This is a genomic window from Streptomyces albireticuli (assembly GCF_002192455.1).
In the GTDB taxonomy this organism is placed as follows: domain Bacteria; phylum Actinomycetota; class Actinomycetes; order Streptomycetales; family Streptomycetaceae; genus Streptomyces; species Streptomyces albireticuli_B.
The window spans coordinates 7,500,706-7,558,376 of the sequence record NZ_CP021744.1 but is presented as its reverse complement, the minus strand read 5'-3'; the positions used below and the strand labels follow the sequence as shown (position 1 = coordinate 7,558,376).

Below are 57,671 nucleotides of genomic sequence, written 5' to 3'. Positions count from 1 at the left end.
GTCGGTCCGGCCGGCCGGCGCCTGCTCGGTGCCGGCGCCCAGGGCCGCGAGGAGCGGGCTGGGCCGGACGGTGGTGAAGGACCGGACGAACCGCTCGGGTTCGACGTCGACGACGACCTCGGTGGGACGGCCGTCCGTCACGGCCCGGCGCAGCGCCGTGACGGCGAGGTCCGGGTCCAGGGGGCGGATCCCGGTGCGCCGGGCCGCGGCGGCCGCCCGGTCGTCCTCGGCCATTCCGCCGCCGCCCCAGGGGCCCCAGGCGATCGAGGTCGCGGCGAGGCCGTCGGCCCGGCGCCGCTCGGCGAGGGCGTCCAGGAAGGCGTTGGCGGCGGCGTAGTTGGCCTGTCCGAGGTTGCCGACCGCCGAGGACGACGAGGAGAACAGGGCGAACACGGCCAGGTCCAGGTCCCGGGTGAGGTCGTGCAGGGCCAGGGCCGAGGTGGCCTTGGCGCGGAACACGGCCTCGAAGCGGTCCGGGGTGAGGCTGTCGAGCACACCGTCGTCGAGGACGCCCGCGGTGTGGACGACGCCGGTGAGGGGCGCCTCCGCGGGGATGCCGGCGAGGATCGCGGCGAGCGCGTCCCGGTCGGCGGCGTCGCAGGCGGTGAGGGTGACGTCCGCGCCCAGTGCGGCGAGTTCGGACCGCAGCGCCTCCGCGCCGGGGGCGTCGGGGCCCCGGCGGCTGAGGAGCAGCAGGTGCCGTGCTCCGGCCCGGGCGAGTTCGCGTGCCACCCGGGCGCCCAGGACGCCGGTGCCGCCGGTGATCAGGACGGTGCCCGTGGGGTTCCACTCGCCCTGGGCGCCGGTGTTCCGGCCGGCCGGTACGGGGACCAGCCGGCGGCCGAAGGCGGCGGCGGGGCGTACCGCGATCTGGTCCTCGCCGCCGGGGGCCGTGAGGACCGTGGCGAAGCGGTCCGCGGTCCGCCCGTCGAGGGTCTCGGGCAGGTCGATCAGGCCGCCCCAGCGCTGCGGGTACTCCAGGGCGGCGACGCGCCCCAGCCCCCATACGGCGGCCTGGCCGGCGCCGGGCACGGGCTCGGCGGGCGAGGCCGCGACCGCGCCGCGGGTGACGCACCACAGGGGTGCGGTGACGTCCGCGTCCCCGAGTGCCTGGATCAGGGTGGTGGTGAGTGCCAGCGCCTCGGGGGCGTCGGCTCCGCCGGCGGGTGCGGTCGCGAGGGCGAGGAGGGAGACCACGCCGGTGAACGCGCGCCCGTCGGCGGTCTCCTTCCGGAGCCGGCCGGCCAGTTCCTCGCGTCCGGGGGCGTCGGCCTCCAGCGTCGCGGTGTCCGGGCCGAGGGAGGTCAGGACGTCGGCGACCCAGGGGTCGTCGGCGTGTCCCGCCGGGAGCACGGCGAGCCAGGTGCCCGCCGTGGTGCGGGAGGGCGCGAGGTTCAGCGGCTGCCAGGTGATCTGCTGCCGCCAGCCGTCGACGGTGTTGAGGTCGCCGCGCCGGCGGCGCCAGTCCGCGAGTGCGGGGAGCACCTTGGACAGCGCGTCGCCGTCGACGTCGAGGGTCGCTTCGAGCGAGGCGAAGTCCCCGTCGCGCACGGCCGTCCAGAAGCCGTCGTCCTCGGCGGCCGCCGTGGCGGGAGCGCCGGCGGGCCGGGGCTCCGGCCAGAACCGCTGGTGCTGGAAGGGGTAGGTGGGCAGGTCGGTGCGCCGGTTCGCGGTCGCGGTCCCGTCCAGGACGGCGTCCCAGCGCGGGTCCACTCCCCCGACGTGCAGCCGGGCGAGCGCCGTGAGCACGGACTCCTCCTCGCCGCGGTCCTTGCGCAGGGCCGGGACGGTGACCGCCCGGGAGGACAGGGTGTCGAGGGTGTCCTGGGCCATGGCGCACAGGGCGCCGCCGGGGCCGAGCTCCAGGAGGACGGTCGCGCCGCGCTCGGCGAGCGTGCGTACGCCGTCGCCGAACCGGACGGCCTCGCGGACGTGGCGCACCCAGTAGTCCGGGGAGCACATCTGCTCACCGGTCGCCGCCTCACCGGTCAGGTTGGACACGAGCGGGATCGCCGGGGCGTCGTAGGCGACGCTCCGGGTGACCCGGCGGAAGTCCTCGAGAATGGCGTCCATGTGGAGTGAGTGAAATGCATGGCTGACCCGCAAACGCCTAGTCCTGCGTCCGTCGGCCGAGAATTTCTCCGCGATGCCGAGCACGGCGGCCTCGTCGCCGGAGAGGACGACCGAGTCCGGGCCGTTGACCGCGGCGAGCGAGACCCCGTCGGTCAGGTGGGCGAGGACCTCGTCCTCGGTGGCCTGGACGGCGACCATGGCGCCGCCCGTGGGCAGGGAGTTCATCAGCCGCGCCCGGGCGGCGACGAGCCGGCAGGCGTCCGCCAGGGAGAACACCCCGGCGACGTGCGCGGCCGCGATCTCGCCGACGGAGTGGCCGGCGGCGAGGTCGGGGCGGACGCCCCAGGACTCGACCAGCCGGAACAGCGCCACCTCCAGGGCGAACAGGGCGGGCTGGGTGTAGCCCGTCTCGTCCAGCCGCTCCGCGTCGCCGAACATGACGTCCCGCAGGGGGCGGTCCAGTTCGGCGTCCAGGTGCGCGGTCACCGCGTCGAGGGCCTCGGCGAAGACCGGGAAGCGTGCGTAGAGCTCCCGGCCCATGCCGACCCGCTGCGAGCCCTGGCCGGAGAAGAGCACCGCGAGCTTGCCGCGGCGTGCCGCCTCGCCGCCCAGGACGACCTGGGGCGAGGTGTCGCCGTCGGCGAGCGCGGCCAGGCCCTGGAGCAGGGCGTCGCGGCCGTCGGCGAGGACCGCGGCGCGGTGCGCGAAGGCCGGCCGGGTCGTGGCCAGGGGCAGGGCGAGGCCGGCGACGGAGAGCTCGGGCCGGGCCGCCACGTAGGAGTGCAGCTGCCGGGCCCGGGCCCGCAGGGCCTCCGGGGTGGCGGCCGACACGGGCACGGGCAGCGGGCCGTCGTGCTCCGTCGCACCGGGGGCGTCGGTGACGTTCCCGGCGGGGAGCGCGGGCTGCTCGATGATCACGTGGGAGTTGGTGCCGCTGGCGCCGAAGGCCGAGATGCCGGCCCGGCGCGGGCGGCCGGTCTCCGGCCAGGCGGCCTCGTCGGCCAGCAGCTCGATCGCGCCGGCGGTCCAGTCGACGTGCGTGGAGGGCTCGTCGAGGTGCAGGGACCTGGGCAGGACGCCGTGGCGCATCGCCAGGACCATCTTGATGACTCCGGCGACGCCGGCCGCGGCCTGGGTGTGGCCGATGTTGGACTTCAGCGACCCGAGCAGCAGCGGCTGTTCGCGGTCCTGTCCGTACGTGGCCAGCAGGGCCTGCGCCTCGATGGGGTCGCCCAGGGAGGTGCCGGTGCCGTGCGCCTCGACGGCGTCCACGTCGGCCGGGGCGAGGCCGGCGACGGCCAGGGCCCGGCGGATGACGCGGCGCTGCGAGGGGCCGTTGGGGGCGGTGATGCCGTTGCTGGCGCCGTCCTGGTTGATGGCCGAGCCGCGCAGGACCGCGAGGACCTCGTGGCCGTTGGCCACCGCGTCCGAGAGGCGTTCCAGGACGAGGACGCCGACGCCCTCGGACCAGCCGGTGCCGCCCGCGGAGGACGAGAAGGCCCGGCAGCGGCCGTCGGCCGAGAGGGCTCCCAGCTCGCCGAACTCGACGAAGTTCACCGGGGTGGACATCACCGTCACACCGCCGGTGAGGGCGAGGGAGCACTCGCCGTTGCGCAGGGCCTGGGCGGCCAGGTGGAGCGCCACCAGCGAGGACGAGCAGGCCGTGTCGACGCTGACGGACGGGCCTTCCAGGCCGAGGGTGTAGGACACCCGGCCGGAGAGCAGGCTGGCCGACTGCGCGGTCTGCGCGTGGCCGAGTTGGCCCGCCTCGGGCCGGTAGTCGCCGGAACCGCCGCCGATGAACACACCGGTGTCACCGCCGCGCAGGTCCGCCGGGTCGACGCCGGTCCGCTCCAGGGCCTCCCAGGCGGCTTCCAGCAGGATGCGCTGCTGCGGGTCCATCACCATGGCCTCGCGCGGCGAGATCCCGAAGAAGCCGGGGTCGAAGTCCGCCACGTCGTGGAGGAACCCGCCGCCCCGGGCGACGGTGCCGCCGTGGCCGTCGCGGTCGCCGTGCAGGAGCCGGTCGAGGTCCCAGCCCCGGTCGGTCGGGAAGCCGCCGATGGCGTCGCCGCCGCCCATGACGAGGTCCCAGAGGTCCTCGGGCGAGCGGACGCCGCCCGGGTAGCGGCAGCTCATGCCGACGATCACGACGGGATCGTCGGCCGCGCCGGCGCCGCGCACCGCCGTGGCGGTGGTGGCGGGCAGGTCGTCGTCCTCGCCGAGGAGTTCGGCCAGCAGGTGGCCGGCCAGCGACTCGGCCGTCGGGTAGTCGAAGGCGAGGGTGGCGGGCAGGGACAGGCCGGTCGCGGTGGCGAGCTTGTTGCGCAGGTCGACGGCGGTCAGCGAGTCGAAGCCGAGGTCCTTGAAGGCCTGGCCGGAGGGGACGGCGCCGGCGTCCGGGAACCCGAGCACCGCCGCCACCTCGTCGCGGACCACGGACAGGAGTGCCTCGGCGCGCTCCGCGGCCGGGCGGGCCGCGAGGGCGGCCCGGAGTCCGGGCGCGGCCTCCGCCGTGCCGTCCCCGGTGCCGCCGGGGCCCGTCAGGGCCTCGCGGACCTCGGGCAGCTCCCGGAAGAGGGCGCTGGGCCGGGTGCGGGTGAAGGCCGGGACGAACGCGTCCCAGCGCACGTCGGCGACCGTCACGGAGGAGGCGTCGTCACCGAGGGAACGGGCGAGCGCGGTCAGGGCCCGCGGGGTGTCCATCACGGGCAGCCCGTTGGCGCGCAGGTGCGCGGTCATGCTGTCGTCGGTGGTGTCGGCCCAGCCGCCCCACGAGACGGTCAGGGCGCGCACTCCGCGTGCCCGGTACCGCCGGGCCAGGGCGTCCAGGTGGGCGCCGGCGGCCGCGGCCGTGCCACGGCCGTTCGCGCCCCAGGTGCCGGCGATCGAGGAGAAGAGGACGAACGCGTCCAGGGGCCGGTCGCCGGTGGCCGCGTCGGCCTCGGCCGCCAGGCTCTCGACGCTCGTGTGCAGCGCGGCCAGGGCCACCGCCGGGTCGGCGGCGGACGGCTCGTCCTCGGCGGCGTACAGCACCGCGGTCAGCGGGCGGTCCTCCGGGAGGGCGGCGAGCGCGGCCGGCAGTGCCTCGGCGTCGTCCGGTGTCCAGGTGACGGTCGTCAGGCCGGCGCCCAGCGCGTCGAGTCCGGCGCGCAGCTCCGCCGGGTCCGCCGCGGCGGGTCCGGCGAGCAGGACGTGCCCGGCTCCCTGGCCGGCGAGCCAGCGGGCGACGTGGCCGGCGCCGCCGGCCGCCTCGCCGACGACGAGGACGGTGCCGGCCGGCTGCCACGGGGTGACCGTGGCGTCGGCCGTGGCGCGCACGAGCCGGCGCCCGAAGGCACCCGAGGTCCGCAGGGCCACCTGGTCCTCGCCGTCCGTGCCGGACAGCACGGCGCGGAACCGGTCGGCCGAGCGGCGGTCGAGTACGTCCGCGATGTCGACGAGGCCGCCCCAGCGGTCCGGGTGCTCCAGGGCCGTGACCCTGCCGAGCCCCCATACCGCGGCCGGTGCCCCGTTCTCCGTCGCGTCCGAGCGGCCCACCGACACGGCGCCCTTGGTGACGCACCACAGCGGGGCGTCGACGCCGGCGTCGGCCAGGGCCCGTACCGCCTCGCCCGGCAGCGCCAGGCCGACGGGGACACCGTCGGCGGACGGGGTGGCGAGGAGGGAGACGACGCCCGCGAATCCGGCGCCCTCGGGGGCGAGTCCGGCGAGGCGCGCGGTCAGCGCGGCGGGGTCGGTGACGTCGGCCTCGACGGTGACGGCGTCGTCGCCGAGGGCCGCGAGCACGGCGGCGGTCCACTCGTCGGCTGCGGTTCCGGCCGGGACGAGGGCGAGCCACGGCCCGGCGAGGGTGCCGGACGCGGCGCCGGTCAGCGGCTTCCAGGTCACGTGGTAGCGCCAGCCGTCGACGGTCGAGCGCTCGACGCGGGTGCGCCGCCAGGTGGACAGGGCGGGCACGAGCGCCGACAGCGCGTCGTCGTCCAGGCCGAGGTCGGCCGAGAGCGACTCCAGGTCCTCGCGCTCCACCGCGGCCCAGAACTCGGCGTCCACGGGGTCCTGCGCGCCGTCCTGAGCGCGCCCGGCGGCGCGCTCCGGCCAGAACCACTCGCGCTGGAAGGGGTAGGTCGGCAGGTCGACGCGGCGGGCGCCGGTGCCGTCGAAGAGCCCGGACCAGTCCACGTCCACACCGGCGACGTGGAGGTTCGCGAGCGCCGTAAGGAGGGTGGTTTCCTCGGGCCGGTCCTTACGGAGGGCCGGGACGGCCACGGAGGTGTCGTCCAGGGTGTGCTGGGCCATGGCCGTCAGCACCCCGTCGGGGCCCAGCTCCAGGAAGACCGAGGCGCCTTCGGCGGCCAGCGTGCGGACGCCGTCGGCGAAGCGGACCGTCTCCCGGACGTGCCGCACCCAGTAGTCGGCGGAGCACACCAGCTCCTCCGTGACGAGCTCGCCCGTCACGTTCGAGACGACCGGGATCCGCGGGGCCGCGTAGGACAGGCCCTCGGCGACCCGGCGGAAGTCCGCCAGCATCGGCTCCATGAGCGCGGAGTGGAAGGCGTGGCTCACCGACAGCCGCTGGGTCTTGCGGCCTTCGGCGGCGAAGCCCTCGGCGATGCGCAGCACCGCGTCCTCGTCGCCCGCGAGGACGACCGACTCCGGGCCGTTGACCGCGGCGATCGACACGCCGTCGGTCAGCCGCGCGGTGACGTCCTCCTCCGTGGCCTGGACGGCGACCATCGCGCCGCCCGCGGGCAGTGCCTGCATCAGGCGTGCGCGGGCCGCCACCAGCCGGCAGGCGTCCTCCAGGGAGAACACCCCCGCCACGTGTGCCGCGGCGATCTCACCGATCGAGTGACCGGCCACGAGGTCGGGGGTGATCCCCCACGACTCGACGAGGCGGAACAGCGCGACCTCGAACGCGAACAGCGCCGGCTGTGTGAAGCCCGTCTCGTCCAGTCCCTCGGCGGCACCGGACATGACGTCCCGCAGGGGGCGGTCCAGCTCGGTGTCGAAGTGGGCCGCGACCGTGTCGAGGGCCTCGGCGAACACCGGGAAGCGGGCGTAGAGCTCCAGGCCCATCCCGGCGCGCTGCGCGCCCTGGCCCGAGAACAGCGCCGCGAGCTTCCCGGGGACGTCCCGGGTGACTCCGCGCGCGAGTTCGGACACCCGCTCCCCGTCGGCGAGGAGCACCGCGCGGTGGGCGAACGCCGCCCTGCCGGTGGCGAGGGAGTAGCCCACGTCGGCCGGGGACGGGCCGCTCAGCGCGGTGATCCGCCCGATCTGCGCCGCGAGCGCGGCCTCGGACCTGGCCGACACGGGCCAGGGCACCGGCCCCGCCGTGACGACGGGCCGGGCGGGCTCGTCCTCGGAGGGCTCGGCCTCCGGGGCCTGCTCGATGATGACGTGGGCGTTGGTGCCGCTGACGCCGAAGGCGGAGACACCGGCCCGCCGGGCGTGCCCGGTCTCGGGCCACGCCCGCTCCTCGGTGAGGAGCGAGACCGCGCCGCCCGACCAGTCGACGTGCGAGGACGGGGCGTCGACGTGCAGGGTCTTCGGCAGGGTGCCGTGGCGCATCGCCAGGAGCACCTTGATGATGCCGGCGACGCCGGCGGCGGCCTGGGTGTGGCCCAGGTTCGACTTGACCGCGCCGAGGAGCAGCGGGCTCGGCCGGTCCTGTCCGTAGGCGGCGATGAGGGCGTGTGCCTCGATCGGGTCGCCGAGGGTGGTGCCGGTGCCGTGCGCCTCGACCACGTCGACGTCGGCGGGTGCCAGGTCGGCGTCGCCGAGGGCCTGGCGGATGACGCGCTGCTGGGCCCGCCCGTTGGGGGCGGTGAGGCCGTTCGAGGCGCCGTCCTGGTTGACGGCGGTGCCGCGGACGATGCCCCGGACGTCATGGCCGTTGCGGCGGGCGTCGGAGAGGCGTTCGAGGACGAGGACGCCCACGCCCTCGGACCAGCTGGTGCCGTCGGCCGAGTCGGAGAAGGCCTTGCACCGTCCGTCGGGGGCGAGTCCGCCCTGGACGGTGAACTCGGCGAAGGAGTCGGGGCTGGACATCACCGAGACGCCGCCGACGAGCGCGAGGGTGCTCTCGCCGCTGCGCAGCGAGGCGGCGGCCATGTGCAGGGCGACCAGCGAGGAGGAGCAGGCCGTGTCGACGGTGACGGCCGGGCCTTCGAGGCCGAAGGCGTAGGAGATCCGGCCGGACATGACGCTGGCGGTGTTGCCGGTGGCGACATGGCCCCGGACGTCGGCGGTGCCCTGGCGCAGGAGGGTGGTGTAGTCCTGGCCGTTGGTGCCGACGAACACACCGGTGCGGCTGCCGCGCAGGGTGCTCGCGTCGATCCCGGCGGTCTCGAAGACCTCCCAGGTGGTCTCCAGGAGCAGGCGCTGCTGGGGGTCCATGGCGAGGGCCTCGCGGGGCGAGATGCCGAAGAAGGAGGCGTCGAAGAGGCCGACGCCGTCGAGGAAGCCGCCTTCGAGGGTCGCGGAGGTGCCGGCGGCGAGGTCGTCGAGGTCCCAGCCGCGGTCGGCGGGGAATCCGGAGATGGCGTCCTCGCCCTGGCTGAGGAGCCGCCAGAGGTCCTCGGGCGACCGGACGCCGCCGGGGAAGCGGCAGTTCATGCCGACGATGGCGATGGGGTCGTCGTCGGCCGCGCGGCCGCCCGTGGCGGGGCCGGCCGGGCCGGCCTCGGGGAGGGCGCCGAGGAGCTCGGTGAGCAGGAACTCGGCGAGGACCTGCGGGGTCGGGTAGTCGTAGACGAGGGTCGCGGGCAGCTTCAGGCCGGTCGTGGCCGTCAGGGCGTTGCGCAGTTCGACGATGGTCAGCGAGTCGAAGCCGAGGTCGCTGAAGGCCTGGTCGGCGCCGATGGCGCCGGTGCCGGAGTGGCCGAGGACCGCGGCGACCTGGCCGCGCAGGAGGTCCAGGACGAACCGGGGGCGCGCCGCCGGGGAGAGCCCGGCGAGCCGCTGGCGCAGCGCCGGCTCCCGGGGGGCGGCCTCCGGCGTCCCGGCGGGTGCCGTGGCGCCGGTGCGCAGTGCGGGGAGGTCGCCGACGAAGGGGTTGGGGCGGAGCGCGGTGAACGCGTCCGCGTAGCGGTCCCAGTCGACGTCCGCGAGGGTCAGGGCGGTGTCGCCATGCTCGATCGCGTGGCGCAGCGCCGTGAGGGCGAGCTCGGGCGCCATGGGGGTGAAGCCGCCCCGGCGGACGCGGTTCTCGATGCCGGGTCCGTCCGCGGCCATGCCGGCCTCGGCCCAGGGGCCCCAGCCGAGGGAGGTCGCGGGCAGGCCCTGGGCGCGGCGGTGCTCGGCGAAGGCGTCGAGGAAGGCGTTGGCCGCGGCGTAGTTGCCCTGGCCGGGCGCCCCGAGGGTGCCGGCGACGGAGGAGAAGAGGACGAAGGCGGTCAGGCCGTGGTCCCGGGTCGCCTCGTGCAGGTTGACGGTGGCCGTGAGCTTGGCGCGCAGGACGGTGGTGAACTTCTCGGGGGTGAGGGCGTCCAGGGTGCCGTCGTCGACGGTGCCGGCGGTGTGGAGGACCGCCGTGAGCGGGTGCTCCTCGGGGATCCCGGCGAGCACGGCGTCGAGCGCGTCGCGGTCGGCGGTGTCGCAGGCGGCCAGGGTGACGCGGGTGCCGAGCGCGGCCAGTTCGGCGCTCAGCTCCGCAGCGCCGGGCGCGTCGGCGCCGCGGCGGCTGACGAGCAGCAGGTGCCGGGCGCCGCGGGCGGCGAGCCAGCGGGCGACGTGGCCGCCCAGGGCGCCGGTGCCGCCGGTGACGAGCACGGTGCCGGTGGGCCGGAACTCGCCGGGCGCGGGGGCGTCCCCGACGGGGTGGTGCGCCAGCCGGCGGGCGTACGTCGCGGTGGCGCGTACGGCGAGCTGGTCCTCGCCGCCGCCGGCCGCGAGGACGGCGGTCAGGCGGCGCAGGGTGGTGTCGGGGAGCTCGTCGGGGAGGTCGACGAGGCCGCCCCAGCGCTCGGGGTGTTCCAGGGCGGCGACGCGGCCGAGGCCCCAGACGGCGGCCTGGGCGGGGCGGGCGAGCCGCTCGGAGCGGCCGACCGCCACGGCGGTGCGCGTGACGCACCACAGGGGTGCCTCGACGCCGGCGTCGCCCAGTGCCTGTACGGCGGCCGTGGTCAGGAGCAGGCCGGCGGGCACGTCGGCGGCGTCGCGGCCGTCCTCGTCGTCCGCGGCCAGCAGGGACAGTACGCCCGTGAACTCCGCGCCCTCGGCGGTGAGTTCACGCAGGCGGTCGGCCAGCGCCTCGCGGCGCGGGTCGGTGACGTCGAGGCGGACGGTGCCGGTGCCGAGGGCGCCGGCCACCGCGTCGAGCCATGCCGGGTCGGTGGCGCCGGCCGGTGCGAGGACCAGCCAGGTGCCGGCCGGGCGCGCCGTGCCGGGGGCCGTGGCGCCGGTCAGGGGCTTCCAGGTGGCGCGGTAGCGCCAGCCGTCGACGGTGGAGCTCTCCCGGCGCTTGCGGCGCCAGGACGACAGGGCGGGCACGACGGCGGTGAGGGTGGCGTCGTCCAGCTCCAGGGCGGAGCTCAGGGACGGGATGTCCGCGCGCTCGACCGCCGACCAGAACTCGGTGTCCGCCTCGTCGGCGGCGCCGGTGGGCGCCGCGGTGGGGGCGGCCGGCTCGAGCCAGTAGCGCTCGCGCTGGAAGGGGTAGGTCGGCAGGTCGACGCGGCGGGCGCCGGTGCCGGTGAACACGGCGTCCCAGTCGACCCGTACGCCGCGGACGTGGAGCCGGGCGAGGGCCGTGGTGAGCGCCGGGGCCTCGGGCCGGTCGCGGCGCAGCGCCGGGACCGCGACGACGGAGGTGTCCTCGCCGGCGGTGCCGCGGACCGCGCCGCTGAGGACGCCGTCCGGGCCGAGCTCCAGGAAGGTGGTCACGCCGCGCCCGGTGAGCTCGCGCACGGCGTCGGCGAAGCGGACGGTGCCGCGGACCTGGCCGGTCCAGTACTCCGGCGAGCGGAGTTCGTCCGCGGTGACGAGCGCGCCGGTGACGGTGGACACGAACGGCAGCGTGGGCTCGCCGTAGGTGACGCCGGCGGCGACGCGGGCGAAGTCCTCCAGCATCGCGTCCATGTGGGGCGAGTGGAAGGCGTGGCTGACGCGGAGCCGCTTGGTGCGGCGGCCGTCCTCGGCGAAGCGGGCCGCGAGGGCGAGGACCGCGTCCTCGTCACCGGCGAGGACCAGGGACGTGGGGGTGTTGAGGGCCGCGACGGAGACCCGCCCGTCGTACTCGGCGAGCAGGGGCAGCACCTCGTCCTCGGCGGCCTCGACGGAGGCCATGGCGCCGCCCGTGGGCAGGGCGGCCATCAGCCGGCCGCGTGCCGCGACGAGGGTGCAGGCGTCGTCCAGGGAGAGGACTCCGGCCGCGTGCGCGGCGGCGAACTCGCCGATGGAGTGGCCGGCGACGTACTCGGGGCGCAGGCCCCAGGACTCGGCGAGGCGGAACAGCGCCACTTCGAGGGCGAAGAGGGCCGGCTGGGTGTAGCCGGTGTCGTCGAGGAGCGCGGCCTCGGGAGTGTCCGGCGCGGCGAAGAGGATCTCCCGCAGCGGGCGGTCGAGCGCCAGGTCGAAGCGGGCCAGGACGGCGTCCAGGGCCTCGGCGAAGACGGGGTGGCGGTCGTAGAGGTCGCGTCCCATGCCGGGGCGCTGGCTGCCCTGGCCGGTGAAGAGGAAGGCGAGGCGGCCGTGGCCGCGGGGGCCGGTGAGCAGCCCGCCGTCGGGGGTGCCGTCGCGCAGGGCGGTCAGGGCGCCGACGAGCGCGTCGTGGTCGTCGGTGACGACGGCCGCGCGGTGCTCCAGGGCGGCCCGGGAGGTGGCGAGGGAGAAGGCGAGGTCGGTGAGGGGCAGTCCGGGGTGGTCGGTGAGGTGGGTCAGGAGGCGGCCGGCCTGGGCGCGCAGGCCCGCCTCCGTGCGCCCGGAGAGCGTCAGGGGGACGGTCGTGGGCCCGGCGGGGACGGCCGGCTCGGTGGTGGTGTCCTCCGCGGGCGCCTCCTCCGGGGCCTGTTCGAGGACGGCGTGGGCGTTGGTGCCGCTGAGGCCGAAGGAGGAGACGGCCGCGCGGCGGGGGTGCCCGGTCTCGGGCCACTCCTCCGCCTCGGTCAGCAGCCGGATGGTGCCGGCGTTCCAGTCGACGTGCGTGGAGGGCTGGTCGACGTGCAGGGTCCGCGGGGCGACCTCGTGGCGCAGGGCCATGACCATCTTGATGACGCTGGCGACGCCGGACGCCATCTGCGTGTGGCCGATGTTGGACTTCACGGAGCCGAGCAGCAGCGGGAGTTCGGGGTCGCGGCCCTGGCCGTAGGTGGCGAGGAGGGCCTGGGCCTCGATGGGGTCGCCGAGGGCGGTGCCGGTGCCGTGGCCGTCGATGACGTCGACCTCGGTGGGGTCCACGCCGGCGTTGGCGAGGGCCTGGCGGATGACGCGCTGCTGGGACGGGCCGTTGGGCGCGGTCAGGCCGTTGGAGGCGCCGTCCTGGTTGACGGCGGAGCCCCGGATGACGGCGAGGACCTCGTGCCCGTTGCGCCGGGCGTCGGAGAGCCGTTCGACGAGGACGAGACCGACGCCCTCGGCCAGGCTCATGCCGTCGGCCTGGTCGGAGTAGGCCTTGCAGCGCCCGTCGGCGGCCATCGCGCGCTGCCGGCTGAAGCCGACGAAGGCGCCCGGGGTGGACATGACGTTGACGCCGCCGGCGAGGGCCAGGGAGCTCTCGCCGTTGCGCAGCGACTGGCAGGCCAGGTGCAGGGCGACGAGCGAGGAGGAGCAGGCCGTGTCGAGCGTGACGGCCGGGCCCTCGAAGCCGTAGGTGTAGGACAGGCGGCCGGACAGGACGCTGGCGATGGTGCCGGTGATCAGGTGGCCCTCGGCGCCCTCCGGGCTGGTGTTGCCGGCGGCGTAGTGCTGGTAGCCGGCGCCGATGAAGGTGCCGGTGCTGCTGCCGCGCAGGGTGGCGGGGTCGATGCCGGCGCGCTCCAGGGCCTCCCAGGAGGTCTCCAGCAGCAGGCGCTGCTGGGGGTCCATGGCGAGGGCCTCGCGGGGCGAGATGCCGAAGAAGCCGGCATCGAAGTCGGCGGCGTCGTGGAGGAAGCCGCCCCGGGTCGAGTAGGTGTGGCCCGGCCGGTCGGGGTCCGGGTCGTAGAGGGCCTCGGCGTCCCAGCCGCGGTCGGTGGGGAACTCGCCGGTCCCGTCGCCGCCTTCGGTGACGAGCTGCCACAGCTCCTCCGGGGAGGCGACGCCGCCGGGGTAGCGGCAGCTCATGCCGATGATGGCGATGGGCTCGTCGTCGGCGGGCGTGGTGGCGGTGCGCGCGGCCCCGGCGTCCCCGGTGCGGGCGCCCGCGAGGGCGTCGCGCAGGAAGGCGACGAGCGCGAGCGGGTTGGGGTAGTCGAACACCATGGTGCTCGGCAGGGCGAGCCCGGTGACGGCGGCGATCCGGTTGCGCAGGTCGACGGCGGTCAGCGAGTCGAAGCCGACGTCCCGGAAGGCCCGCTGCTCGGACAGCACGTCGGGGGAGGCGTGGCCGAGCGCGGTGGCCGCCTCGCCGCGGACCAGGTCCAGCAGGAGGCGGTCCTGCTCGACGGCGGTCAGCCCGAGGAGCCTGGCGGCGAACTCGCCGCCGGAGGCCGGGGCCTGGTCCTTCTCCTCCGCCAGGCGCTGGACCTCGGGCACGTCCTCGAAGAGCGGCGTGGGCCGGGCGGAGGTGAAGACGGGGTGGTAGCGCTCCCAGTCCACGTCGGCGACGGCGAGGACCGTCTCGTCGCCGTCGAGGGCCTGCCGCAGGCCGGTGAGGGCCAGCTGGGGGTCCATGAAGACGAGTCCGCTGCGGCGGATCTGGCCGGGGTCGACGCGGCCGAGCTTGAGGTCGTCGGCCCAGATGCCCCAGGACACGGCGGTGGCGTGGGCGCCCCGGGCGCGGCGGTGCTCGGCGAGGGCGTTGAGGTAGGCGTTGCCCGCGACATAGGCGGCGTGCGCGCCGCTGCCCCACATGCCGGCGGTGGAGGAGTACAGCACGAAGGCGTCGAGCTCGTCGTCGTCGAGGAGTTCGTCGAGGTGACGGGCGCCGGTGACCTTGGCGTCCACGACCCGGGCGAATTCGTCGAGGGTCGTCCCGTCGAGCGGTGCGAGCTCGATGGTGACGGCGGTGTGCACGACCGTGCGGACGGTGCGCCCGTCGGCCTTGAGGTCCGCGAGCATCCCGGCGACCGCGTCGCGGTCGGTCAGGTCGCAGGCGACGGCGGTGGCTTCGCAGCCGAGCTCGGCGAGTTCCTGGAGGAGGTCCGCGACGCCGGGCGCGGCGGGGCCGCGGCGGCTGGTGAGGACCAGGTGCTCGGCGCCCTGCCGGGCGAGCCAGCGGGCCAGGTGGGGCGCGAGGGTGCCGGTGCCGCCGGTGACGAGGGTGGTGCCGCGCGGCGTCCAGGGGTCCGCCGGTGCGGGGTCCGCGGGGGTGGCGCGTACGACGCGGCGGGCGAGGACGCCCGAGGCGCGCAGGGCGAGCTGGTCCTCGCCGGTGCGGCCGGTGAGGACGGCGGCCAGGCGTTCGCCGGCCCGCCGGTCGAGCTGTTCGGGCAGGTCGACGAGGCCGCCCCAGCGCTGCGGGTGTTCGAGGGCGGCCGTCCAGCCGAGGCCGAGGATCTGGGCCTGGGCGGGGCGGGTCAGCCGGTCGGCGCGGCCGGTGGAGACGGCGCCGCGGGTCAGGCACCACAGGGGCGCCTCGATGACGGCGTCGCCGAGCGCCTGGACGAGCGCGACGGTCAGGGCGAGTCCGGCGGTGAGCGCCGGGTGGTCCGCGCTCTGTTCCTCGGCCCCGGCCAGCAGGGACACCACACCCGTGAGGTCCGTGGCGCCGTCGAGCTCGCTCAGGCGCGCGGCCAGGACCTCGCGGTCGGCGCAGGCGGCGTCCAGGACGAGCGTGCGCGGCTCGGCGCCGTGGGCGGCGAGGGTGTCCGTGACGTCGTCGGCGGCGACGCCGTCGGTGGTGACGACGAGCCAGGTGCCCGTCAGGGCCGCCGGGGGCAGGCCGGTGAGCGGCTTCCAGGTGGCGCGGTAGCGCCAGGAGTCCACGGTCGACAGGTCGCGGCGGTGCTTGCGCCAGTGCGACAGGGCGGGCAGCACCGGGGCCAGCTGGGCGCGGTCGAGGCGCAGGCTGGAGGCGAGGGAGTCGACGTCCTCCTCCTCGACCGCCGTCCAGAACTCGGCGTCCGCGGGGGCCTCCTCGTGCGTGCCCCGCGGCTTGGCGGGGACGGCCCACAGGTGTTCGCGCTGGAAGGCGTACGTGGGCAGGGGCACCCGGCGGGCGCCGGTGCCGTCCAGGACGCGGGTCCAGTCGGCGGTGGCGCCCCGGACGAAGGCCTCGGCCAGGGAGGTCAGGAAGCGGTCGGTGCCGCCGGCGTCGCGCCGGAGCGTGCCGAGCACCGCGGCCGGGCGGCCGGCGTCCTCGGCGGTCTCCTGGACGGCCATGGACAGCACCGGGTGGGAGCTGACCTCGATGAAGAAGCGGTGGTCCTGGGCGAGGAGCTCGCGCATGGCGGGCTCGAAGCGGACGGTCCCGCGGAGGTTGGTGTACCAGTAGCCGGCGTCGACGCCGGTGGTGTCGTCGAGCCAGTCGCCGGTGACCGTGGAGAAGAAGGGCACCTGGGCGGGGCGGGGGCGGACGGGCGCGAGGACGGTGGCCAGTTCGTCGCGCAGCAGCTCGACCTGCGCGGAGTGCGAGGCGTAGTCCACGGCGACGCGCCTGGCCCGGACGTCCTCGCCGACCAGCTCGGCCTGGAAGGCGTCCAGCGGGGCGGTGGCGCCGGAGACGACGACGGACCGGGGTCCGTTGACGGCGGCGACGGACAGGCCCTCGTAGGCGCCGAGGCGGCGCTCGACCTCGGCGACGGGCAGCGGGACCGACATCATGCCGCCGGATCCGGCCAGCACGCGGCCGATGGCCTGGCTGCGCAGCGCCACCACGCGGGCGGCGTCCTCCAGCGACAGGGCGCCGGCGACGGCGGCCGCGGCGATCTCGCCCTGCGAGTGGCCGGCCACGGCGTCGGGCGTGATGCCGTGGGCGCGCCACATCTCGGCGAGGGAGACCATGACGGCCCAGGAGGCGGGCTGGACGACGTCGACGCGGTCGAGGGTGGGGGCGCCCTCGGCCTGGCGGATGACGTCGAGCAGCGACCAGTCGACGAACGCGGACAGGGCCGTGGCGCACTCGGTCAGGCGCTCGGCGAAGACCGGGGACTCCTCCAGCAGCCGCGCCCCCATGCCGGCCCACTGGGAGCCCTGGCCGGGGAAGACGAACACGGTCTTGCCGTCGGTGTCGGCGACACCCTGGACGACGCCGGGGAGCGACCGTCCCTCGCCGAGGGCGGCGAGCGCGGCCGCGGCCTCCTCGCCGCCGGTGCCGACGACGACGGCGCGGTGCTCGAAGAGCGTGCGGGAGGCCAGCAGGGAGTGACCCGCGTCGAGGGCGCTCACGGTCCCGCCGCCGAGGTGGGCGGCGAGGTTGGCGGCCTGGCCGCGCAGGGCGCCCGGGGTCCGCGCGGACAGCACCCAGGGGATGACGCCGCCGGCCGGGGGCACCGGCTCGGTCTCCGGCGCGGGGACGGCCTCCTCGGGCCGGGGGGCCTCTTCGAGGACCGTGTGGGCGTTGGTTCCGCTGATGCCGAAGGAGGAGACCGCGCAGCGGCGCGGGCGCTCGCCCTCGGGCCAGTCGGCGCCGTCGGTCAGCAGGGAGACCGCGCCGGACGTCCAGTCGACGTGCGTGGAGGGGGCGTCGGCGTGCAGGGTGCGGGGCAGTTCCCCGTGGCGCAGGGCCATGACCATCTTGATGATGCTCGCCACGCCGGCCGCCGACTGGGTGTGGCCGATGTTGGACTTCACGGAGCCGAGGAGCAGCGGGCGCTCGGTGTCCCGGTCCTTGCCGTAGGTGGCGAGGAGGGCCTGGGCCTCGATGGGGTCGCCGAGGGCGGTGCCGGTGCCGTGCGCCTCGACGACGTCGATGTCGGCGGGGGCGAGACGGGCGTTGGCGAGGGCCTGGCGGATGACGCGCTGCTGGGACGGGCCGTTGGGCGCGGAGAGGCCGTTGGAGGCGCCGTCCTGGTTGATGGCCGAGCCGCGGACGACGGCGAGGACCTCGTGGCCGTTGCGGCGGGCGTCGGAGAGCCGCTCCAGGACGAGGATGCCGACGCCTTCGGCGAGGGTCATGCCGTCGGCGCCGTCGGAGAACGCCTTGCAGCGGCCGTCGGCGGCCAGGGCCCGCTGCCGGCTGAAGGCGATGAACGGGCTGGGGTTGGTCATCACCGTGGCGCCGCCGGCGAGGGCCAGGGAGCTCTCGCCGTTGCGCAGCGACTGGCAGGCCAGGTGGAGGGCGACCAGGGACGAGGAGCAGGCCGTGTCGACGGTGACCGCCGGGCCTTCGAGGCCGAAGAGGTAGGACAGCCGGCCGGAGAGCACGCTCGGGCTGGTGCCGGTCACCAGGTGGCCGGCGGAGCTGTCGTCGACGCCGAACCCGTACTCCTGGTAGGTGGAGCCGATGAAGGCACCGGTCGGGCTGCCGTGGAGGCCGGTGGGGTCGATGCCGGCCTGCTCGAACGCCTCCCAGGTGGTCTCCAGCAGCAGGCGCTGCTGGGGGTCCATGGAGACGGCCTCGCGCGGCGAGATGCCGAAGAAGGAGGCGTCGAACTCGCCCGCGTCGTGCAGGAAGCCGCCCTGCGTGGAGTACGTGGTGCCGGGGTTGTCGGGGTCCGGGTGGTGGAGGCCGGTGTCCCAGCCGCGGTTGACGGGGAAGTCGGTGATGGCGTCGACGCCCTCGGAGACGAGCTCCCAGAACTGCTGCGGGGAGCGGACGCCGCCGGGGAAGCGGCAGCTCATGCCGACGATGGCGATGGGCTCGTCGAGGCTCCCCGAGGTCACGGCGACGGGGGCCGCCGCCGTGCCGTCCGTGCCGAGGAGCTCGCCGCGCAGGTGGCGGGCGAGGGCGGCGGGGGTCGGGTAGTCGAAGACCAGGGTGGCGGGCAGGGGCAGGCCGGTGAGCGCGGCCAGCCGCTTGCGCAGCTCCACCGCGGTCAGCGAGTCGAAGCCCGCCTCGCGGAAGGCCCGCCGCTCGGCGACGCCCTCGGTGGAGGTGTGGCCGAGGACGACGGACGCCTCGGCGCGCACCAGGTCGGTCAGCAGCCGCTCCTGGCCGGCCTGGTCGAGGCCCCGCAGGCGGGCGGCGAACTCCGGCGCGGCGCTCTCGCCGCCGGTGTCCGCGAGGGCCTGGACCTCGGCCAGCTCGTCGAAGAGGGCGCTGGGGCGCGCGGCGGTGAAGACGGGGTGGTAGCGCTCCCAGTCGATGTCGGCGACGGTGACGGTGACGTCCTCCTGGACGACCGCGCGCCGCAGTTCGGCGAGGGCCGTGGCGGGGGCGAGGAAGCGCAGCCCGCGCTTGAGGAGCTGGTCGGTGACGGCCTCGTGGGTGGCCATGCCGGCCTCGGCCCAGGGGCCCCAGGCCACGGAGGTGGCGGGCAGGCCGCGGGCGCGGCGGTGCTCGGCGAGGGCGTCGAGGTAGGCGTTGGCGGCGCCGTAGGCGCTCTGTCCGGCGCTGCCCCACACTCCGGCGATCGAGGAGACCAGGACGAAGAAGTCCAGGTCGTGGCCGTCGAGGAGGGAGTCCAGGTGGGCGGCGCCGAGCAGCTTGGCGGCCATGGTGGCCGCGGCGTCGTCGAGCGGGGTCTCCGCGAGGGGGGCCGCCTGGCCGACGCCGGCCGCGTGCACGACGCCGGTCAGCGGGTGCTCGGCGGGTACGGATGCCAGCACGGCGGCGAGCGCGGCGCGGTCGGCGGTGTCGCAGGCCGCGAGGGTGACGCGGGCGCCCAGGCCCTCCAGTTCGGCGGCGAGTTCGCCGGCGCCGGGAGCGTCGGGGCCGCGGCGGCTGGTGAGCAGGAGGTGCTCGGCGCCGCTGCGGGCGAGCCAGCGGGCGACCTCGGCGCCGAGCGCGCCGGTGCCGCCGGTGACGAGCACGGTGCCGCGGGCGGTGAAGGCGTCGGCCGGGGGCAGCTCGGCCTGCGGGTGGCGCACGAGGCGCCGGCCGAACGCGCCGGCCGTGCGGATCGCGAGCTGGTCCTCGCCGCCCTGGGCGGCGAGGGCGCTGACGAGGTGCTGGGTGGCGGGCGCGTCGAGGACGGCCGGCAGGTCGATCAGGCCCCGCCACAGCTGCGGGTGCTCCAGGGCGGCGACGCGGCCGAGGCCCCAGACCGCCGCCTGGAGGGGGTTGGCGAGCGGGTCGTCCGCGCCGGTGGTGACCGCGCCGCGGGTCAGGGTCCACAGGGGGGCGCCGAGCGGGGTGTCGGTGAGCGCCTGGAGCAGTACGAGGCCGAGCGCGAGCCCGGCCGGCGGCTCGGAGTCCAGCCGGTGTCCGGGCAGGTCGGCGAGCGGGAGCAGGGACAGCACACCGGAGAAGGCGCGTCCCTCCCCGCGTACGGCGTCGAGCCGGGCGGCGAGTACGGCGCGGTCGCGGCAGGTGTCGTCCAGCACGAGGGTCTCGAACTGGGCGCCGTGGCCGCGCAGCGCGTCCAGGATCTCGTCGCCGCCGGTGCCGTCGGCGGTGACGAGCAGCCAGGTGCCCTCCAGGACGGGCGCGGCGGCGGCCTGCACGGGGCGCCAGGCGACGCGGTAGCGGGTGGAGTCGAGCAGCGCCTTCTCCTGCCGGTGCTGGCGCCAGGAGGACAGCGCGGGCAGCAGCGCGTACAGGGAGGCGTGCTCCTCGTCGCGCAGCCCGAGAAGGGCGGCCAGCTCCGTGGTGTCGCCGCGTTCGACGGCGCCCCACAGCTCGGCGTCCGCGGGGTCGGCGGCGGCCTGCGCGGGGCGGGCCGGGGCCGGCTCGGGCCAGTAGCGCTCGTGCTGGAAGGCGTAGGTGGGCAGGTCGACCGTGCGGGCGCCGGTGCCGGCGAGGTACGCGGGCCAGTCGACGGCCGTGCCGCGTACGTGCAGGCGGGCCAGCGCGGTGGCCGCGCAGCGCTCCTCGCCGCGCCCGGAGCGCAGCATCGGGACGATGTGCGCGTCCGCGTCGTCGCCGAGGGCCTCCTCGGCGGCGGCCGACAGCACGCTGTCGGGGCCGAGTTCGAGGAAGGTGCCGGCACCGCGGTCGTGCGCGGCGCGCATGGTGTCGGCGAAGCGGACGGCGCCGCGGGCGTGCGCGACCCAGTAGTCGGCGGAGCGCAGCTCGTCGTCGGTGGCGGGGCGCCCGGTCAGGCCGGAGATGACGGTCACGTCCGGCGCGTGGTAGGTGAGCCCGGCGGCGACCTCGCGCAGCCCGTCGAGCGCGGGCTCCATGAGCGGCGAGTGGAAGGCGTGACTGACCGCCAGGCGCTTGGTCTTGCGGCCCTGGGCGGCGAAGTGGGCGGCGATCTCCTCGGCGGCGGCCAGGTCGCCGGCGACGACGACGCTGCGGGGGCCGTTGACGGCGGCGACGGAGACCTCGTGCTCGCGCCCGGCGAGCAGCGGCGCGAGCTCGTCCTCGGTGACCTGGAGGGAGATCATCGCGCCGCCGGCGGGCAGCTCCTGCATCAGCCGTCCCCGCGCGGTCACCAGGCGGGCCGCGTCGGGCAGCGAGAGGACGCCCGCGACGTGCGCGGCGGTGATCTCGCCGATGGAGTGGCCGAGCAGCACGTCGGGGCGGATGCCCCAGGTGCGCAGCAGGCGGTGGAGCGCGACGCCGATGGCGAACAGCGCGGGCTGGGTCCACTCGGTGCGGCCCAGCAGCTCCGCCTCGGGGGTGCCCTCCTGGGCGAACAGGACGTCCTTGAGGGGGCGGTCCAGGTGCGGGTCGAGGGCGGCGGTCACCTCGTCGAGGGCCCGGGCGAACGCGGGGAAGCGGGCGGCGAGTTCACGGCCGGCGCCGGGGCGCTGGCTGCCCTGGCCGGAGAAGACCACGGCCAGCTTGCCGGCGCCGCCGACCTCGCCCTCGGTGAGGGCGGGGCCGGGCCGGTCGGCGGCCAGGTCGGCCAGCGCGCGCAGCAGTTCGTCGCGGTCGCCGGTGACGACGGCGCGCTGGTCGAAGGCCGAGCGGGTGGTGGCCAGGGAGAGCGCGACGTCGGCCGGGTCGAGGCCGGGGCGCTCCTCCAGGAAGGACCGCAGGCGGGCGGCCTGGTCCCGCAGCGCCGCCCGGTTCCTGCCGGACAGCGTCCAGGGCACGACGGCCGGGGTGAGCGCGGGCTGTTCGCGCTCCTCGGGGGCGGCCGGCGGTTCCTCGACGATGACGTGCGCGTTGGTACCGCTGAAGCCGAAGGAGGAGACACCGGCGCGGCGCGGCCGGCCGGCCTGCGGCCAGGGGGTCTCCTCGGTGAGCAGGCGCACCGCTCCGGCGTCCCACTCCACGTGCGAGGAGGGCTCGTCGGCGTGCAGGGTGCGGGGCAGCGTGCCGTGGCTCATGGCCATGACCATCTTGATGATGCCGGCGACGCCGGCGGCGGCCTGGGTGTGGCCGATGTTGGACTTCACGGAGCCCAGGAGCAGCGGCTGTTCGGCGTCGCGGTCCTGGCCGTAGGTGGCGAGGAGGGCCTGGGCCTCGATGGGATCGCCGAGCGTGGTGCCGGTGCCGTGGCCCTCGACCGCGTCGACGTCGGCGACGGAGAGGCCGGCGGCGGCCAGTGCCTGGCGGATGACGCGCTGCTGGGACGGGCCGTTGGGGGCGGTGAGACCGTTGGAGGCGCCGTCCTGGTTGACGGCGGAGCCGCGGACGACGGCGAGGACCCGGTGCCCGTTGCGGCGGGCGTCGGAGAGCCGCTCCAGGACGAGCACACCGACGCCCTCGGACCAGCCGACGCCGTCGGCGCCGTCGGAGAAGGCCTTGCAGCGGCCGTCCGCGGAGAGGCCGCGCTGCCGGGAGAACTCGATGAAGGCGCCCGGGGTCGACATCACGGTGACGCCACCGGCCAGGGCGAGGGAGCACTCCCCCGCGCGGAGGGCCTGCATCGCCCAGTGCATGGCGACGAGGGAGGACGAGCACGCCGTGTCGACGGTGACGGCGGGGCCTTCGAGGCCGAGGGTGTAGGAGACGCGCCCGGAGGCGACGCTGGACGCGGTGCCGCTGCCCTGGTGGCCCTCGAAGCGGCCGTCGGCGAGCGTCTGGGCGTAGTCGTTGTACATGACGCCGGCGAACACGCCGGTCTGGCTGCCGCGCAGGGTCGCCGGGTCGATGCCGGCGCGCTCGAAGGCCTCCCAGGACGCCTCCAGGAGCAGGCGCTGCTGGGTGTCGGTGGCCAGGGCCTCGCGGGGGCTCATGCCGAAGAACGCGGGGTCGAAGTCGGCGGCGTCGTGCAGGAAGCCGCCGAAGCGGGTGTAGGAGGTGCCGAGGCGGTCCGGGTCCGGGTCGTAGAGCGCGTCCAGGTCCCAGCCGCGGTCGGTGGGCATGCCGGAGACGGCGTCGGTGCCCTCGCTGACGAGCCGCCACAGGTCCTCGGGGGAGCTGACGCCGCCCGGGTAGCGGCAGCTCATGCCGACGATGACGATCGGGTCCCGCTCGGTGGCCGCGCGGGGGGCGGTCACCGCGGTGGCGGCCTCGGAGCCCATGAGCTCGTCGAGGAGGTGCGCGGCGAGCGCGGCGACGGTCGGGTAGTCGAAGACCAGCGTCGCGGCGGTGCGCAGACCGGTGGCCGCGCCGATGCGGTTGCGCAGCTCGACGGCGGTGAGCGAGTCGAAGCCCAGGTCCCGGAAGGGGCGTCGCGCGTCGACCTCGGTGGCGCCGGAGTGGCCGAGTACGGCGGCCACCTGTGCGGCGACGAGGTCGGTCATCACCTCGGCGCGGTCGGTCTCCTCCAGCCGGGAGAGCTTCTGGACGAGGGTGAGGGCCGCCTCGGAGCCGGGGACGACCGAGCGGCGGGCGGGGGCACGGACGAGGCCGCGCAGCAGGTGCGGCACGTCGCCCTGGCCGCGCAGGACGGACAGGTCGAGCCTGGCCGGGATCAGGACGGCGGCCGGGGAACCGGTCGCCGCCTCGAAGAGCGCGACGCCCTGCTCCTCGGTGAGCGCCGGCGTGCCCATGCGGGCCAGGCGCTGGAGGTCGGCGTCGGTCAGACCGCTGGTCATGCCGCCGGTGGGCACCCACGGGCCCCAGGCCAGGGCGAGCCCCGGCAGCCCGGCGGCGCGGCGCAGCTGGGCGACGGCGTCGACGAAGGCGTTCGCGGCGGCGTAGTTGCCCTGGCCCGCGCCGCCGAGGGTGCCGGCGAGGGAGGAGAAGACGACGAAGGCGGCGAGGTCCAGGTCGCGGGTGGCCTCGTGGAGGTGCCACACGGCGTCGGCCTTGGGCCGCAGGACCGCGTCGATCCGCTCGGGGGTGAGGGACTCGACGACACCGTCGTCGAGGACTCCGGCGCTGTGCACGACGGCGGTGAGGGGGTGCGCGGCGGGCACGCCGGCCAGCAGCCGCTGCACGGCGTCCCGGTCGGCGAGGTCGCAGGCCGCGACCTCGACCCGCGCGCCGTGTCCGGTCAGTTCGCCGACGAGCTCCTCGACGCCCTCGGCGTCGGTGCCCCGGCGGCTGGCGAGCAGCAGGTGCCGTACGCCGCGCTCGGCGACCAGGTGGCGGGCCATGACGCGGCCCAGACCGCCCGTGGCGCCGGTGAGGAGGACGGTGCCCTCGGGGTTCCACGGGGCGCCGGCCTCCGGCGCCTGGGCACGGGCGAGCCGTGCGCCGAGCACCACGTCGCCGCGGACGGCGGTCTGCGGCTCGTCGGAGCCCAGGGCGCGCAGCAGGGCGGCGGGCGAGGGGGCGGTCCCGGCGGCGAGGTCCAGGAGGCCGAAGCGGCCGGGGTGTTCGGCCTGGGCGGCGCGCACCAGGCCCCGGACGGCGGCGGCGGCCGGGTCGGGCGTCTCCTCACCGTCGGTGGCGACGGCGCCGCGGGTGACGAGGACCAGCCGGGAGCCGGCGTTGCGCTCGTCCGCCAGCCAGGTCCGCAGGTGCTCCAGGACGTGGGCGGTGCGGGCGTGCGCGGAGACGACCGGCTCGTCGTCGGTGGTGCCGGCGACGGCGGCGAGCACGACGTCCGGGACGCCGGTGTCGGTGCCGGTTCCGGTGTCGCCGCCGGGCAGGGCGGTGACCGTGAGGCCGGTCGAGGTCAGCGCCTCGGTGAGGCCGAAGAGGTCCGGGCCGAGGACGGCGGCCGAGGCGGGCGCCGTCCCGTTGGTGTCGCGCAGGGCGGTCCAGCGCTGCTCGAACAGCGCGTCACGCGTGAGGTGCGCGGCGGCGCCGAGACCCTCCTCGGGCACCGCGCGCAGGACGAGCGAGCCGACGGAGGCCACAGGGGCGCCCGTGGTGTCGGTGACGGCGATCGCCACGGCGTCGTCGGCGGTGCGGGTGAGCTTCACACGGACCGTGGTCGCCCCGCTCGCGTGCAGGGTGACGTCCTGCCACGAGAAGGGCAGGCCGCCGCGGCCGTGCGCGCCGAGGCCGGCGAAGGCCGTGGCGTGCAGCGCGGCGTCCAGCAGGGCCGGGTGGATGCCGAACGATCCGGCGTCGGCGCCGTCGGTGCCCGGGAGGGACACCTCGGCGTAGACGTCGTCGCCGTCGGTCCACGCGGCGCGCAGGCCCTGGAAGAGCGGGCCGTAGCCGAAGCCGCTGTCGGCGACGCGGTCGTAGAAGCCGTCGAGGTCCACCGGCCGGGCGGCGGCGGGGGGCCAGACAGGGGTGTCGAAGTCGGCGCGGTGCTCGCCGGCGACGAGGGTGCCGGAGGCGTGCTGCGCCCAGGGGAGCTCCTCGGCCCCTTCGGGGCGGGAGTGGACGCTCAGCGGGCGGCGGCCGGTCTCGTCCGGGCTGCCGACCCACACCTGCACCTGGACGCCGCCCTCCGCGGGCAGGACCAGGGGCGCGGCCAGGGTGAGCTCCTCGACGCGGTCGCAGCCGACCTCGTCGCCGGCGCGGACGGCGAGCTCCAGGAAGGCGGTGCCGGGGAGCAGCACCGTGCCGCGCACGGCGTGGTCGGCGAGCCAGGGGTGGGTGCGCAGCGAGAGCCGGCCGGTGAGCAGCAGGCCGTCGGAGTTGGCGACCGACACGGCGGCGGCGAGCAGCGGGTGGTGGGCGGCGCCGAGGCCGGCGGCGCGGACGTCGCCGCCCTGCCCGGCGGTGCTCTTGGGCCAGTAGTGGCGGCGCTGGAAGGCGTAGGTGGGAAGGTCCGCGCGGCGGGCGCCGGTGCCGGCGAAGTAGGGCTCCCACTGGACGGCGACGCCGCGGACGTGGAGGCCCGCGAGGGTGGTGGTGAGGGTCTCGGCCTCGGGGCGGCCCGGCCGCAGGACGGCGAGCGCGGCGGGGGCGGCGTCGGGCGTGTCCTCGGTGGCGCCGGCGGCGCCGAGGTGGGCCTGCGCCATGGCGGACAGGACGCCGTCGGGGCCCAGTTCGAGGAAGGTGCCGGTGCCGTGGCCGGTCAGCCAGGTGAGGGCGGCGGAGAAGCGGACGGCGTGCCGGGCGTGGTCCACCCAGTAGGACGGGGAGGTCAGCTGCTCGACCGTGGCGAGGGTGCCGGTGAGCGCGGAGACGACGGGGAGGGTGGGTGCCTGCGGGGTGAGTCCGGCGACGACGGCGCGGAACTCCTCGAGCATGGGCTCCATGAGCGGGGAGTGGAAGGCGTGGCTGACCTTGAGGCGCTTGGTCCGGCGGCCGAGCGCGGCGAAGTGCTCGGCGACGGCCGTGACCTCGTCCGCGTCACCGGCGACGACGACGGAGGCGGGCCCGTTGACCGCCGCGACGGAGACGCGGTCCGAGCGGTTCTCCAGCAGGGGCAGGACCTCGTCCTCGGCCGCCTCGACGGAGACCATGGCGCCGCCGGCGGGCAGGGCCTGCATGAGCCGGCCGCGCGCGAGGACCAGGGCCGCGGCGTCGGCGGCCGTGAAGACCCCGGCGACGTGCGCGGCGGCGATCTCGCCGATGGAGTGGCCGGCCAGGAAGTCCGGCCTGACGCCGAGGGACTCGGTCAGCCGGTAGAGGGCGACCTCAAGGGCGAACAGGGCGGGCTGGGCGTAGCCGGTCCCGTTCAGCGGCTCCGCCTCGGGGGTGCCCTCGGCGGCGAACAGCACGTCCTTCAGGGGCCGTTCGAGGCCCTGGTCGAGGTGGGCGCAGATCTCGTCGAGGGCGGTGGCGAAGGCGGGGAAGCGGGCGTACAGCTCGCGTCCCATGCCCGGCCGCTGGGATCCCTGGCCCGCGAAGAGGAAGGCGAGCTTGGAGCGGCCCTGGGCGGTGCCGCGCACCAGGCCGGGGGCCGGGTCGCCGTCGGCGAGCGCGGTGAGGACGTCGAGGGCCCGGTCGCGGTCGGCGGCGGTGAAGGCGGCGCGGTGCTCGAAGGCGGAGCGCGCGGTGGCCAGGGAGTAGGAGGCGTCGACGGGCACGAGGCCGGGGCGGGAGCCGAGGAAGGCCAGCAGGCGGGACGCCTGGGCGCGCAGGGCCTCGGGGGTGCGGCCGGAGACGAGCCACGGGACGGCGCCGGCTTCGAGGGGTTCGGCGACGGCGGCCGGCGCCGCCGCGTCCTCCTGGCCGGGCTCTCCGTCGGTCTCCTGGGCGGGCTCGGCGGCCTGGAAGGCCGGTGCCTCCTCCAGGATGGTGTGCGCGTTGGTGCCGCTGAGGCCGAACGACGAGACGCCGGCCCGGCGCGGTGCCTCGCCCTGCGGCCACGGGACCTGCTCGGTGAGCAGGCGTACGGATCCGGCCGTCCAGTCGACGTGCGTGGACGGCGTGTCGGCGTGGAGCGTACGGGGCAGGGTGCCGTGCCGCATGGCCAGCACCATCTTGATGACGCCGGCCATGCCGGCCGCCGCCTGGGTGTGGCCGAGGTTCGACTTCACGGAGCCGAGCAGCAGCGGGCGGTCCTCGGCGCGGTTGCGGCCGTAGGTGGCGAGCAGGGCCTGGGCCTCGACCGGGTCGCCCAGGGCGGTTCCCGTGCCGTGCGCCTCGACGACGTCGACCTCGTCGGCCGAGAGCCGCGCGTTGGTCAGCGCCTGCTCGATGACCCGCCGCTGGGACGGGCCGTTGGGGGCGGTCAGACCGTTGGAGGCGCCGTCCTGGTTGACGGCGGAGCCGCGGACGACGGCCAGGACCTCGTGCCCGTTGCGCCGGGCGTCGGAGAGCCGTTCGAGGACGAGCACGCCGACGCCCTCGCCCCAGCCGGTGCCGTCGGCGCCGTCGGCGAAGGAGCGGCAGCGCCCGTCGGTGGCCAGGCCGCCCTGGCGGTCGAACTCCACGAAGGTGACCGGCGAGGACATCACGGTGACGCCCGCGGCCAGCGCCAGGGAGCACTCGCCCTGGCGCAGGGAGTGGGCGGCCAGGTGCAGCGCCACCAGGGACGAGGAGCAGGCGGTGTCGACCGTCACCGCCGGCCCGACGGCCCCGAAGAAGTAGGACAGCCGGCCCGACAGGACGCTGGTGGCGCTGCCCGTCAGGGTGAAGCCCTGGACGTCGTCGTCCGGGCCCACCCGGTAGTCCTGGGGCATGGCGCCGACGAACATGCCGGTCCGGCTGCCCCGGACCGCCGCCGGGTCGATGCCGGCCCGCTCGAAGGCCTCCCACGAGGACTCCAGCAGCACCCGCTGCTGGGGGTCCATCGCGAGGGCCTCGCGCGGGGAGATCCCGAAGAATCCGGCGTCGAACTCGGCGGCCTCGTGCAGGAATCCGCCGGCGTACTTGCCGGCGTCCTCGGCCAGCAGCTCCCAGCCCCGGTCCTCGGGGAACCCGGTGATGCCCTCCTCGCCCGCGACGAGCATGGACCAGAGCTCCTCGGGGCTCTGCACGTCCCCGGGGAACCGGCAGCTCATGCCCACGATCGCGATGGGCTCGCGAGCCGCCGCCTCCAGTTCGCCCACCCGCTGCCGGGAACGCCGCAGATCGGCGCTCGCCCGCTTCAGGTAGTCGCGGAGCTTCTGTTCCTTGTCCATCTTCGCCACGTTCAACTCAACCCATCTCAAGCTCAAGACCGGCGGACTGCAGAGGATTTCGATGTGGGCATCCGGTACTCGGGATGGCTGTTCCACAGCGACTGAGAGTCATCTCGGTGCCCCGCACGGGGCACTGCTCGACTTCCCGCACGCCACGCGCCAAGTGTCGGACGGCGTGGTCGTGGAATTCCCTAGAGATCGGCCGACTCCGGGTTCACGACGGGTGTGAGCAGGTGTTTCGCGGCGGCCTACCAGCTCGCCGCGGCGAGCAGCTCGCCGTGGTCGCGCTCGCGGCCGGCCTGGCGGAGGTCGGACTCCACCATCATCTGCATCAGCTGCTCGAAGTCGACGGCGGGCTCCCAGCCCAGCCCCTCCCGGGCGTTGGAGTAGTCGGCGCAGAGCGTCTCGACCTCGGCGGGCCGCACCAGCGCCGGGTCGATCACGACGTGCTCCTCCCAGTCCAGGCCGACGCTCTCGAAGGCGATGCGGGCGGCGTCCCGCACCGAGTGCATCTGCCCGGTGCCGACCACGTAGTCCCCGGGCTTGTCCTGCTGGAGCATCAGGTGCATCGCGCGGACGTAGTCCCCGGCGAAGCCCCAGTCGCGCACCGCGTCGAGGTTGCCGAGGAGCAGCTTGTCCTGGAGCCCCAGCTTGATCTGCGCGACCGCGAGGGAGATCTTCCGGGTCACGAACTCCGCGCCGCGGCGCGGCGACTCGTGGTTGAACAGGATCCCGGAGACGCCGTACACCCCGTAGGACTCGCGGTAGTTCTGGGTGATGTAGTGGCCGTAGGCCTTGGCCACGCCGTAGGGGCTGCGCGGGTGGAAGGGGGTCCGCTCGCTCTGCGGCGACTCCACGACCTTGCCGAACATCTCCGAGGAGGAGGCCTGGTAGAAGCGGATCTGGCCGTGGCCGTCGCTCCCGCCGGTGGACTTGCCGAGCCCGCTCACGATGCGGATGGCCTCCAGCATGCGCAGCACGCCGGTGCCGTTGACATCGGTGACGAGCTCGGGCTGCTGCCAGGACATGGGGACGAAGGAGACGGCCCCGAGGTTGTAGACCTCGTCCGGCTGGACGAGGTCCACGGCGGAGACCAGGCTGCCCTGGTCCATGAGGTCACCGTCGACGAAGGTCAGGTCGGGTATCAGCTTGGCCACCCGGTCCTTCCGCGGGTTGGCCTGTCCCCGGGTCAGGCCCCAGACCTGATATCCCTGGGCGAGCAGGTGCTCGGCGAGGTACGAGCCGTCCTGCCCGGTGATTCCGGTGATCAGCGCACACTTGGACATTCGGTCCCCTTTCACGGCACACGGACATAGCCGGTCGAGGGTCCTCGAATCCGTACCCAGCGCTCGGCAGCCTCACCGAATCACGGAGCGGGCTAAGGAATTTCCGAGACTTCGGGCGTCGTTCCGCTCCCGCGGGCGCCGGTCGGGGTCACGCGCCACCCTGTATAACAGCGTGCATGACGCACATATTTGCTCGCCGTTCCCTGGCCCCGGCCGTCGCGCTCACCCTGGCGCTGGCGGCGCTCGCGGGTCCCGCCGCCGCCTCCGCGGCGGCTTCCGCACCGCGCGCCGCGGCGTCCGCGCCGGCCTCGGACCGGGCCGTGGTGGCCGCGCTGGAGCGGTACGCCCATCCGCTGCGCTCCACCGATCCCGGCGCCCCGGGCGGTGACCTCGCCGCGTTCGCCCGGATGACCCGGGGGGCGAAGGTCGTCGGAGTCGGTGAGGTCTCGCACGGCTCCAGCGAGCTGTTCGCCATGAAGGACCGGCTGCTGCGGCAGCTGGTCGCGCGCGAGGGGTTCTCCGCCTTCGCCATGGAGATCAACTGGTCGGCGGCCGCACGGCTGGACGCGTACGTCCGCACCGGTGAGGGTGACCTGCGCCGGATCATGCGCGAGGAGTTCCAGGACGCGTACTCCCTGCTGGACACGGAGGAGTTCTTCCGGCTGTTCGGCTGGGTGCGCGAGCACAACCGCACCGCTTCCCGCCCGGTCCGGATCGTGGGCATGGACTTCGCGGACGTGAACCCCGCCCAGTACGAGCGCGTCCTCACCTGGGCGGGGCGCCACCAGCCCGCGCTCGTCCCCGAACTGCGCACCCGGTACGCCGCGTTGCGCGCCCTGCCCGACGGGGTCGGCGCACGGCTGGCGGCCTACGGCGCGCTCCCGCTCGCCGAACGCAAGGCGATGGCGCGGGACGCCGGGGCCGCGTACCGGCTGCTGGCGGAGGCCGGCGAGCGGGACCCGTGGGTGCTCCAGGAGGCCCGGGTCATCTCCCAGATGGCCACCTCGTACGCCTTCGACAGCACCGACCCGGCGCAGGCCCTCGCCGCGAACCGGCACCGCGACCGGACCATGGCGGAGAACGCCGTGTGGTGGCAGCGCCGGACCGGCGACCGGATCGTCGTCTCGGCGCACAACGGACACGTCACCTACGAGGCGGCGCTGCCCACGGTCTTCCCCGTCACGATGGGCCGGGACCTGCGCGAGCTGATCGGCAGTGAGTACCTCGCCGTCGGCACCTCCCTGTACGAGGGCGCGTACCGGGCCCGGACGGCGACGGGCGAGGCGGGCGTGTTCGGCGTCGGCCCCGCAGCGCCCGGCAGCAACGAGCACACCCTCGACCAGGTGCGCCACCGCGACTTCTACGTGGACCTGCGCGCGGCCGGCCGGGACCCGGTCGCGGGCGGCTGGCTGGACACGGCCCGCCCGACCTTCCTGATCCCCGGCCGGTACCCCAACCAGCCGGTCGCCCCGCTCGCCCTGGGCCGGGGCTTCGACATCGTCGTGCACCTGCACGAGGTGGGGGCGTCCGTACCGCTCCCCCGGCGGCCGTAGCGGCCGGCGCTCGCGTCCTCCGGTGCCCCGGCGCCCCGAATGCGGGGGCCGGGGCACCGGCTTTCGGGGCGCCGGGGCATCAGGACCACAGCGGGAGGGGCATGGGCTTGCCGGTCTCCACATAGGTCTTGAGGTTGGAGAGCACGGCCGACCAGCCGCCCGCGGCCTCGCGGAGCTCGGTCTCGTCACGCAGGTTCTCGTGGGTGACGGTGAGCTGGACGGTGCCGCCGAGGGGCTTGAGGACGAAGGTGACCGTGGAGGGCCCGTCCGGGCGGTCCTCGTCCGGCCCGGCCCAGGTGAACACCAGGCGCTTGGGCGGGTCGGCCTCGACGACGGTGCCCACGACGTCGGCGACGCCGGAGCCGTCGACGCGGCGGTGTTCCCAGGAGGAACCCGGCTGCCAGTCCGAGACGTTGCTGTGGCCCCAGTAGGCCGCGGTCGTCTCAGGGTCGGTGAGGGCTTCCCACACCGTCTCCGGGGTGGCCTCGATGTAGGTGGTGTAGACGAATTCCGGCTTGGCGGACATGGCGTGCTCGGCTTTCTGTTTAAGGGCGCTCAGCGCCCGCAGACGCGGGCGTTCGAACTTGTCGATCCACCGCTCCTGGATCTCCTGGAGCGGCACGGGGTTGAGGTAGTGGAGTTTCTCCCGGCCCTTCCGGACGGTGCTGACGAGGTTCGCGGCCTCCAGCAGGCCCAGGTGCTGGGTGGTCGCCTGGCGGGACATCGCCAGGCCTTCACACAGCTCACCGAGCGTCTGGCCGTTGTTCTCGCGCAGCCGGTCCAGAAGGCTCCGGCGGGTCGCATCGGCCAAGGCCTTGAAGACCTTGTCCATCTCATCGCTCACACCACAATCATGCAAGTATTTACTTGCATGTCAAGCGCGGAAGCACCCCCGGGCATCCCGTCGCGCTCATAAAAAAGCCCCCACCTGCGAAAACACCAGCCCGGAACCGGCCGCGCCCGGCGCCGCCTCACCAGGCGCCGGGCCCGCCCCCCTGCCAGGTGATCTGCCCCTGGTCGTCGAGCCTGATGTCGTCCGGGTCCCAGCCGGCGCGGCGCAGGAACTCGTACAGGTCGGCCACCCCGTACGCCGTCCCGAGGATCTCCCTGCCCACGGTCACCCTCCGGCCACCCGAGGGAGACGGCGGGTGGACCACGATCGGGGCGAGTCCTGTCATGCGTCCAGCGTCCGCCCTGCCCCGGCGGAACGCATCCGGAGGACGCGCGGGCCGTCCGTGAGCCGCGGTCCGCCGCGACCGTGCCGGGAGCCGGCCGGGGAAACAGATCTTTTCCCGCCCCATCGGGATTACGCTATTCGTACGGGGCCGCGCGATGACGAAAAAGCGGGGTGTGAAGTCATTGTCTCCGGGCACACGTCGGTTCGGAGGTTGATAACTATGGTTCCCCTGCTTCTCGTCCTGCTGCTGGCGCTGATCCTGTTCGGTGCCGGATTCGCCGTCAAGATTCTGTGGTGGGTCGCCGTCGTGGTGCTGGCCCTCTGGCTCCTGGGGTTCGTCATGCGCTCCACGAGCCCGGGCGGTGGTCGCGGCCGCTGGTACCGATGGTGACCTGAACACCCTCGCGGCCGCGGCGGCCCGCCCGAATTCCGAAATTCGAGCGGGCCCGTGCGCGTACCGGAACCGGGAACACGGTCGACCACCATGAAAGGTGGGTCCCGGCCCTCGAAAAGGCCGGGGCCCGCTTTTCCATGTGCACACCGCGGAAATCGTGAACACGGAGAATCGTGAACACGGCGGAGTTCCTGTGGGCTTCTTTTCACACCGCCTGCACGCCCACGAGACACGTGTCGTCGTCCGTGTCGGCCCTGCTGTGTGTCAGCAGCCGGTCCAGCCGCTGCTCCAGCGTGGCGGTCGGCACCTTCGCCGCCGCGATCAGATGGTCCAGGGAATCCTGTAGGAGGGATCCCTTCCGCTCGACGAGCCCGTCGGTGAACATCAGGAGCGTGTCCCCGCGCGCCAGCCGGATCTCCCCCTCCTCGTAGAGGGCGTCGGCCATGGCGCCCAGGAGGACCCCCTTGAGCAGCGGAAGCGTGGCGGTCCGGTCCGCGCTGACCAGGACGGGCGGCAGGTGCCCGGCCCGGGCCCAGCGCAGCGTACGGTCGGCGGGGTCGTACAGGCCGCAGACCGCGGTGGCGGTGATCCGCTCGGTCAGGTGGTGCGCCACGATGTTCAGCCAGGTCATGAGCTGGGCGGGGCCGGCGCCGGTGACGGCGAGGCCGCGCAGCGCGTTCCGGAGGACGATCATGCTGGTGGCGGCCCCGATGCCGTGGCCGGCGACGTCCCCCACGCACAGCAGGATCCGCCGGGAGGGCAGGACGACCGCGTCGTACCAGTCGCCCCCGACCAGGTGCTCGGTCTCCGCCGGCCGGTAGCGCACGGCCACGTTCAGACCGGGGGCGTCGAGCGGGGCCCGGGCGGGCGGCATGATGGCGTGCTGCAACTGGAGGGTCAGGCGGTCGCGTTCGGCGGCCTCCTGCTCGGTGTGGGCGAGCTGGTCGCGGGTGGCGGCCAGGGCCACCTCGGTCCAGTGCTGCGCGGAGATGTCCTGGTAGGCACCGCGCAGCGCGAGCAGCCGGCCGTCGGCCTCCAGGACGGGCTCGGCCACGAGACGGACGTGCCGGGTGACGCCGTCGGGCCGCTGGAGGCGGAAGGCGGTGGACGCGGGCCGTCGGTGGTGCAGCAGGGTGCGCAGGAAACGGCCGAGGGCGACGGCGTCGTCGGGATGGGCGTGGGCGGGCAGGTCCTCCAGCCGGACGGGGGTCGCGGCGGGCGGCAGCCCGTGCAGGGCGAACAGCTGGCGGTTCCAGATGACCTCGCCCGTCAGGGCGTTCTCCTCGAACCCGCCGATCCGGCCCAGGCGCTGCGCGTGCTGGAGGAGGCTGGCCAGCCGGGCCGCCTCGTCCTCGATCCGCCAGAGGAGCAGCACGCTGCCGCCGTGACGGCTGATGCTGATGTCGGCGACCGCCGCGAGGGGTACCTGGTCGACGAGCGCGGTGAGGGTCATCCGTTCCGCGCGGAACGGCTCCCCGGTGGCGTGGACGCGCTCGACCGCCTCGAAGAGGCCGCTGTCGCCGGCGGCCATGGGGTAGGCCTCCAGCAGCAGGGCGCCGCTGACGGCGCTGCGGGGCCGGCCCGCCGGGTCGGCGAAGCGCCGGTTGGTGTGGCGGATGCGGAAGTCGGTGAGGTGGCCGTCCGGGTCGAGGTGCGGCAGGAGCACCAGGGCCGGGTCGTGGAGGCCGTCGGCGAGGTCGGTGAGTTCGTCCAGGTCACGCCGGAGCACCCCGGCGGGCGGGGCGGCGCCGGTGACGGGGCGGGCCTCCAGCGTGTGGGCGCACAGTTCGGCCAGGGCCTCGATCTGCCGGCGGATCCGTGGCGGCTGGGGGGCGACGGGGTGGGGCCAGCAGATCTCCAGCACGCCCAGGATGCGGCCACCGGTGCCGGCCGGGACGGCCACCCGGCCGCCGCTCGTGTCGCGTCGGCCGATGGAGGGCGCGTTGTCGTCGGACAGCGTGGGGAACCAGACTGCCTGACGGTCGGTCAGCGCGTGCCGGGCGACGGTGGCCACGCCGGGCGGTACGTAGCGCCAGCGCCCGGCCTCCTCGGCGGTGAAGCCGGCGTTGCCCGCGAGGGTGAGGGAGGCGTCGTGGCCCGCCGCCCAGATGGCGACCGCGGTCGCCCCCAGGGGTGCCAGAGCGTGTTCCAGGAGGGACCTGGCGACGGCTTGGGTGTCGTCGGCGGCCAGGGCGCCGCTCTCGGCGGTGCGCAGCCTGACGGCGGCGGAGAGGCCGGGGTCCTTCGGCGCGGCGCCGCCCTCCGGGGTCGCGGCGGGCTTCTTCGTGCGGGCGAGGAACTCTCCGGCCGCCTGGGAGAGGCGGTCCTGGGACGCCTGGTTGACGATGTCGGCGGCCAGCTCCAGCTGGGAGAGGTCGGCCTGGTCGGCGAGCGCGGCGAGCTGCCGGGCCGCTTCGGCGGGGCCGCAGGTGAGCCGCTCGATCAGGACGCCCTTGGCGAGTTCGATCAAGGCCCGGCCGTCGGCCGCCGCGTGGGCGGCCCGCACCTCGGTGCGGAGCCGTGCCACGGTGGCGGCCAGCCGGCCGACCGTCGAGCTGTGCGCGTCCCGGCCCGCCTCCCGCGCGGGTGGCACGGCGGCCGCTCTCCCGGCGGCCGCCGCGGAGTCACCGGCGCCCGCCCCGTCGCCCCGCGACCCGTGGGTCGGGGCGGGGCCGGCGGTGTGCGAGGGGCGCTCGCCCGGCTGCTGCGAAGGGTGCACGGTGGAACTCCTTACCTGATGCCCGGACATGATGCATCGAGGTCTGCGGGAGGGAGGGGACGGCGGCCGGGCGGGCCCCGGCGGTGGCGCGGGGGCTACGCGTCCAGCCAGCGCCGGACGCGCGCGATGAGTTCGTCGGCGTCCACCGGCTTCGTCACATAGTCGCTGGCCCCCGACGCCAGGCTCTTCTCCCGGTCCCCCGGCATCGCCTTGGCGGTCACGGCGATGACGGGCAGACCGGCGTGGCCGGGGGTCCGCCGGATCTCGGCGGTGGCCGTGTAGCCGTCCATCTCGGGCATCATCACGTCCATGAGGATCAGGTCGGTCTCCGGGTGCGCGGCGAGCGTCTCCAGGCACTTGCGGCCGTTCTCGGCGTGCAGGACCTGGATGCCGTGGGTCTCCAGGATGCCGCTGAGAGCGTAGAGGTTGCGCGCGTCGTCGTCGACGACCAGGACGGTGCGGCCGGCGAGGGTGTCGTCGACGGCCCGGGGGTCGGGCGCGGCGGTGTCCTCCGGGCGGGCCAGGGGCAGGACGGCGCCCAGTCGCTCGGCGGACAGGTGCAGGGCGATGCGCTCGCGCAGTTCGTCCAGGCTGGAGAGCAGCTCCAGCGGGCGGCCCGCGGGGCGGGACCGCAGGGCGCGTTCCCGGTCCGGGTCCATGCGACGGTTGTTGTGGGCCAGGACGGGGACGGCGTGCAGCCCGGCGTCGCCGTCCATGGCGGCCAGGAAGCGCGGCGCCTCGTCGCCGGGCATGTCGAGGTCCAGGACGACGCAGTGGCAGGGTTCGGCCGCGAGGGCCGCGGCGGCCTCCTGGGCTCCGGCGGCGCCGACGATCTCCACGGATTCGCCGGGGCCGGTCAGACCGGTGCCGCCGGTGAGGTCGGCGACGGCGCTCTCGGCGACCAGGGAGAGCAGCCCGCGGCTGTGTTCCTCGATCACGAGCAGGCGCCGCCCGGTGGGGGGCGCGGGGGCGGTGGCGGCGGGCTGGTCGTCGGCCGCGGCCGTGCCGGCGCCCGCACCGTCCGGTTCGGCCGCGGCGTGCTCCTCGAAGTCCGGGCGCCGTACGGGCATGTAGAGCGTGAAGGTGCTGCCCTCGCCCGGGGTGCTCCGGGCGGTGACGGCACCGCCGAGCAGATAGGCGATCTCCCGGCTGATGGAGAGGCCGAGGCCGGTGCCGCCGTACTTGCGGCTGGTGGTGCCGTCGGCCTGCTGGAAGGCGCCGAAGACCGCTTCCAGCTGCTCCTCGGGGATGCCGATGCCGGTGTCCTCGACGCGGAAGGCCACGGCCGGTCCGCCCCGGCGCACCGCCTCGGGCAGCTCGCTGTCCGCCGCCGGCTCGATCCGCAGTTCGACGCCGCCGCGCTCGGTGAACTTGACCGCGTTGGACAGCAGGTTGCGCAGGACCTGCCGCAACCGGGAGTCGTCGGTGAGCAGGTCGGCGGGGGCCCCGGCGGCGGTGGTGATCCTGAAGTCCAGGCTCTTCTGCGTGGTCAGCGGCCGGAAGGTGGCCTCGACGTAGTCCAGCAGGCGGCGCAGGGGGACGCGTTCGGGGTTGATGTCCATCTTGCCGGCCTCGACCTTCGACAGGTCGAGGATGTCGTTGATGAGTTGCAGCAGGTCGGAGCCGGCGGAGTGGATGATGCCGGCGTACTCCACCTGTTTGGGCGTGAGGTTGCGGGCCGGGTTCTGGGCCAGCAGCTGGGCGAGGATGAGCAGGCTGTTGAGCGGGGTGCGCAGTTCGTGGCTCATGTTGGCCAGGAACTCCGACTTGTAGGTGGAGGTGAGCGAGAGCTGCTGCGCGCGGTCCTCCAGCTCCTGGCGGGCCTGTTCGATCTGGAGGTTCTTCGCCTCGATGTCGCGGTTCTGGGAGGCGAGGAGGGCGGCCTTCTCCTCCAGCTCCGCGTTGGACCGCTGGAGTTCCTCCTGCTGGACCTGGAGCTCCTGGGAGCGGGCCTGGAGCTCGGTGGCCAGGCGCTGGGACTCCCCCAGCAGCTCGTCGGTGCGGGCGTTGGCGACGATGGTGTTGACGTTGACGCCGACGGTCTCCATGAGCTGGTCGAGGAAGGCCCGGTGCACGGGGGTGAAGGAGGTGAAGGAGGCCAGCTCGATGACGCCGAGGACCTGGTCGTCCGCGAGGACGGGCAGCACGACGAGGCTGCCCGGGGCGCTGTGGCCGAGCCCGGAGGAGAGGGTGACGTAGTCGGCCGGTACCCCGTCGGCGGCGATGGTGCGGCGGCTGCGGGCCGCCTGGCCGACCAGGGACTCCCCCAGCCGGAAGCGGGTGTGCCCGCCGCCGGCGGGGCGTCCGTAGGAGCCGACGAGGACGAGTTCGGTGCCCTGGCCGGTGTCCTCCGCCAGGTAGAAGGCGCCGTACTGGGCGGAGACCAGGGGGGTGAGCTCGTCCATGACGAGCTCGGCGACGACGGCCAGGTCCCGGTGGCCCTGCATCAGGCCGGAGACGCGGGCGAGGTTGGTCTTGAGCCAGTCCTGTTCCTGGTTGGCCTGGGTCGTCTCGCGCAGCGAGCCCACCATCGCGTTGATGTTGTCCTTGAGCTCGGCGACCTCTCCGGAGGCGTCCACCGTGATGGAGCGGGTCAGGTCGCCCTCGGCGACGGCGCTGGCGACCTCGGCGATGGCCCGCACCTGGCGCGTGAGGTTGCCCGCGAGTTCGTTGACGTTCTCCGTGAGCCGCTTCCAGGTACCCGAGACGCCCTCGACCTCCGCCTGGCCTCCCAGGCGGCCCTCGCTGCCCACCTCCCGGGCCACCCGGGTGACTTCGGCGGCGAAGGAGGACAGCTGGTCGACCATCGTGTTGATGGTCGTCTTCAGCTCCAGGATCTCCCCCCGGGCCGCCACGTCGATCTTCTTGGAGAGGTCGCCGTTGGCCACGGCGGTGGTGACCAGGGCGATGTTGCGCACCTGCCCGGTCAGGTTGTCGGCCATGGAGTTGACGTTGTCGGTGAGGTCCTTCCAGATGCCGGCGACGTTGGGGACACGCGCCTGCCCGCCGAGCCGGCCCTCCGTGCCCACCTCGCGGGCGACGCGGGTGACCTCGTCCGCGAACGCGGACAGGGTGTCGACCATGGTGTTGATCACTCCGGCGAGCGCGGCCACCTCACCCTTGGCCTCGACGGTGATCTTCTGCGAGAGGTCGCCCCGGGCGACCGCGGTGGCGACCTGGGCGATGGACCGCACCTGCGCCGTGAGGTTGCCGGCCATGAAGTTCACCGAGTCGGTCAGATCCCGCCAGGTACCCGACACCCCCTTCACATCCGCCTGACCACCGAGAATCCCCTCGGTCCCCACATCACGCGCCATCCGCGTCACCTCGTCCGCGAACGAGGACAACTGATCCACCATCGTGTTGATGGTGTTCTTCAGCTCCAGGATCTCGCCCCGGGCGGTAACCGTGATCTTCTGGGACAGGTCGCCCCGGGCGACCGCGGTGGCCACCTGGGCGATGGACCGCACCTGCGCCGTGAGGTTGCCGGCCATGAAGTTCACCGAGTCGGTCAGATCCCGCCAGGTACCCGACACCCCCTTCACATCCGCCTGACCACCGAGAATCCCCTCGGTCCCCACATCACGCGCCATCCGCGTCACCTCGTCCGCGAACGAGGACAACTGATCCACCATCGTGTTGATGGTGTTCTTCAGCTCCAGGATCTCCCCGCGGGCGTCCACGGTGATCTTCTGGGACAGGTCCCCCTGCGCCACGGCCGTGGTGACCTGGGCGATGTTGCGCACCTGGTCGGTGAGGTTGCCCGCCATGAAGTTCACCGAGTCGGTGAGTTCGCGCCAGACTCCCCCGGCGCCCGGAACGCGCGCCTGGCCGCCGAGGCGGCCCTCGCTGCCCACCTCCCGCCCGACGCGGGTGACTTCGGAGGTGAACAGCGACAGCTGGTCCACCATGCCGTTGAAGACCTCGGCGATCTCCCCCATCAGGCCGTCGGCGCCGTCCGGCAGCCGGGTGCCGAAGTCCCCGTCGCGGACCGCGGTCAGGCCCGCCAGCAGCTGCCTCAGCTCCGGGTCGCCGGCCCTGCCTGCGCCGGCGCCCCGCGGTGCTCTCCCCCGCGGGGCGGGAAGCGAACCGTCAACCGTCGTGTCAGCCATAGCAACCTCGCTCCGTTCACCGGACCAGGACGGTCGTACCGGGGCGGAACCGCGCGGCGCCGCGCCCGTACGGCCCGTCAGGCCCGCACCGACTCCGGTCCGGCGTTTCCGGCTTGCCGTCGCCGGCCTCCGGGAGGCACCCCGGAGTCCGGCACAGTCAGGAGACCACGGCCAGGGCCATGATCGTCGCCCTTTCGCGAGCCCGGACGCCCTCGATGGGTAGTGCTACTATCCATTGTTAGATAGTGCCACTATCCAGTAGGGGTGTCCGTCCGCCCGCGGACGCGCACCACCGACGACGGCCCGCCCGACGACGGCCCAAGGGAAAAGGGAGACACCCCGTGCCCCACAGCGAGTACTTCCGCTACGTCGCCCTCGGCGACAGCCAGACCGAAGGTCTCGGCGACGGGGACGACCTCACCGGCCTGCGCGGCTGGGCCGACCGGCTCGCGGAGCACCTCACGGCCGCCAACCCCTCGCTGCTGTACGCCAACCTGGCCGTACGGGGGCTCACCGCGGGCCAGGTCCGCGCCGGGCAGCTGGCACCCGCCCTCGCCCTGCGCCCCGACCTCGTGACCGTCGTCGCCGGGGTCAACGACCTGCTGCGGCCCGGGTTCGACGCCGCCGAGGTGGCCGGGCACCTGGAAGCGATGTTCGCCGAGCTCACCGCGGCCGGGGCCCGGGTGGCGACCCTCACCTTCCCCGACCCCGGGAAGATCATCCCGATGGCCCGGCCGTTCCGGTCCCGGGCGAGCGACCTCAACGCCCGTATCCGCGCGGCGGCGGCCCGGCACGGCGTCACCGTGGCCGAGACCGCCGGCCACGCCGTCACCACCGACCCGCGGCTGTGGAGCGCGGACCGTCTGCACGCCAGCCCGCTCGGGCACGAGCGGATCGCCGCGGCGATGGCCGACGCGCTCCACCTGCCCGGCAGCGACGGCGCCTGGGCCCTGCCGCTGCCGCCCCGGGCGGTCCTCACACGACGGCAGGCCGCGGCGGCCGAACTCCGCTGGGCGGGCACGTTCCTCGGCCCCTGGCTCGTACGCCGCCTGCGCGGCACCTCCTCGGGCGACGGCCGCACCGCGAAGCGCCCGGCGCTCCTACCCCTGGAGGGCGCACCCGGCACGCCGGACGGCCGGCCGGCCGTCGAGCGCGCGTAGCCCGCGCGCACCCGACCGGGCGGAGCAGGCTTCCCGTCACCGGCCGTGCCGCCGGCCGCGGCCGTCAGCCGAACGCCCGACGGTAGGCGTGCGGACTGACCCCGGTCGTCCGTTTGAACCGGTCGCGGAAGGCGGTGGGCGAGCCGAAGCCGACCTGGGCGCCGATGCGTTCGACGGGGTGCCGCGTGGTCTCCAGGAGGTGCTGGGCCCGGCGGACACGGGCCCGGTGGAGCCACTGGAGCGGGGTCGTGCCGGTCTGTTCGCGGAAGCGCCGGATCAGGGTCCTGGTGCTGGTGCCGGCCTGGGCGGCGATGTCGGCGAGGGTGAGGTCGCGCGCGAGGTTCTCCCGCAGCCAGGTGAGCAGGGGTTCGAGGGCGGAGCCCTGCGGCGTGGGCACGTGGTCGTGGACGATGAACTGCGCCTGCCCGCCCTCCCGTTCCAGCGGCGTGACGGACAGCCGGGCGGTGTCGGCGGCGACCGCCGACCCGTAGTCACACCGGATCATGTGCAGGCACAGGTCCAGGCCCGCGGCGGCGCCGGCCGAGGTGAGGATCCGGCCGTTGTCGACGTAGAGGACGTCCGGGTCGACGTCGACGGCCGGATACGCGGCGGCGAGCTCGGCGGCGGCGATCCAGTGGGTGGTGGCGCGCAGGCCGTCGAGCAGCCCGGTGGCGGCCAGGGGGAAGGTGCCGACGCAGATGGACGCGATGCGCGTGCCGTCGGCCGCGGCGGCCCGCAGGGCGTCGCGGACGGCGGGGTCGAGGGGGGCCGTGTGACCGTCGGTGCCGGGCACGACGATCGTGTCCGCGCCCGCCAGCCCCTCCAGCCCCACGGCGCGCGCAGGGTGAAGGCACCCGCGTCGATCTCCGGCTTCTCCCCGCACACGCGGACCTGGTAGCCGGGGCGCCCGTCCGGCAGGCGGGTGCGGGTGAAGGCGTCGATCGGGGTGGCCAGGTCGGACGGGACCACCCGGTCCAGCGCGAGTACGGCGACGGTGTGCATGGCGGGAAGATACCTCGCCACCACGTGCCCGTCCCGGCTCCGTCAGGTCTCGGCCAGCCGTTTTCCCAGCTCACAGCCGCTCCGGAGGCGCTGGCACTATTCCGTCGGAAGCTGTCACTAATGCCACTGGGACAACGGCGGCGGCCTGGTTAGCGTCGGGAGCGCCCCGGCACGGACCGGGGCCCCGCCCCACCGGAAGGACCGGCCATGCACGCCCAGATCGTCCTGTTCGACGGCTTCGACCCGCTCGACGTCATCGCGCCCTACGAGGTGCTGTACGCGGGCGGCATCGCCTCCGGCGGAGCGGTGAGCGTCGAGCTGGTCTCCGCCGAGGGGCCGCGCGAGGTCGTCAGCGGCACCGGCGGTCTGACGCTGCGCGCCACCGCCGCCCTCGACCCCGGACGCGCGGGCCTGGTCCTCCTGCCCGGCGCCGCGGGCCGCATGGGGGAGCTGGACTCCCCCGGTGAGGCCCCCGGCGAGGACGCGGAGTCCGGGGCGGGGCAGCGGGAGGACACCATTCCCGCGCTCCTGGGCCGTGCCCTGGACACCGGGCTGCCCGCGCTGATGAAGACCGCGCTGGAGAATCCGGCCGTGACCGTCGGCACGGTGTGCGGCGGCTCGCTCGTCCTGGCCATGGCCGGTCTGCTGGAGGGCCGGCACGCCACCAGCCACCACCGGGGCCTGGAGATGCTCGGGAGCACCGGCGCCCACGCGGTCCGCGCCCGCGTCGTCGACGACGGCGACCTCGTCAGCGGCGCCGGCGTGACGTCCGGTCTCGACCTGGGCCTGTACCTGCTGGAGCGCGAGGTGGGCCCCCGGATCGCCCACGCCGTCGAGGAGCTGTTCGCGCACGAGCGGCGCGGCACCGTCTGGCACGCCCGGGGCCCGGTGCCCGCGGGCTTCTGACCACGCGTCCCCGGCCCCGTCACGTAAGGAAGCACAGCAGCATGCCCGTCGAAGGCACCCGGTACCCGTCCGCCCCACCCCCGCCGGTACGAGCGCCGCGGAGTGCCGGCCGTGACGAAACTCTTCCTCTCCCTGCACGTCCTGGCGGCGGTCCTGGCCATCGGCCCGGTCACCGTCGCGGCGAGCATGTTCCCCCGGTCCCTGCGCCGCGCCCACGGCGACCCGGGCGGCGCCGGGCCGTTGGCGACGCTGCGGCTGCTGCACCGGGTCTGCCGCGGCTACGCGGCCGTCGGTATCACCGTTCCCGTCCTCGGGTTCGCCACGGCCGGCAGCCTCGGGGTCCTCGGCGACGGATGGGTCATCGTCTCGATCGTCCTGACCGCGCTGGCGGCCGCCGTCCTGGCGCTGTTCCTCCTGCCCGCCCAAGAAAGTGCGCTGGCCGCCGCGGAGGCTCCCGGTTCCGGCCCGGGAGCCGTGTCGGCCGGCCGTCTGGCCATGCTCGCCGGCGTCTTCAACCTGCTGTGGGCCACGGTCACCGTCCTGATGGTGGTCCGCCCCGGCTCCACGACGGGAGCGTGACCGTGAACCTCCGCCCCCTGCGCGTCGCCGCGCACGTCGAGCTCGCCTCACTGGTCGTCATGCTCGCCAACCTCGCCACCGCCCATCTCGCGCCCGTCTCCTCCCTGATGGGCCCGACGCACGGCTGCGCCTATCTGTTCGTCGTGGTCGCGACCTGGCGGGTGCGGGAGGCCCCTGCCACGGCCAGGGCCGCGGCCGTCCTCCCGGGCATCGGCGGTCTCCTCGCCGCGCGCCGGCTGGGCACGCCCCGCGCCGCCGCACCGCTCTGAGCGCCTCACCCCTCCAGCAGCCGTCTCACCACGCGGGTGAACAGCAGCGTGCCGCACCGGTCCACCACCGGCGCGAGCAGGCGGGGCTGGCCCTTGAGGCGCAGTTCCTCCCGCCAGACGACGTACGCGCCGGTCCCCCGCGCCCCCACCTCCAGCTCGGCCCAGCCCATGACGGCCGGGCCCCGCTTCTCCAGCCGGCACCGTCCCGGTCCGGTATCGGAGGGCGGGCGCCAGGCGACGACTTCCATGATGTCGTCGACGGCCACCGGGCCCACGGCGGTCCGGGCCACGAACCGCGCGCCGGCACCGTGCGCGGACGGGGTGGTCACGACGGTGCGGGTGAACGGCACGTGGTCGGCGTGGCGCTCCCAGTCCGTCAGGCGGCGCCAGGCCTCGCCGGCCGGCAGGCCCGTACGGTGCCGGACCAGGATGGGTGACATGCCCGCATCGTAACCACGAGCACCGGGGCTCCTCCCCCTGCGCGGGTCGCAAGGGGAGGAGCCCCGGTGGCGGTACGGCCGGTCAGCCCGCGGCCCGCGCGAACGCCGCGTCCAGCTCGGCCAGCAACGGCCGCGGGTCATGGGCGAAGTACATGTGGTCGCCGGGCAGCTCGATCACCTCGGTGGACGACGAGCCGGCCTTCGACCACAGCGCCAGGTCCTCCTTCGACACCAGCCGGTCCCCGGCCCCGCGCAGTGCGGTGATCGGGACCGGCAGCGGGCCGGTGGCACCGGGCGTGTAACGGTCGCTGATGCCCAGGTCGGCCCGGAGCGACGGCAGCAGCAGTCCGCGCAGCTCGGGTTCGTGGAGCGCGGGGTGGTCGTAGCCCACGACCTCGCGGACCCGCGCCACGAACGGTTCGTCGGCCAGGGCCTCCCCGCCGACGACCGGCCTGGGCAGCCAGGGCGCGGCCACGCCGCTCACGACCAGCCGCTCGGGCACCCGTGCGCCCTCGGCGACCAGGCGGTGCGCCGTCTCATGGGCGACGAGCGCGCCGAAGCTGTGGCCGAACAGCGCGAGCGGCATGTCCTCGGGGACCTCCCGCGCGCGGTCGGCGCACCGGTCCACGACCTCGGTCAGCGAGGTCAGGGCGTCCTCCGCGAACAGCTCCTCGCGGCCGGGGAGCTGGACGGGCACCACCTCGATCCGTTCGAGGGGGTGACGCTGCCATTTGCGGAACAGACTCGCGCCGGCCCCGGCGTGCGGGACGCACAGAAGCGCCACTTTCATGAAGTCCTGCCTTTGATCAGCCCGGCCATGTCCGAGAGGGTGGAGTGGAGGTAGAGGTCGCGCAGGGACACCTCCGCCAGGCCCGTCTCCCGCAGTTCCGTGGCGAGACGGGCGAGCAGCAGGGAGTTCCCGGCCAGTTCGAAGAAGTTGTCCTGCGGACCGACGGGTTCCGCCAGCAGGCGTTCCCAGATCTCGATCAGCCGTGCGGTCACCGGGTCCTCCGCCGCCCCGGCCCGGCCCGTGTCCGGGCCGGCGGGGCGGTGGCCTCGCGCAGGCGCGGGGCCGGCAGCCGGTCGGTGTCGACCTTGCCGTTGGGGGTGAGCGGGAACGCGTCGACCGCCGTGATCGTGGCGGGCACCAGATAGGCGGGGAGGCGACGGGCCAGCGCGTCCCGGAGCCCGGTCACGACGTCGGGCCGTGCGGTCACCACGTAGGCGTCCACGCGGGCGTCCGCCGGATCGGCGGTGGGCCGCACCACCGCCGCCGCGGCCCGCACGTGCGGGAGCTCGGCCAGCGCGGCGCGGATCTCCCCGAGTTCGATCCGGTGGCCACGGATCTTGACCTGGTCGTCGAGCCGGCCGAGGTGCTCCAGCTCGCCGTCGTCCCGCCACCGGCCGCGGTCCCCGGTGCGGTACAGCCGTCCGCCGCCACCGGTGAGGTGGTCGGGGACGAACCGCAGCGAGGTCAGGTCGGGCCGGTTCAGGTAGCCGTCGGCCACCCCGGCCCCGCCGACGTGGATCTCCCCCGGCTCCCCGGGGGCGGCCTCGCGGCCGTGCTCGTCCAGGACGTACAACTCCCAGCCGGGCAGCGCGCGGCCGACCGAGCGGACGCCCTCGCGGGCGTCGCGCGGGGTGAGGGTGCGCCGGGTGCAGTGCACGGTCGTCTCGGTGATGCCGTACATGTTCTCCACCCGCGTGTGCGGATAGCGCTCGAACCAGGGGATCAGCGTGCGGGTGTCCAGCGGTTCGCCGCCGAAGACCAGCAGCCGCACGCCGAGCCCTCCGGCAGCGAATCCGGGCGCGCGCAACAGGGGGGTGAACGCCGAGGGCGTCTGGTTCAGCACCGTCACCCGCTCGGCGGCCAGCAGGGCGTGGAACGCCCGCGGATCACGTGCGGTCCAGTGCGGCACCACCACCAGCCGGCCGCCCGTGAGCAGGCAGCCCCAGATCTCCCACACCGAGAAGTCGAAGGCGAAGGAGTGGAAGAACGTCCACACGTCCTCCTCGCCGAAGCCGAACTCCGCGGTCGTGGCCGCGAGCAGTGCGGCCACGTTCCGGTGCGGCACCGGCACGCCCTTGGGCCGGCCGGTCGACCCCGAGGTGTGGATCACGTACGCGATCGCGTCCGGCTCCGGCAGGGGCAGGGGGCCGGCGGGGGCGGCGGGAACGGCGGTCACCGGCAGCGTGGTGAGGCCGGGGAAGGGCGCCTCGGCGACCGCCACTCTCAGCCCGGTGTCCTCGGCGACGAACGCCAGTCGCTCCGGCGGGTAGCCGGGGTCGAGCGGCACGTACGCGGCGCCCGCCCGCAGCACCGCCAGCAGCGCGACGACCAGATCGACGCCGCGCTCCAGGCACACGCCGACCCGGTCCCCCGGGCGGACCCCGCGCTCGCGCAGCGCGCCGGCCAGGCGGGCCGAGCCGAGGTCCAGCTCGGCGTAGGTGAGCGTACGGTCGCCGCAGGTCACGGCGGGCCGGTCCGGGGTGCGCCGCGCCTGCCGGGCGAAGAGGCCCGGAACGGTGGCGTCGGTAGCTGTCCCCGTGGACACGTCCGGCCCTGTGCGGTGTGCGCCGCTCATGGCGTGGCCGGGACGGGTGTGAAGGTGAGCATGGCGGTGTCCCGTGCCAGCAGCGACCGGCGCGAGGCGCACCTCAGCTGAAGGTCGCGGAGGGTGCGGCGCACCGGGTTCTCCAGGTGCTGGGCGTCGCTGGCCGCGCGGGAGGCCGCCACCAGCTCCCGGGTCCGCTCCCGGCGCAGGTCCTCGTACCGGCGCAGGCCCTGCGCGGGGTCGGCGGCCGTGGTCAGGCACCGGGCCAGCACGACGGCGTCCTCCATGGCCACCGCGGCGCCCTGGCCGAGGCTGGTCAGCATGGGGTGCGCGGCGTCGCCCAGCAGCGTCACCGGTCCCCGGCCCCAGTGCTCCAGGAAGGGCCGGTCCTGGGCGGGCACGGCGAGGATGTCCTCCTCCGGGGTGACCCGGATGACTTCCCGCACCTCCTCGGCCCAGCCGGCGTAGGTGCGCAGGATCTCCCCCTTGCCGCCGCGCCAGTGGTGCGAGGCCTCGGGGGGCATGTTCCGGGTGCCCCACCAGTACGCCCGGCCGTGGCCGATGTCGATCAGTCCGAAGCGCTGGCCGCTGCCCCAGTAGTGGCCCACGTAGCCGGTGGTGAAGCGGGGGTGCCGGAAGGGGACGATGCCCAGCCAGCACACGTAGCCGCCGTCGCGGGCGTCGTCGAGTCCGGCCAGCTGCCGCCGGACGGCGGAGTGGAAGCCGTCGGCGCCGATCAGCACGTCGCCGCGTGCCACGCGCCCGTCCTCGAAGGTGACCTCGACGCCGTCGCCGGAGCGGGTGAAGCCGGTGGCCACGGCGCCGAGTTCGACGGGGCAGTCCCCGGCCTCGGCGAGCAGCGCCCGCTGGAGGTCGGGGCGGCTGACGCAGAAGCTGGGGGCGCCCGCGTCGCGGCAGGCGTCGGGGAACGGCAGCGTGCGGATCAGCCGGCCCCGGCCGGTCCTGATCTGGAACCGCTGGATCTGCCGGCCGTGCTTCTCCAGGTGCAGGTCGATGCCCAGGTCGGCCAGGGCGGTGACGGCGTTGGACATCACCGAGAGCGCCGAGCCGGTGGCGCGCAGCTCGCCGGCGCGCTCGTACACCTCCACGTCGACGCCGACCTTGCGCAGGGCGATGGCGGCGGCCAGGCCGCCGATGCCCGCGCCGACGACGATCGCCTTGAGCGGACCCCGGGTCATCGGGCACCGCCGGACGCCTCGTCGACCATCCGCATGATCTTCTCGGCCATCACCGGCACGTACGGTTCCTCCATGATCAGCAGATGGTCCCCGGGCACCTCGACCACGGTCAGTTCGCCGGTCGTACGGTCGCCCCAGCCGTTGCGGGGGTCGCGGTGCAGGGTGCCCGCGGTGGTGTGCATGTCCAGCAGGACCTGGGGCAGCGGCTGCGTGGCGCGCATGAGCGTGAAGTCCAGGTCGAACCGCTTGCCGCTGTAGTCCAGGGCGGACTGCCAGTTCGCCGCGTACACCTTGAACAGCCGGCGCACGATCGCCGCCGAGCTGCCGGGCGGCAGTACGCCGAGGTCCACGCCGCGCTGCGCGATGAACTCGAACTTCTCGGACAGGTCGTCCAGATGGCGCGGGATGTGCGCCTCCGGCGACTCGCCGCCGAGCTCCAGGAACAGCAGCTCCCAGAAGAACCAGGTCAGCAGGGCGTCGTCGTCGATGCTGGTGATCTTGCCGGGCTCCAGCGCGACCGTGTCCAGCAGGAACACATTGGCCGTCCGCTCGCCCACCTGGTGGAGCTGCCGGGCCATCTCCAGCGCGACGAAGCCGCCGAAGGACCACCCGCCCAGGGTGTACGGGCCGTGCGGCTGCACGGCGCGGATCGCCTTCAGGTAGCTGGTCGCCAGCTCCTCCACCGAGCGGAGCGGCTCGCTGCCCAGTTCGGTGCCGGGCGCCTGGAGCCCGTAGAACGGCTGGTCGGCGGGGAGGTGCTTGGCCAGCTGGGCGAAGCAGAGCACGTTGCCGCCCGCCGGGTGGACGAAGAACAGCGGCGGCCGGGTGCCCTCGGCGCGGAACGGCACCAGCGGGTCGAAGGTGGAGAGCGCCTCGCCGGAGCGCAGCAGCTCGGCCAGGCCGCTGACCGTGGGCGTGGTGACGAACCGCGACATGGGGATGTCCACCCCGTACCGCTGCTTGATCAGGACGACCAGGCGCATCGCGGTCAGCGAGGTGCCGCCCAGGTCGAAGAAGTCGCCGTGCACGCCCACGGCGGGCAGGTGGAGCAGCTCGGCGAGGATCTCGGCGAGCGTCCGCTCGTACTCGTCGCGGGGCGCGGCCGACTCGTCGGGCGCGTCGGTGTGCAGCGGGAGGCGGCGCAGCGCGGCGTCGTCGCGCTTGCCGCTCGGGGTGAGCGGCAGGTCCGGCACCCACTGGAGGTGCGAGGGGACCATGTGCTCGGGCAGCGTGCGGCGCAGGCCGGCGCGTATCTTCTCCAGGTCGGCCGCCGCGGTGCCGGTGGCGTCCGCGACGAGGAAGGCGGCGAGGAAGGAGTCCGTGCCCTCCCGGTGGCGCGCGACCACCGCGGCTTCGCGGATGCCGGGGAAGAGGTCCGGCCGGCCGGTGATCGCGAGTTCCACCTCGGCGGGTTCCACGCGGAAGCCGCGGACCTTGAGCTGGGTGTCCGCCCGGCCGAGGAAGAGGATGTCACCGCCGGGCAGCACGCGCCCGAGGTCGCCGGTGCGGTAGAGGCGGCCCTGCCCGGTGAACGGGTGCGGCACGAACCGCTCGGCGGTCTGTTCCGGGCCGCCGAGGTAGCCGTCGGCCAGGCACGCGCCGTCCAGGTAGATCTCGCCCCGGACGCCCACGGGTGCCGGTCGCAGCCGCTCGTCCAGCACGTGCACGGCGCAGCCGGCGATCGGCGAGCCGATGGGCGGCAGTGCCGGGAAGGCGCTCGCCGGCCCGGTCATGGTGAAGCGGGTGACGACGTGCGACTCGGTCGGGCCGTACTGGTTCTCCAGGACCACGCCGGGCAGTGCCGCGCAGAGGCGGCGGATCTCCTCGGTGACCCGCAGCTGCTCGCCGGAGGAGACCACGACCCGCAGGTGGGCGGGTGTCCGGCCGAGCGCGTTGGAGGTCTCGGCGAGTTGCTGGAGCGCGACGTAGGGCAGGAAGACCCGCTCCACACGGGCGGTGTCCAGCAGGTCGAGCAGGGCGCGGGCGTCCCGCCGCTGTGCCTCGGAGACGAGCTGGAGGACGCCGCCGGAGGTGAGGGTGGAGAAGATCTCCTGGAAGGAGACGTCGAAGCTCAGCGGGGCGAACTGCAAGGTCGTGCCGCCGGGCGCGGCACTGGGCGCGCCGTTCTGCCAGGCGATCAGGTTGGCCAGTGAGCGGTGCGGCATCCGCACGCCCTTGGGCACTCCGGTGGAGCCCGAGGTGAAGAGGACGTAGGCGATGTCCTGCGGCGAGACCGTCACCGGTGCCGGGTCGTGGCCGTGCGGGTGGTCCTCGCCGGTGACCGTCCCGACCGGCAGCAGGATGTCCGGGTCGCCGGCCAGGTGGGCGTGGCCGGGGTCGGTGACGACCCGGACGGGCCGGGCCTGCTCCAGCATCATGCGCAGCCGCTCCGCCGGGTAGGCGGTGTCCAGCGGGACGACGGCCGCGCCGGCCTTGGCGATGCCCAGGACGACCGCGATGAGCTCCGGCGAGCGGTCCAGCGCGACGGCCACCCGGTCGCCGGTCGTGGTCCCGGCGGCGCGCAGGTGTCCGGCCACCCGGTCGGCGGCCCGTGCCAGCTCCCGGTAGGTCCACCGGCCGCCGTCGAAGGCCACCGCGACCGCGTCGGGCGTGCGCGCGGCCTGCTCGGTGAAGAGGGTGACCACGTCCCGCGGTTCCCCGGTCACCGGGGTCAGGGCGGCCGGTTCCGGGGCCAGGAAGCCGAAGTCCACGGTCTCCCCGGGGCGTTCGGTCATCCGCCGCAGCACCTGGACGTAGGTGTCGGTGAACAGCTCCGCCTGTGCGGGGGTGAAGACGGCCCCGTCGAAGTCGGCGCGCAGCCGGATGCTCTCGTCGAGCGGGTCGACGTAGGCGTTGACCAGGATCTTGAAGTTGGTCTCCTCCCAGGTCCGGAAGTCCAGCAGCCGGACCTCGGGCAGGCTCAGCACCGCGGCCAGCTGGTGGAAGTGGACGTAGTTGAAGGCGGACTCCAGGACGAACTCGGCGCCCTCGTCGTTCTGGATGGCGCTCAGCGGGTAGCGCCGGTGGGGGTGGCTCTCCTGCTCCTGGGCGAAGAGGGCGCGGGCCGTCTCCAGCCACGTCAGGTACGAGAGGTCCGCCCGGACCGGCATGGTGTTCAGGAACAGGCCGGCGATGCGCTCTGCCCCGGGAAGTTCGGGCCGTCCGTGCGTGACCAGGCCGGTGACGAAGTCGCGGGTGGAGAAGCGCGAGCTCATCGTCAGGCAGTAGGCGGCGAAGAGGACCGACTTCAGGGGGAGTTCGTGCTCCTGGGCGAAGCGCCGGGCCGCCGCTTGCACGGCTCCGGGGAGCTCGGTGTCGTGGACCACGAGTTCCGTCGGGCCGGGGGCCTCCGCCAGGCGGAAGCCGTCCAGCTGGGGCAGCGTCACACCGCTCAGGGCCTGCCGCCAGTACGCCCGGCTGTCCGCCGAGTCCAGGGCGAGCAGCTCCTCGCGGACGTGGTCGGCCGGTGAGGGGAGGTCGCCGTCCGGGACCGCCGGGATGTCGGCGCCGATGCCGTGCGCGTAGTCCTGGAGCAGCTCGGTGATCAGGTTGGCCACGCTGCCTCCGTCCAGGAGGGCGTGGTGGAAGCTGAACACCAGCTCGACGGAGTCCGCGAGGACGTGGGCCCGGAAGAGGTGGAGGGGTGCCTGTGCGAACTCGTACCGGACGAAGCGCCGTTCCTCGATGTGCGCGCGGATCGCCGCGGCGGCCTCGTCACCGGGCAGCGCGCGCAGGTCCACGACGTCGAGGGCGTCCGGCACCTGGTGGTGGACGAGTTGCAGCGGCTGGGAGTAGGAGGCGAGGTCGAGCGAGGAGCACAGTACCGGGTGGCGCTCGACGAGCCCGGCGAAGGCCGTCCGGAACTCCTTCTCGTGCCAGGCCGTGCCGACGGAGTACTGGAACACGTCGTTGTAGACGGCCGAGTTCTCGTGCCGGCGGCTGTGGTAGAGCAGCCCGAGCTGCACCCGGGTCAGGGGGAAGGCGTCCGCGAGGGCCGTCAGCCGGCCCCGGTCCACCGCGGATACCAGTTCGAACGGGGTGACGGCGGTCGCCGTGTGCGTGCCTCCGGCGTCCAGGACCGCGCGGGTGGCCAGTTGCGCCACCGTGGGGCCCTTGATGAGGTCGGTGAGCGAGAAGTGGATGCCCCGCCGCTCGCCGCCGGCGCGGATGCGCAGCATGGTGATCGAGTCGCCGCCGAGGACGAAGTAGTTGTCGTGGATGCCGACCGAGGGCACCTCCAGCACGTCCGCCCAGATGGCGGCCAGTTCCGCCTCCAGCTCGGTGCGGGGACGGCCGTCACCGGACTCCGCCGGTACGGCGGCCGCCGGCCCGGCGCTCGCCGCCGGTACGGTCCGCGCGGCGGCGAGGCCGGGCGGCGGGCCGGCCGGGCTGTCCGGCTGGTCGGCGCTCTGCCGGAGCAGCTCCCGCACCGCCTCGACGAGCACGGCGACGGGCAGGTGCTCGTCGAAGACGTCCTCGGCGTACACGAGGTCGATCCGCAGCTCGCCGACGCCTTCGTAGGCGTGCAGGGTGACCGCCAGCGCGTTGGTCTCCAGCAGTTCCAGGAGCATGTCGGCCTTGACCGACAGGCCCGGCGCGCTCGGCGGCGCGGGGAAGCGCAGATTGCTGATCGTCACGTCGAACAGCTGCTCCGCGCCCGTCGTGGAGCGCTCGCGCAGGACGTCCGCGAGGGGGATCCGCTGGTGTTCCTGGAGGCCCCGGGTCGAGTCCCTTACCTGCTTGGCCAGTTCGGACATCGAGGGGTTGCCGTCGGTCCGGACGCGCAGCGGCAGCACGTTGGTGAACAGACCGTGCGCCCGGAGCTCCTCGTCCGAGTGGCGGTTCAGGAGCGGGACGCCGATGACGGCTTCGTCCGCCTCGTGCAGGGTCGCCAGGCAGATGCCGAAGGCCGCGACGACGGCGGAGAAGGGCGAGTTGCCGCCGGCCAGGATCCGGTCGACGGTCTCGCCCTCGACGGTGAAGGAGGTGCGCAGGCCGCGGCGCGGGGCGCCGGAGTCCTTCCTGGCGAACAGCCGGGGCTCGGCTCCGGACAGGGTGTCGAGCACGTACCGCCGGTCGCGCGCGTACGCCTCCGAGGCGCGGTAGCGGCTGTCGCCGTCGATGAAGTCCGTGAACGAGGGCGCGGCCGGGCCGGACGGGCGCTCCTCGCCCCGGGTCAGCTCCGCGTAGCGCAGCAGGACCTGCTTCCGGAACTCGTTGAGCGTCCAGCCGTCCGAGATCAGGTGGTGCATGACGATCTGGAAGTGCACCACGGTGTCGCTCGCCCGCAGCAGCGCCGCCCGGTAGAGCCGTCCGCCCAGGATCGGCAGGCGCCGTGACCTGCTGTCCTCGGCCCAGGCCAGGCAGGCCGCCTCCGGGTCGGCCTCGGCACGCAGGTCCAGCACCGCCAGCTGCGGGTCCTCGGGCTCCAGCCATTGGTAGGGCAGGCCGTCGGTGCTCCCGCAGCGGATGCGTAACGCGTCGTTGTGCGCCAGGACGTGCCGGACGGCGGCCGTCAGCAGGTCGAGGTCGAGGTCTCCGGAGAAGCGCTCCCGCAGCACGATCGAGTACTGCGGCGAGTGCGGCACGAGGGTGTCGGAGAACCAGATGTCGCGCTGATACGCGGTGAGCGGGAGTCGTGCGGGATCGGGCATATGAGCTCTTCCTCAGCTGTGTCGGATGAGGCGTGCGCCTCCTCGTGCGCACCGCCGGTGCCGGGGGTGCGGCCCGGACCGGTGGGGCTTCCCGCCGGTCTCGTCCATACCGCTCCGCCCGGCAGCGCTCCGCCCGCCGTAGCACCCGGCAAACGGATCTTCACGCCCACACAGGATGACAAAAAGGGCTCAGATGTTTCCCTAGTGATCGGGATGACATGGGCGCGCCGGCTCCCTGGGCGCCGGCGCACCGCCGCGTCGGGGTCTTCCTACGCTCCGTCGGCGGCCTCCCGCAGCGCGGCGAGGTCGATCTTCTTCTGGCCGAGCATGGCCCGCACGGCGCGGTCGGAGCGCTCCTTGTCGGGGTCACCGAGGATCGCGTCGGCCTGCGTGGGCCACACCTGCCAGCACAACCCGAACCTGTCCTTGAGCCAGCCGCACTGGATCTCCTGGCCGCCGTCCGCGGTGAGTTTCTCCCAGTAGTGGTCCACCTCCTGCTGGCCGTCACAGTTGATCAGGAACGAGACCGCCTCGTTGAACGTGAACTCGGGGCCGCCGTCGATGGCGGTGTATTTCTGGCCGTCGAGCTCGAAGTCCACGGTCATCACCGTGCCGGGCTCCCGGGGGCCCGCCTCCCCGTAGTACATGATGTTGTTGATCTTCGAGTTCGGGAACACCGAGCAGTAGAACTCGGCCGCCTCCTTGCTCTGGGTGTCGAACCAGAGATTCGGGGTGATCTTGGGCATCGCCGTCTCCTGACGTGGCCGGGGCATCGTCCTCCCCACCAGTACGGACCGCGAGGCTCCGCGGGCACCGCCGACACGCCGACGTGGGCCCGCACGGCCCTCGGCCCCCGCCCCTCCCGGGTCTCGTAATCCAGGTGATCGCGAAGGGCCGGTCGATCAGACTGTCACCGTGCGACACGATGAAGAACAGCCGCTGTCCGGCGGGAACGTCAGCGAGGGGGTCGTCCGCGTCGGCGACACCGTCCGCCGCCCGGCGGGGCCGTGGACCCCGGCGGTGCACGCGCTGCTCACCCACCTCCACGACGTGGGCTTCCGGGCGGCTCCCCGCCCCCTCGGGATCGACGAGCGGGGCCGGGAGGTACTGACCTTCCTGCCGGGCGACGTGGTCCGGCCCGACCGGTTCGCCCTACTGGAGCCCTCGCGACGGCTGGCCCGGGTCGCGCGGCTGATCAGGGACTTCCACGACGCCGTGGCAGGGTTCACGCCACCGGCCGGCGCCCGGTGGCAGGCGCTCGTCCCCGCCGAGGGGGACGACATCATCGCCCACCACGACCTGGCGCCGTGGAACCTCGTGGCGGGCGGGCCGGGCGGAGGCGACGGGTGGGCCTTCATCGACTGGGACGCCGCGGGCCCCGGTTCCCGGCTGTGGGACGTCGCCTACGCCGTGCACGGTTTCGTCCCGCTGTCCGCGGACCCCGCCTGGCGGCGCGCCGACGCGGCGTACCGCCTGCGGGTCTTCGCCGACGCCTACAGGCTCGACGAGACCGAACGGCGCCGTCTGGTACCCCTGCTGGGGCGGCGGACGCGTTCCATGCACGACTTCCTGCGCGACCGGTCCGCCCGGGGCGACCAGCCCTGGGCCAGGCTCTGGGCCGAAGGCCACGGCGACATCTGGCGGCGTGACAGCGAGTACGTCGAGCGGCGCGAGGAGGAGTGGGAGCGCGCGCTGCTCGACGGGTGAGTCCGGCCCGTCGGCGACCGGCGTCTTCCGCCCACGGAGCGGGCAGGACCGCCGGGTTGCGGTACGAAGAAGTGAAATGCCCGATTCCGGTGGGCAAAGCGGGATCCGCGATCTATGATCATGATCAACTCCGGCGGTCGCGCCGCAGTGACGCATGATGATCGAAGCGAGACGACATGAAGATCACCTCGAAGGTCGCGGCCCTCGCCGCCGCGGGTGCCGCCCTGGTCCTGATGGCGCCGGACGCGCGCGCGGCCTCCTCGAACTTCCTTGTGAACGAGGGCAGCAACCAGTGCCTGACCATCGAGAACGCTTCCCCTGACAACGGCGCCCGCGCCGTGCAGGGCCCGTGTGTGACCTCGAGATCCGAGTGGAAGTTCGTCAAGGCCGACGAGTACAACTACCGGATCGTCAACGTCGAGAGCGGCAAGTGCCTGGAGATCGCCGACTCCCGTAAGGACAACGGCGCGCCCGCCCAGCAGTGGACCTGCGTCGACGGCGTCGACACCCAGCTGTGGGACCTCTGGTTCAGCGACGGCTCCGGCTTCGTCACCAACAAGAACAGCGACAAGAACCTGGAGATCGAGAACTCCGGCGCGAAGGTCGGCGCGAAGGCCCAGCAGTGGGCGTACGCGGGGGCGGCCGGTCAGCGCTGGCGGCCCGTCATGGCCTCCGAGTGACTTCCGGGTGAGCCGTGCCTCCCGGCCCCGCGCCCCTGCCCCGATTCGCTTCGGGGCAGGGGCGCTCGCACGAGCGGGAGGCCCTCGGCCGGTACGGCCGGGCAGGCGGCGTCAGCCCGTCGTCGACGCCGTACCGGCCGTACCAGGCGCCGGCTCGGCCTCGCTCTCGCCCGCCGCGCTCGCGGTCTGCTGGGCCGGGATCCGGCGTACGCACTCGATGAGGTAGTCACCGCTTTCCGGATCGACCGTGACGCCGTGCGTCTCGCTGCGGAAACCCGGGAAGTGCCGGTCGAAGGTCTCCAGGGCGCCCAGGTAGCGCAGCAGCGGGCCGTCCGGGGTACCGGTGTTCTCGCCGGGCATCAGGACGGGGATGCCGGGCGGGGTGACGGTGACCATGGCGGCCGCCACCCGCCCGGAGGCGTCGGCCAGCCGCACCCGCTCGGTGCCGCCGCGGATGAGGCGCTGATAGCAGTGCTGCGGCGGGGTGACGGGCTCGGGCAGATCCTGGAAGGCCGTGTCGAGCAGCTCGACCAGGCGCGCCTCGCGCAGGTGGTCGTGCATCTCCTGGCACAGCTCGCGCAGGGTCCGGCCGGTGTAGCGCTGGGGGTGTGCGGCGACCAGCTCGGGCAGCAGGTTCTCCAGCGGGGCGTCCTGGTCGTAGAGCGCCTTGAAGTCCATCAAGGCGTCCATCAGGGTTCCCCACTTGCCCTTGGTGATACCCATGGAGAAGAGGATGAGCGTGGTGTAGCTGTCCGTCTTCTCCACCACGATGTTCCTGGTGGCCAGATACGCGGTGAGCACGCGGGCCGGGATGCCCCAGTCGGCCATGTTCCCCGTGGCGTCGATGCCGGGACAGGTCAGGGTGACCTTGACGGGGTCGAGGAGGCAGTAGCCCTCGGCGAGGCCGGGGAAGCCGTGCCAGTCGGCGCCGGGCTCCAGCTGCCAGCAGGAGGGTTCGGTGCGCAGCAGTTCGGCGGGGGCGTCGGCGAAGGGCAGCCGGGTGCCGGTGGCCGGGTCGGTCACCGTCTCGGGCTGCCAGACGCCGAAGAACCAGCCGGGCCGGTCCCCCGCCGCCGCCATACGCCGGCCGATGCGGACGACCGTCTGCCGGAAGCGGACGGCCTCGGCCAGCGCCTCGTCGATCAGCCAGTGGCCCTGCGGGCCGTCCATCATCGCGGTGGCCACGTCCAGGGAGGCGATCATCGGATACAGCGGCGACGTGGTGCCGTGCATCATGAACGCCTCGTTGAACCGGTCGTGTTCCACCGGTGCCCGGGGCGCGGGCTTGACGTGCACCATGGCGCTCTGCGACAGGGCGGCCAGCAGCTTGTGGGTGGACTGGGTGGAGAAGACCGTCGGACGCTCCGGGCCCGGGAAGGTGTCGGGGCCCACCGCCATGCCGTACCGCCCGGCGTAGAGGGGGTGGAACCGGGCGTACGCGAACCATGCCTCGTCGAAGTGGAGCCGGGGCGTGCTGGGCGCGAACGCCCGGGCGACCTGGAGGGCGTCGTAACACAGGCCGTCGTAGGTGGAGTTGGTGAGCACGGCGTACTGGGCGTCGGGGGAGACCGCGCCCTGGGTCAGCGGGTTACGGGCGATGCGGGCGGCGACGGCGTCCGCGGCGATCTCGGCGGGCGGCAGGGGGCCCGCCAGTCCGTAGCCGTTGCGGGTGGGGACGAGATAGACCGGCCGGGCACCGGAGAGGACGAGGCCGTGCAGGACGGACTTGTGGCAGTTCCGGTCCACCAGCGCGATCTCGTCGCGGGTGACGCTGAAATGACCGACCATGCGGTCGCAGGTCGAGTCGCCGTGCAGGACGAAGTAGGTGCGGTCGGCACCGAAGACGCGGGCGGCGTTGCGCTCCGCCTCCCCGACGGGGCCGGAGTGCTCGAAGAGGGAGCCGAGCTCCTCGACGGAGATCGACAGGTCGCTGCGCAGCAGCCGCTCCCCGAAGTAGTCGTGGAAGGCCCGGCCGACCGGCGACTTGAGGAAGGCGACGCCGCCGGAGTGGGCGGGGGTGTGCCAGGAGTACTCATGGGCGTCGTCGAAACGCCGCAGCGCCTTGAAGAACGGCGGCAGCACGCCCTCCTGGTAGCCGTGGGCGGCGCTCGCGATCCGTCCGGCGATGAAGGGCGCGGTGTCCTCCATCGGCCAGACGTAGCCGACGACGGTCTCCGCCACCCACAGCGGCAGGTGCTCGAAGTCCTCCCCGGCCGTGACCAGGAAGACCGGCAGGTTCTGGAACCGCCGCCCGACCTGGCGGAGCACGGCGGGCCCGCCCGCCTCGCCACCTGTCTTGCCGTCCTCGGGCAGGGTCCA

22 protein-coding genes and 1 pseudogene (2 of these 23 only partly in view) are annotated in these 57,671 nt (G+C 74.7%); 8 read left to right on the top strand and 15 right to left on the bottom strand.

The features are described 5' to 3' along the window. Both SMD11_RS32315 and SMD11_RS32310 read right to left on the bottom strand, forming a co-directional pair. Window positions 1-27,960, bottom strand: partial view of a type I polyketide synthase gene (locus SMD11_RS32315; RefSeq protein ID WP_087930866.1) — the 5' portion only. 564 nt of this gene lie to the left of the window's left edge; only the first 27,960 of its 28,524 coding nucleotides appear in the window; it begins with the start codon at window positions 27,958-27,960; its stop codon lies beyond the left edge, outside the window. Between the two features lie 248 nt (window positions 27,961-28,208). After that, a complete protein-coding gene (locus tag SMD11_RS32310) occupies window positions 28,209-29,246 on the bottom strand; it encodes a GDP-mannose 4,6-dehydratase (RefSeq protein WP_087929811.1) in 1,038 nt (345 codons plus the stop codon). Between the two features lie 176 nt (window positions 29,247-29,422). On the opposite strand from SMD11_RS32310, the gene SMD11_RS32305 reads away from it, so the two are divergent. Next, window positions 29,423-30,799 carry an erythromycin esterase family protein gene (locus tag SMD11_RS32305; RefSeq protein WP_087929810.1) on the top strand — a complete coding sequence of 459 codons (1,377 nt, stop codon included), beginning with the start codon at window positions 29,423-29,425 and terminating at the stop codon, window positions 30,797-30,799. Between the two features lie 79 nt (window positions 30,800-30,878). On the opposite strand, the gene SMD11_RS32300 is transcribed toward SMD11_RS32305, so the two are convergent. Together SMD11_RS32300 and SMD11_RS32295 are read right to left on the bottom strand one after the other, a co-directional pair. After that, window positions 30,879-31,631 (bottom strand): ArsR/SmtB family transcription factor, encoded by a 753-nt coding sequence (locus SMD11_RS32300; protein WP_087929809.1) that lies wholly within the window; start codon window positions 31,629-31,631, stop codon window positions 30,879-30,881. Window positions 31,632-31,770: 139 nt separating this feature from the next. Then, on the bottom strand, window positions 31,771-31,977 hold the full coding sequence (locus SMD11_RS32295; protein WP_087929808.1) for a hypothetical protein: 207 nt from the start codon (window positions 31,975-31,977) through the stop codon (window positions 31,771-31,773). Window positions 31,978-32,196: 219 nt separating this feature from the next. Here SMD11_RS32295 and SMD11_RS32290 point away from each other — a divergent pair, with 219 nt between their 5' ends. Further along, the gene (locus SMD11_RS32290; protein ID WP_087929807.1) at window positions 32,197-32,367 is read left to right on the top strand and encodes a hydrophobic protein; all 171 of its coding nucleotides are present in this window, start codon (window positions 32,197-32,199) and stop codon (window positions 32,365-32,367) included. Window positions 32,368-32,575: 208 nt separating this feature from the next. On the opposite strand, the gene SMD11_RS32285 is transcribed toward SMD11_RS32290, so the two are convergent. Together SMD11_RS32285 and SMD11_RS32280 are read right to left on the bottom strand one after the other, a co-directional pair. Further along, entirely contained in the window at window positions 32,576-35,119 is a 2,544-nt protein-coding gene (locus SMD11_RS32285; protein WP_087929806.1) for a SpoIIE family protein phosphatase, read from the bottom strand. Window positions 35,120-35,184: 65 nt separating this feature from the next. Beyond that, window positions 35,185-39,201, bottom strand: a complete 4,017-nt coding sequence (locus SMD11_RS32280) for a HAMP domain-containing protein (RefSeq protein WP_087929805.1) — start codon at window positions 39,199-39,201, stop codon at window positions 35,185-35,187. Window positions 39,202-39,542: 341 nt separating this feature from the next. Here SMD11_RS32280 and SMD11_RS32275 point away from each other — a divergent pair, with 341 nt between their 5' ends. Beyond that, complete coding sequence (locus tag SMD11_RS32275; RefSeq protein WP_087929804.1) at window positions 39,543-40,361, top strand: SGNH/GDSL hydrolase family protein; 819 nt, start codon at window positions 39,543-39,545, stop codon at window positions 40,359-40,361. A 64-nt stretch (window positions 40,362-40,425) separates the two neighbouring features. On the opposite strand, the pseudogene SMD11_RS32270 reads toward SMD11_RS32275, so the two are convergent. Next, a pseudogene (locus SMD11_RS32270) lies at window positions 40,426-41,363 on the bottom strand (GlxA family transcriptional regulator). 207 nt (window positions 41,364-41,570) lie between these two features. On the opposite strand from SMD11_RS32270, the gene SMD11_RS32265 reads away from it, so the two are divergent. From SMD11_RS32265 to SMD11_RS32255, 3 genes are all read left to right on the top strand, one after another. Next, on the top strand, window positions 41,571-42,269 hold the full coding sequence (locus SMD11_RS32265) for a DJ-1/PfpI family protein (RefSeq protein ID WP_087929803.1): 699 nt from the start codon (window positions 41,571-41,573) through the stop codon (window positions 42,267-42,269). Between the two features lie 111 nt (window positions 42,270-42,380). After that, entirely contained in the window at window positions 42,381-42,848 is a 468-nt protein-coding gene (locus SMD11_RS32260; RefSeq protein WP_087929802.1) for a hypothetical protein, read from the top strand. Continuing rightward, window positions 42,845-43,117 (top strand): DUF3817 domain-containing protein, encoded by a 273-nt coding sequence (locus SMD11_RS32255; protein ID WP_234366272.1) that lies wholly within the window; start codon window positions 42,845-42,847, stop codon window positions 43,115-43,117. The genes SMD11_RS32260 and SMD11_RS32255 overlap by 4 nt, the downstream gene beginning before the upstream one ends. A 5-nt stretch (window positions 43,118-43,122) precedes the next feature. On the opposite strand, the gene SMD11_RS32250 is transcribed toward SMD11_RS32255, so the two are convergent. The 7 genes from SMD11_RS32250 to SMD11_RS32225 all read right to left on the bottom strand — a co-directional run bounded on the left by SMD11_RS32250 (window position 43,123) and on the right by SMD11_RS32225 (window position 53,711). Next, complete coding sequence (locus tag SMD11_RS32250) at window positions 43,123-43,557, bottom strand: Immediate-early protein 2 (RefSeq protein ID WP_087929800.1); 435 nt, start codon at window positions 43,555-43,557, stop codon at window positions 43,123-43,125. 82 nt (window positions 43,558-43,639) lie between these two features. Then, a complete protein-coding gene (locus SMD11_RS32245) occupies window positions 43,640-44,347 on the bottom strand; it encodes a thioesterase II family protein (protein ID WP_087929799.1) in 708 nt (235 codons plus the stop codon). Then, window positions 44,344-44,559 carry a phosphopantetheine-binding protein gene (locus SMD11_RS36680; RefSeq protein ID WP_234366271.1) on the bottom strand — a complete coding sequence of 72 codons (216 nt, stop codon included), beginning with the start codon at window positions 44,557-44,559 and terminating at the stop codon, window positions 44,344-44,346. Before SMD11_RS36680 ends, SMD11_RS32245 begins: the two co-directional genes overlap by 4 nt. Then, a complete protein-coding gene (locus SMD11_RS32240; RefSeq protein ID WP_234366270.1) occupies window positions 44,556-46,112 on the bottom strand; it encodes an amino acid adenylation domain-containing protein in 1,557 nt (518 codons plus the stop codon). Before SMD11_RS32240 ends, SMD11_RS36680 begins: the two co-directional genes overlap by 4 nt. A gap of 26 nt (window positions 46,113-46,138) precedes the next feature. Next, complete coding sequence (locus tag SMD11_RS32235; protein ID WP_087929798.1) at window positions 46,139-47,311, bottom strand: FAD-dependent monooxygenase; 1,173 nt, start codon at window positions 47,309-47,311, stop codon at window positions 46,139-46,141. After that, the gene (locus SMD11_RS32230; RefSeq protein WP_087929797.1) at window positions 47,308-52,965 is read right to left on the bottom strand and encodes a non-ribosomal peptide synthetase; all 5,658 of its coding nucleotides are present in this window, start codon (window positions 52,963-52,965) and stop codon (window positions 47,308-47,310) included. The genes SMD11_RS32235 and SMD11_RS32230 overlap by 4 nt, the downstream gene beginning before the upstream one ends. 269 nt (window positions 52,966-53,234) lie before the next feature. Then, window positions 53,235-53,711 (bottom strand): VOC family protein, encoded by a 477-nt coding sequence (locus tag SMD11_RS32225; protein ID WP_087929796.1) that lies wholly within the window; start codon window positions 53,709-53,711, stop codon window positions 53,235-53,237. Between the two features lie 169 nt (window positions 53,712-53,880). Here SMD11_RS32225 and SMD11_RS32220 point away from each other — a divergent pair, with 169 nt between their 5' ends. Both SMD11_RS32220 and SMD11_RS32215 read left to right on the top strand, forming a co-directional pair. Beyond that, window positions 53,881-54,672 (top strand): phosphotransferase, encoded by a 792-nt coding sequence (locus SMD11_RS32220; RefSeq protein ID WP_087929795.1) that lies wholly within the window; start codon window positions 53,881-53,883, stop codon window positions 54,670-54,672. A 176-nt stretch (window positions 54,673-54,848) separates the two neighbouring features. Next, complete coding sequence (locus SMD11_RS32215) at window positions 54,849-55,352, top strand: RICIN domain-containing protein (protein WP_087929794.1); 504 nt, start codon at window positions 54,849-54,851, stop codon at window positions 55,350-55,352. Between the two features lie 111 nt (window positions 55,353-55,463). Here the strand turns inward: SMD11_RS32215 and SMD11_RS32210 are convergent, their stop codons facing one another. Beyond that, window positions 55,464-57,671, bottom strand: the 3' portion of a protein-coding gene (locus SMD11_RS32210; RefSeq protein ID WP_087929793.1) for an Orn/Lys/Arg decarboxylase N-terminal domain-containing protein. It continues 189 nt past the right edge of the window; 2,208 of the gene's 2,397 nt are visible here — the last part of the coding sequence; its start codon lies off the right edge, out of view; the stop codon is at window positions 55,464-55,466.

Coding starts and splice junctions, on each gene's coding strand:
- SMD11_RS32280 (WP_087929805.1), bottom strand. CDS start 39,201: ATGGCTGACACGACGGTTGACGGTTCGCTTCCCGCCCCGCGGGGGAGA.
- SMD11_RS32290 (WP_087929807.1), top strand. CDS start 32,197: ATGGTTCCCCTGCTTCTCGTCCTGCTGCTGGCGCTGATCCTGTTCGGT.
- SMD11_RS32310 (WP_087929811.1), bottom strand. CDS start 29,246: ATGTCCAAGTGTGCGCTGATCACCGGAATCACCGGGCAGGACGGCTCG.
- SMD11_RS32235 (WP_087929798.1), bottom strand. CDS start 47,311: ATGACCCGGGGTCCGCTCAAGGCGATCGTCGTCGGCGCGGGCATCGGC.
- SMD11_RS32305 (WP_087929810.1), top strand. CDS start 29,423: ATGACGCACATATTTGCTCGCCGTTCCCTGGCCCCGGCCGTCGCGCTC.
- SMD11_RS32225 (WP_087929796.1), bottom strand. CDS start 53,711: ATGCCCAAGATCACCCCGAATCTCTGGTTCGACACCCAGAGCAAGGAG.
- SMD11_RS32215 (WP_087929794.1), top strand. CDS start 54,849: ATGAAGATCACCTCGAAGGTCGCGGCCCTCGCCGCCGCGGGTGCCGCC.
- SMD11_RS32265 (WP_087929803.1), top strand. CDS start 41,571: ATGCACGCCCAGATCGTCCTGTTCGACGGCTTCGACCCGCTCGACGTC.
- SMD11_RS32230 (WP_087929797.1), bottom strand. CDS start 52,965: ATGCCCGATCCCGCACGACTCCCGCTCACCGCGTATCAGCGCGACATC.
- SMD11_RS32245 (WP_087929799.1), bottom strand. CDS start 44,347: ATGAAAGTGGCGCTTCTGTGCGTCCCGCACGCCGGGGCCGGCGCGAGT.
- SMD11_RS32285 (WP_087929806.1), bottom strand. CDS start 35,119: ATGTCCGGGCATCAGGTAAGGAGTTCCACCGTGCACCCTTCGCAGCAG.
- SMD11_RS32295 (WP_087929808.1), bottom strand. CDS start 31,977: ATGACAGGACTCGCCCCGATCGTGGTCCACCCGCCGTCTCCCTCGGGT.
- SMD11_RS32300 (WP_087929809.1), bottom strand. CDS start 31,631: ATGGACAAGGTCTTCAAGGCCTTGGCCGATGCGACCCGCCGGAGCCTT.
- SMD11_RS32250 (WP_087929800.1), bottom strand. CDS start 43,557: ATGTCACCCATCCTGGTCCGGCACCGTACGGGCCTGCCGGCCGGCGAG.